Raw genomic sequence first — 56,981 nt, forward strand, 5'->3', positions numbered from 1 at the left:
CCCCAGCCCCCGCCCCAGCCACGACCGCGCCAATGCACCTGCGCGACATCGTCACCGACAGCGGCCTTCATGGTCGCGACATTGGTCGGCAGCGGGGCCGCTGCCGCCTGCTGAATTTGGCCGGCCATGACCACGCCGGCGACCGAACAGGCAATTGCCGTTTTCCAGATCCTCATCGACTTGCTCCCTGTCTGACGTCTTGCTTGGAAAAGGATCGCAGCGGCATGATCGGGCATCTTTGCGCCAAGTCAAAGCCCGGATTTTCAAAGCCCGGATTTGCGTGCGGCGCACAAGCCTCGTCCAAGCCTCGTCCAAGCATCGTCCATGCCTCGCTGCGAGCCGGCTGCCGGCATGCGAGGCGGACCAACGAGCCCGCTCTGCCCGACGTGACACCGGCGCGATGCCGGAGCCCCGCGGCCAAGCATTAAGCTTCCCGCCCGCGCAACCAACAACCTACTTCACGATTGACTATTCGTACCGCTACTATCGGTTCCAATGGCGCGAGGCTTCTCGCGACAAATAGCCTCGGCCTGCGCCGGGTGTGAGTGGGAGGAATGACATGAGTGCCGCGAGACCCGAGCCGCTTGCCCGTCAGGCGCTGGCGTTCGTCCTGGCTGGCGGACGCGGCAGCCGGCTCCTGGAGCTGACCGATCGCCGCGCCAAGCCGGCCGTCTATTTCGGCGGCAAGTCCCGCATCATCGATTTCGCGCTGTCGAATGCCGTCAATTCGGGCATCCGCCGCATCGCAGTCGCCACCCAGTACAAGGCGCACAGCCTGATCCGGCACCTTCAGATGGGCTGGAACTTCTTCCGCCCCGAGCGAAACGAGAGCTTCGACATCCTACCCGCGAGCCAGCGGGTCTCCGAGAACATGTGGTATGTCGGCACGGCGGATGCGGTCTACCAGAACATCGACATCATCGAATCCCACGCCTGCCGCTTCATCGTGGTGCTGGCCGGCGACCACATCTACAAGATGGACTACGAGGTGATGCTGCGCCAGCACGTCGACAGCGGCGCCGACGTCACCGTCGGTTGCCTGGAGATGCCGCGGACGGAATCCTCGGGCTTCGGCATCATGCATATTGACGAGAACGGCTGGATTCAGGAGTTCCTGGAGAAGCCGAAGGATCCGCCGCCGATGCCGGGCAAGCCGGACGTCTCGCTCGCCAGCATGGGCATCTACGTGTTCGACGCGAAGCTCCTGTTCGAGGAGCTCAAGCGCGACGCCGATGACCCGAACTCGAACCACGATTTCGGCAAGGACATCATTCCCTACCTCGTCAAGAACGGCCGCGCGATGGCGCACCAATATTCCACCTCCTGCGTGCGTTCCGGCAGCGACCCCCGCGCCTATTGGCGCGACGTCGGCACGGTCGATGCTTATTGGGCCGCCAATATCGACCTCACTGACGTCGTGCCCGAGCTCGATTTGTTCGACAGCTCCTGGCCGATCTGGTCCTATGCGGAGATCACGCCGCCGGCGAAATTCGTTCATGACGAGGAGAGCCGGCGCGGCCAGGCCGTGAGCTCGCTGGTCTCGGGCGGCTGCATCATCTCCGGCGCCTCGCTGCGCCGGTCGCTGCTGTTCACCGGCGTGCGCATCAACTCCTACGCCAATGTCGAGAACGCCGTGATCATGCCCTATGTCAGCGTCGGCCGCGGCGCTCGCCTGAAGAACGTCGTGATCGACCGCGGCGTCGAGATTCCGGAAGGACTCGTGATCGGCGAGGACCCGGCGTTCGATGCCAAGCGCTTCCGCACCACCGAGCAGGGAATTTCGCTCGTCACTCAGCCGATGATCGACAGGCTCAATACATGAGGCCTGTTCGCGTCCTCGCGGTCGCTTCTGAAGTCTATCCCATCGTCAAAACCGGCGGCCTCGCGGATGTCGCCGGCGCGCTGCCGATTGCCCTGAAGGCGCATGGCATCGAGATGCGCACCTTGATGCCGGGCTATCCCGACGTGACGCGGATCGTATCGAACGCGGAGGAGATCCGGAGCTGGCCGGATTATTTCGGCGGGCCGGGCCGGCTACTCGCCGGCTCCCATGACGGGCTCGACCTGTTCGTGCTCGACGTGCCGCATCTCTATGCGCGGCCGGGCAATCCCTATGTCACCACCGAGGGCGTCGACTGGCCGGACAATGGCGTGCGCTTCGCGGCACTGTCGCGCATCGCCGCCGATATCGGCCACGGCCTCGTCCCCGCCTTCGTGCCCGATGTCGTGCACGCCCATGACTGGCAGGCCGGGCTCGCGCCGGCCTATCTGCACTATGACAATCGCCCGCGACCCGGCACCGTGATGACCATCCACAACATGGCCTATCAGGGCAAGTTCGCTCCCGAGCTAGTCGGTGCTATCGGCCTGCCCTGGCACGCGTTCAACGTCAACGAGATCGAATATTTCGGCGGCATCAGCTTTTTGAAGGCGGGCCTGCAATTCGCCGATCGTATCACGACGGTGTCGCCGACCTACGCGCAGGAGATCCAGAGCGACGAAGGCGGCATGGGGTTCGGTGGCCTGCTGCGCGCACGCGCGAACGTGCTGAGCGGCATCCTCAACGGCATCGACATCTCGGTGTGGAATCCGCAGGACGATCCGCACATCGCCTACCGCTACGGCGCCGAGGACCTCACCTACCGGGCCGCGAACAAGGCGGTGCTTCAGCAGCAGTTCAATCTCGATTCCTCCGACGAGGCGCCGCTGCTCGGCGTCATCAGCCGGCTGTCCTGGCAGAAGGGGCTCGATCTGCTGCTCGAGGCCATTCCGACCATCTTGGCCGAAGGCATGCAGCTCGCGCTGCTCGGCAGCGGCGACCGCGATCTCCAGGATCGCTATCAGGCCGCAGCCCGCGCCAATCCCGGCCGGATCGGCGTCGTGATCGGCTATGACGAGATCCTGGCGCACCTGCTGCAGGCCGGCTCGGACGCGCTGATCGTGCCCTCGCGCTTCGAGCCGTGCGGCCTGACCCAGCTCTGCGCACTTCGCTACGGCGCCGTTCCGATCGTCTCACGCGTCGGCGGGCTCGAGGACACCATCGTCGACATCAGCGAAGCCGACGCCGCCGACCGCGATGCCACCGGTTTCAAGTTCGCACCCGTGACGGCGGAGGCCCTCGCCGGCACGCTGCGCAAGGCCAACACCGCCTTCCACGACAAGCCGACCTGGCGCCAACTGCAACGACACGGTCTTGCGACCGACGTCTCCTGGCGCAACCGCGCCGGCGACTATGCCGCGCTCTATCGCGGGCTCATGGCGGAGCGCGCCTGAGGCAATGACCATCGTCGAATCCATGCTATAGAGCCGGCATGGACCCGTTCGTGATCAAGCTGATCGGCTTTGCCGCCGCCACCTGCACCACCGTGGCCTATGCGCCGCAAGCCATCAAGGTGTGGAAGACCCGCTCCACCGGCGACATCTCGCTCGGCATGTTCCTGGTCATGGTGCTGGGCCTCGCGCTCTGGCTGATCTACGGCCTGCTCTCGGGCGATGCGCCGCTGGTCGCCGCCAACGCCATCACCATGCTGCTCGCCGGCGGCATTTTGTTCATGAAGCTGAAATACGGGTAAGCTTGCGCGATGCGTAGGGCGGATTAGCCCCCGGCTGCGCGAAGCGCAGTCCGCGGGCGTAATCCGCCGCCTTCATTGCCGCACGACGGCGGATTACGCTTCGCTAATCCGCCCTACGGAATCAACCGAATACGTAGGACGCCATCGCGACGCCTGCGACCTCGTCGACGAAGACGCGCTTGCCGATATCGCTGCCGGCGGCGCCGGCGGCCACCATCAGCGGCAGCAGATGGTCCTCGCGCGGATGCGCCAGGCGCGCGCTCGGTGCGTTCTCCCAATCGACCAGCATCGCGTTGCGGCGGGCCGGATCGGGGTTGCTGATCGCCTCGTTCAGATAGGCCTCGAAATCAACCGAGACCGGCTTGGACTCCGGCCGGTTGAAGCCGCGCATGTTGTGATAGGTCAGCCCGCTGCCGACGATCAGAATGCCTTCATCGCGCAGCGAGGCAATCGCCTCGCCGACCCTGACGTGCTCGGCCGCATCGTATGCAGACTTCAGCGACAGCAGCACGATCGGCATGTCGGCGTTCGGATACATCAGGCCGAGCGGCACGAAGGTGCCGTGGTCAAAACCCTGGTTGGGATCCTCCCGGCATTCCAGGCCGGCGCGCGTGAGCAGCGCCTTCACCTCGGTCGCGAGCTCGGGCCGGCCCGGCGCCGGATATTTGAGGTGATAGGTATGCTCGGGGAAACCGTAATAGTCGTACACCATCGGCGGCTGCGCCGAGGTCGAGACGGTGAAGGCATCGGCCTCCCAATGGCCGGTGATGACGAGCACGGCCTTCGGCCTCTCCGGGAGAAGCTGCGGCAACCGGCCGAACTCTTCGGCGGTTCTGGCATATTGCACCCGCCGGTCCTCCATGAAGGGCCAGGGGCCGCCGCCATGCGACAGGAACAGGGTCGGAAATCGCGTCATGGGGCTCGTCTCATCGGCACTCTGCGCGTGCCCGCGCGTTCGGCGGCGAGCATAGGCAAACCGGCATGGTTAGCAAGTCGTTAACGATTTGCCGCCCAAAATCCCGGCGTGGCCGAAGCAGTCGGCCTGAAGACAAGTGAGACGTGAGATGAAGAAGTTTGCGCTGGGGGACGTCGTCAACAGTGACAAGGGCCGCCGCGGCATCGTTCGCGCCGCCTTCAAGTCGCGGGAAGGCCAGCAGTTCTACGCCGTCGAGAAGGACGGCGCGATGGACTATCTGGAGGAAGGCCGACTGACGCCAGCGCCCCGCGTTGAGCTCGCCGCTTAAGTCCAGCTCATTTTTTGCTCTCGCCTGCGATCCGGTCAAGACGCTCCGACCAGGGGTCGTCTCCGCTCGCGATGTGATCGTTCGCGATCAGCAGCAGGCGATCGCGGCCAGCGACGGAATCCCAATGCGGCAGACCGGGACCGTTGGGATCGCCGCTTCTGGCGAAGTTGATCCAATAGGACCGCATGCGGCTTGCGACCTCGCGATCAGCCCGCGAGAAGATGCCCGCCCCCGGCACGCCTTCTGCACCGAAGATGAACTGCAGCTCGCGCCCATGCCCAGGCCCAGGATTGGCGCGACGCGCCTCGGGCACATAGGCGAAGCGATAGCGAAAGGTCGCCGCGCCGCTTGCGGCATGCAGGCGCGCCAGAAGTCTTGCGGGCTCGGAAAAGACCTTGTCGGTGTAGAACCGTGCCGCAAGATCCGAAGGCTTGGCGAGAGAAGGCCTGTCGAGAGAAGGCCTGGCGAGATCGGGATAGAGCTTGCGCAGCTCATCGCTTGTGAGGCCTGACGCTTCAAGCTCCTCCTTGGCATCGAACTCGCCGTCGAAACCCGTCTCATCGTCGTTCGAGCCGATGATGAGGGGAATGCGGCTTTGATGTCCGGCCCCAAAACCTGCAGCGATATTCTCGGTCACCAGAGCTCCATCCATCATCGGCGCGAAGCCGTACCGCGATTGCTCCAGCAGGCGACTCTCGGCGGCAAGCAGGCGTCGCGGTTCGGCTGCGCGCAAATCCGCCTGCGGTCCGAGCGACGCCACGAACTGCCGGCCCATCGCCTGCGCGTCCTGCGCCGAGCGCAGAGGCGCGCGACCGGGCACCGATTGCAGAATGACCTTCTGGAACAGATCGCGCGACTGCGCAGACAGCATCAGAAGCGCGATCGATGTCGCACCTGCGTCGCTGCCAAACAAGGTGACGTTGTGCGGATCACCGCCGAAGGCTGCGATGTTGTCATGAACCCAATGCAGCGCGGCGATCTGGTCCATCAGGCCGTAATTGCCGGAGCCGCCGTCCGTCAGCGCGGGATCAGTGAGCCAGCCGAGCACGCCAAGGCGATAATTTGCGGTGACCACGATGAGGCCGGCCTGCGCCAGCCTGGCACCGTCGGACAGCGGCTCATTCGCGGTACCACTGACAAAGCCTCCGCCATGGATGAACATCATCACCGGCAGCGGGCCGTCGACCCCGAAGGGGCGGAACACGTTCAGCGTCAGGCAATCCTCGCTCGCATCGGGCAAGGACGGCTGAAGGCACGGCGCGCCGTAATCGTAGGCGGTGTGCATCTCCGAACTTTCGGGGGTCGGCTGCGGCGGTCGCCAGCGCAATGCACCGACCGGCGGCGCCGCATAGGCCAGTCCCTTGAACGAGGCCACCTCACCTTCGACGGCGCCGAGAATCTGTCCTTCACGCGTCAGCGCGAATGGAAACTGTCCGACCGGCTGCGCCACGGCCGAGCCGGCGCAACACAGGACAATGGAGGCCGCAAGAAGCGCGAGCAGGGATCGCATCTTCGGTGCATCTCGATGCGCGGAACGGTTTCCTGCAGGTTACGTCCGCCGCCATCGGCGGGGCAAGCCTGCCGGCTCGCACTAACCGCGCTTTGCGAGAATCTCCGCCAGCGCGTGCCGCGCGACGATGCCGAGCTCGCCGAGCGTGGAGTGCCCGGCCCGCGCCGCTTCGATCAGGCGTTCGGCGATGAACCTGCGGCTGTCGTGATCGCCGCCATGCGGCAGTTGCCGGCACGTCTGCTCCAGGACGACGTCCATGTTCGCTTTGGTCCGCTCACTCAACTCTGGCATGACGCTCGATCGTTACGCGTGGCTTGTAACCGCAAGCATACACAGGCGGATCGGGCATGATTAGCCCGGGCTATCACGGCCATTGTGCATCGCGGTGCGTGTAGTGCCGCAACATTCACGCGGCCACGATGACGCCGCAAACGCCTACCCAAGATTGCGCTTGCCGTGATGACAAGCCGTGCATGTAGCGATAGCCTGCCGGCAAAACAAAACATACGGGAGGATGCCATGCCAGATGCGATGGTTGCCACACGTGCCTCCGATGAGCGCGGAACCGCTCAGCAGGTCGATGTCGCCGTGGTCGGCGCCGGCTTTGCCGGCCTCTATCTCCTTCATCGCCTGCGCAAGGCCGGCCTCTCGGCGGTCGGCCTCGAAGAGGCCGGCGACGTCGGCGGCACCTGGTACTGGAACCGCTACCCGGGCGCGCGCTGCGACATCCAGACCATCGACTACAGCTACACCTTCGATCCGGAGCTCGATACCCTCTGGACCTGGTCGGAGAAATACGCGACCCAGCCCGAAATCCTGCGTTATCTCGGCTTCGTCGCCGACCGCTACGACCTCAGGGGCGACATCCGCTTCAGGACCAAGGTCACCGAAGCCAGATGGGACGAGAAGGCCGAGCGCTGGCAGCTCACCACGGACAATGGCGCGCCGGTCTCCTGCCGCCATTACATCATGGCCACCGGCTGCCTCTCGGCGCCGAAGCCGCCGGAGATCGATGGCGTCAAGGATTTCAAGGGCGAAGTCTATTTCACCGGACGCTGGCCGCATGGCGGCGTCAACCTCGCGGGAAAACGCGTCGCCGTGATCGGCACCGGCTCGTCGGCCATCCAGTCGATCCCGCTGATCGCCGAGCAGGCCGCGCATCTGACCGTGTTCCAGCGCACGCCGAACTTCGCACTGCCTGCCCATAACGGCCCGGCGCCATCGGACCGCATGAGCCTGCTGCAAGCCGATCGCCCGGCCTATCGCGAGCAGGCGCGCCAGTCGATGGCGGGCGTGCCCTATCCGCAGCAGACGGTCGTGAGCTGGCAATTGAGCGATGCCGAGCGTCGCGAGCGGTTCGAACGTGCCTGGGCCGCCGGCGACCTCGTCCACATCCTGACCCAGCTCTGGGCCGACCAGGCCGTCGACGTCGACGGCAACAAGCTGATCTGCGATCTCATCCGCGAGAAGATCTCGGCGGCCGTGAAAGATCCCGAAACCGCCGCGGCGCTGATGCCGCACGACCACCCCTTCGGTGCCAAGCGCCCCTGCCTCGATACCAACTACTACGCCACCTACAACCGGCCGAACGTCACGCTGGTCAATCTGCGCCAGGAGCCGATCAAGGCCATCACGGCGAGTGGCATCTCCACGAACGGCCGCAGCGTCGACGTCGACGTCATCGTGTTCGCGACCGGCTTCGACGCTATGACCGGCGCGATCCGCGCGGTGCATCCGATCACCGGGCGCGGCGGCAAGTCGCTGACCGATGTCTGGGCGCAGGGGCCGCAGACCTATCTCGGGCTCACCGTCGAAGGCTTTCCCAACTTCTTCATGATCACCGGGCCCGGCAGCCCGTCGGTGCTGTCGAACATGGCGGTGTCGATCGAGCAGCATGTCGACTGGGTGGTCGACCGGCTGGCCGCGCTGCGCGATGCCGGCTTCACCACGATCGAGCCGACCGAGACGGCGCAGGCCGGCTGGAACAGGCACATGGCGGACTGTTCGATGGTGACGCTGCATCGGCTCGCCAACACCTGGTACACGGGCGCCAACGTCCCCGGCAAGGTGCAGGGCCTGATGCCCTATACCGGCGGCGTCGGCCCCTATCGCAGCATCTGCGACGAGGTGGTCAGCCGCGGCATGCTCGGCTTCAAGCTCACCGGCCCAGGCGGCACAGAGCAATGCAATGACGGCGAGGTGGTGCGGCTGCAGCCGGACGTGCGGCTGGTGATGAACCTGCTCGCGTCGCTGAACCTGCCGCCGATCGAGTCGATGGGCGCGATCGGTGCGCGCGAGTTCGTGAACGAGTTCAACAAAGGCCGCCCCGCCGGACGGCCGATCGGCGACATCGTCGACGGCACCCTGCCCGTCACCGACGGCGCGTTGCCGTACCGCGTCTACAAGCCGGCGACGCCGGGACCGCATCCGATCGTGGTCTATTTCCACGGTGGCGGCTGGGTGCTCGGCGACGAGCAGTCGGACGAGCCGTTCTGCCGCGACATGGTGCGGCGGACCGGCATGACGTTCGTCAGCGTCGGATATCGTCACGCGCCGGAGCATCGCTTCCCGACTGCAGCCGAAGACGGCTATGCGGCCACGCGCTGGATCGCCGAGCACGCCGCGGAACTCGGCGGCAAGCCGGGCCCGGTGCTGGTGGCGGGCTGGAGCGCCGGCGGCAACATCGCCGCCGTCACCTGCCAGCTCGCGCGCGACCGCGGCGGGCCGGAGATCGCCGGCCAGCTCCTGATCTGCCCGGCCACCGACTGCACCTTCGATCGCCCGTCCTATAACGACAATGCGACCGGCTACTTCCTGACGCGATCGCTGATGTACTGGTTCTGGGACCTCTACTGCTCGCCGGCGGACCGCACCGATCCGCGCGCCTCGCCGATTCGCGGCAAGGTCGAAAGGCTGCCGCCGGCCTTCGTGGCGACCTGCGAGTTCGATCCCTTGCGCGACGAAGGCATCGCCTATGCCGAGGCAATGGCGGCCGCAGGCGTCCCGGTCGAGCAGCTCAAGGCGCACGGCCATTTCCACTCGTCCTTCACCATGGTCGATGTGGTGATCACAGGCGTCTCGGGCCGGGTGCAGATGGCGGAAGCCTTGCGGCGCTTCGCCGGGCTGCCGCCGGAGATCAGCCGCGGCGACGAGGACAGTCACGGCGACGCCAGCCCGGGGAACAAAATCGCGGCGGCCGCGAGTTGAGCCGAAACGAAGCGGCCGGGAACCGTTTCCCGGCCGGCGTGGCGATTGGTGTGGCCCCGTCAGCCGGCTGTATCTGCCAGATACAGCTACGGCTGATGGTCAGGCAGCAACATCGATGCGGCGATGAGGCCGCCTGCTGATCCAAAAGCGGCAACAAGCCAGGGCCAGGCGTAATCGGCAGGCGTCCCTTCGTCCGATAGCATCGCACCGAGCGTTGCGATGCCGAGCGCAAATCCGGCCTGCCTCATGACCACGGTGACTGCCGAAGCCATACCCGTTTGGGCCGGAGGCACCAACGCAACGACAGCGCTCGACAGTTGCGGATGCGCGAGGACTGCGCCAATCCCGGTCAACAGCATTCCGGTTGCCGCCGCAGCGAGAACGACTTGCGCGTTCGGGAGCCAGCCGCTCGCCGCTAGCACCAGAATGAGATCGCCTGCCAGCAGCGCCAGCATCGCCGTCGCGAACAGCCGGCGCCAGCCCCAGCGTTTTGCCAGGCGAGCACCATAGGGCGGCAGCAGAAGCATCGGCAAGGTCGCGAAGAGCATTGCGAAGCCAACGGACGGGCCTGGCCAGCCGAACGCTGCACTCAGGAACGGAGGCAGATAGACGAGGACCGCCCAGTATCCAACAGAAACGGCAATCAGCAGCGAGGAAATGCCGACCATGACCGGCCGAATGAACACAGCGGGGTCGAAAATCGGCACGGGCCGGCGCCGCTGCTGCATCACGAAGATGGCGAGCAGACACGCGCTCAGCCCGAGGCCCGCTGCAATCCGGGCCGGCATTGCACCTCCCGTCAGCAGGCTCTCGATTGCAATACCAAGCGCAAACGTGAGAAGCACGACGCCGCTCCAGTCCAGCGGGCGGCCGGCAGGATCACGCGACTCTGCGACCAGCCGCGGAACGGCCAGAAGCGCGAGCAGACAAAGCGGGATATTGGCCAGGAAGATCCAGCGCCATCCGAACCAGGCCGAGACAAGTCCCCCGAGCGTTGGTCCGAGCGCCATGGCGATGCCTGAGAGCACACCCATGAACGCAAAGGCGCGGGCGCGCTCGTCAGGCCGAGCATAGGCACTCGCAAGCAGCGCAATGCCTCCAGTGATAACGAACGCCGCGCCAAGGCCTTGAATTGCACGCGCGGCCCACAGAATTGGACCGCCCGCCGCAAAGCCGCAAATGATCGATCCGACCAGGAACACGGCGTTGCCGCCAAGCAGAGCGCGTCGGCGTCCATACTTGTCGGCCAGCGCGCCGGCAGCGAGCAGCCCACCGGTAAATGCCAGACTATAGGCATCCATCACCCAGGCATAGGCAGCGCCGCCGAAACCGAGTTCGGCGGCCATAGCCGGCATCGCGACAACAACCGCGGTTACGTCGAATTGCGTCAGAAAAGCCGCCATGCCGAGCACCATCGCTGGCAGCAGGTCGTGCCAACGGCGTCGGGGCTGCATATCGGGTTCAGGCGTGATCATCGTTGTCCCATCGTGAAAGCGTCTGGTACCGATATGCATGCCAGGGCGAGGCCTGCGCCAATGCGATGTATTCACATCGGCATGAAAATATTTCATGATGATGCAATGCGCTCATTTCCTCCCTTCGACGGGCTGATTGCGTTCGAGGCCGCCTTGAGACATGCGAGCGTCACGCGCGCTTCCGCAGAGCTCGGGCTCACGCAGAGCGCGGTCAGTCATCGGCTTCGCAAACTCGAGGACTTCGTCGGGACGCCCCTCCTCATTCGGCAGCCGAGCGGCTTATGCGCCACGCCCGCCGGTATTGCCCTCTCGAACGAGTTGGCCGGTTTGCTCGACAGGATGGCGGATTTTCGTGCGCTCTGTCGCGCCGCTGCTCCGCCTCCGGCCTTGAAAGTCGGCGTCGGTGCAGCGCTTGCCGACTATTGGCTCGTGCGCCGCTTGCCCGATTTTGCGCAGACGCATCCCGGCATACCGGTTGAGCTGGCCGTACGTGAAGCCGACGCACACGCGAGGTCGAACGATCTTGACGTCGCGGTGCTGTGGCAACCAGCGGCGGGCTTGAGGCCAACGTCCATGCAACGTTTGCTATTTCGCGAGCATGTTTACCCCGTCTGCCACCCACGCCTGCTGCCTGGCCAGCGACCACTGACCGACGTGACGCGCCTCAAATCGTTGCCGCTCTTGCACAAGGGCCGGGCCGGCGAAGACCGTGGGGTCGAGTGGTCATGGACCACCTGGTTCGAACGATTGGGCCTCGGCCGCCCGCCACCCGCCGAGATACGTTTTGCAACGATAGCTACCGCCATAGCCGCCGCCCTCGCCGGCAACGGGATCGTGCTCGCGCGTTCGCTGCTGGTCCAGGATGCGCTCAAGGACGGGAGGCTGGTACGGGTGCTTCCGCAATCGTGGGACTTGCCGTCGAGCAAGGCTCAAATCGTGCGCTGGCCCCCGGCAATGGCCAAAGATCCCCGCGTGAAGGCGTTTGTCCGCTGGATATTGCAAACTCCGAAGATTCCCAACGATTGAGCCTTACGCCGTAGCGGGTCAGCCGGGAACCATTTCCCGGTCATCGCGTTGGTGCCTGTGGCATTGAGTGCAGCGACAGGTATGGGCCCCGGCACGCAAATCCGCGTGCTGGGGTGCTTTTTGCGTGAGGTGGGGCGATGGGGGACGCGGTTGCGGATTCAAAAGTCGATTTCGATGCGCGTGCGGCCCTGCATAAATGGCCGTCGCTGGCAAACGAGCGCCGACCGGACCGGGAATCATATCAGATAAGCGAAGGCACTCTCGACGAGTGCATCTCTGCGTTTATGGGGAAGCCGGCGACGACCCGGCATCTCTATGAGATCCGGACAGCGGCGCAGCCGCCGCTCGTGACCGGCATCCTCTCGCCCGAACACGTCATTGAGCTCTCGCGCTGGAGAGAATTTCTCTGACGGCGCTTCACCTGCAGGCGCGTTAGGAACCTTCTGCCGGTTTCTCCCGTTGGTGGAAATCGGAAGTCAAGGTGCGAGTGCCTCCCATGCTTGAAGCTGGCGTACCACCCCCGGTCGTGCCCTATGGCGCAGACCAGACCCTGTTCGTGGTGATCGATCGCCTCGACCAGGCGACGGAGATTCGCATCGAACGAAGCGATCTCGAAGCCACTATCGGCGAGCTCGTCGCCGGCTGCTTCAACGACCCCATCAAGGTGATTTCGTTCAACACGCTCGAACATTGGATGAAGGACATCTCGACTGATGTCGCCGGCGCGATAAAGGCACGCTGCGACATCTATGGCATAGAGCTACCCGACTATCTCAGCGACTTCATCGATAGCCATAGCATGAATGCGGGAGTTATGCGCGCCGATATCTGCCGGCGATGACTTCGATCTCGCGACGGCGCTCGTCGGCGAAGGCCTGGAGCCTTTCGATCGTCAGCGTATCTGTGATCCGTTTGGCGAGTCGCTCGGCGCGCGCGGCTTGATCTTCGAGATACTGGATCGTGTTCAAGCGCCCGCCTCCCTCAACAGCCCCAAATTGTTCGGACAGACATGGTGCTTGAGAAGCCGCTAACACCCAGTTAAGCGCGGCGGGCCGAACGCGATGTCTCGAACTCATTGCACGACGTCGAGCCGGACATTGGTGATGCCCCTATCGACCATGCCGAGCGCCTCGGCCGCGGAAGGCGAGACGTCGACGACGCGTCCGCGGATATAGGGACCGCGATCGTTGACCCTGACGGTCACGAAACGGCCGGAGGAAACGTCGGTGACGCGCAGCTTCGTGCCGAATGGCAGGGTCGGATGGGCCGCGGTCAATTCGTTCTTGTCGAACTTCTCGCCGCTCGCCGTCTCCGTATCCGAATAGAAGCTGGCAACGCCGTGCGAGGCCGCTTGCTTTGCATCGCCATCGGGAATGCGCACCCGGCTGACCGGCCTTGGATGCAGCGCCGCCACCCGGTGCGGCCGCTCGACCGCGGCCTGCCGGCCGGTGGCCCCGAGATCGGCCTTCTGGCGGCCGACCGGCGATTGCGCGCAGGCGGCGAGTGAGGCGGCCCCGACGATGGCCAGCAGCAGCCGGCTCGAGGTTGCCAGCGAAATCCGGGCAGTTTCGGCACGTGCAATGCAAGACATGATGCGCCCTCCGAACTCCCCGGAGTTTCGGTGGGCAATGAGGGCAGAACCTTGTCAGAACAAAAGCGGGCCTGGGGCCGCCGCCGTTTCGCGTCAACTGTGACGATTCCATCACAGTGACGCGTCCTGAATCGGGACTGAAGCTACCCCAGTGGCGGGCTCCAGCTCAGGCCGGAGGCGGGATCGCGCGCAACACGTCCCGGAAGACGCCGAACTGCAATCGAAACGCTTGCGAGCTGTAGTCCTGATAGTAACCCGCAGTCACTGCGACGACGAGATCGAGCTCCGGGACGATGCGGATCGACTGCCCGCCGCGGCCCAGCGCACCGATCCAGCTGATCTTGCGGTCATTGAGGCGCGTTTGGCCGCGCCACCACAGATATCCGTAGGATTGAGCGTCCGTCGCCTTGATCTTCTCTGCCGTCGAAGCCTCGATCCACGCCTTGGAGACGATCTGGCGGCCGTTCCAGCGACCGCCCGCAAGCACAAGCTGGCCGATCTTGGCCATGTCGCGCGGTCGCAAGCGCAATCCTCCTCCGGCATCGGTATCCCCCCTGTACCGGCCCCACGCCGTGCCGGTGATACCCAGAGGCTCGAACAAATTCTCGCGCGCGAATTCATCGAGCGGACGTCCCGTCGCCTTGCGGATGATGGCCGACACAAGCGTGAGCGCGCCGGTGTTGTAGAAGAACTCCTGCCCCGCCGCGGCGGTCACGGGAAGACCGAGAACGTAGCGACACGGATCCCATGCCATATGCATGCGCGTCTCGTCATTGTCGTCGTCTCCCGTCGCGGGTGTCGCCTCGACCCACTTCAGGCCCATCGACATGGTGAGCACATGCACCAGCCGGATGCGGTCCTTTTCGGGAGAACGCAAGTCGGACAGTTCGGGGAAGAAGCTGAAGATCGGTTCGTCGACGCCGCGTATCAGCCCGCGATCGATCGCAATCCCGACGACGAGTGATGCAACGCTCTTCGAAACAGACTTCATATTGTGCAACGTATCGGCATCGAAGGCGATGGTTTCCACCCGGCGGCCGTAGATGTAGCCGGGTATCTCATCGGCGCCCTTGAAGTAACGCTCGAACGCCAGCTTGCCGTCGCGGGCGACCAGCACCGCATGGATATTGGCATCGCTCGTGGCGAGCCGGTCGGCCGTCCCGCACAGCGCCTCGCGATTGACGAGACTGTCGCCAGCGACGGAGCCGCCCGGCCAGCCGTCGCCCCGTTCGGGCGGAACACCGCAGCCGTCGGCTGCGTTCACGCGGACCGCGGAGAGCGGCGCCAGTGCGGCGCCGCCGAGCAGCGAAATGAACTGGCGCCGCCTCATGCGAGCCTCATCCCTGTTGCGGCGCAGAGCCAGCTTCGGCGCCGGCGTATCGGGGCTGCGCGTTCTCTCTGAGGATGCGCGCGAATTCACGCCAATAGAGCCTTCGCCAGTTCGTCGTCAAGCTGGCGAGAAAATCGAGCTCTCTTTGCGTCAGCGTGCACATCGCGGCTTCAGGCCACAAGGCCCCCCATGGGTTTGACGTCGGCGCTGCCGGGGAAAACCACATCCGCCAGCACCTTCTCCTCGACACGCAGGTGATCTCTCAGCAGGCCCTTCAGCACGGCGCGCAGATCGGTGGTCGGCTTGAGATCGCGATCCTCGAACAGTTGCGCCGGCTTCAGCCCCGGCCAGTCCACGATCACGCGGCCGCCGGCGAGCCCGCCGCCGATCAGGAATGCGACCGTGCCGGTGCCGTGATCGGTGCCTTGCGTTCCGTTGATGCGCGCGGTGCGCCCGAACTCGGTGACCACGGCGACCACGGTCTCGCCCCAGGCGTCGCCCATGTTGCTCTCGATTGCGGCGAAGGCGCCGTCGAGCGCGCCGAGCAGATTGTAGAGCTGGCCCGAGGCCGCCCCTTCGGCGATATGCGTATCCCAACCGACGAAGCCCATGGCGCCGACGCGCGGACCGTCGGGCTTGGCGAGATAGCGCGCGGCGGTGCCGGCGGCGTCGGCGAAATAGGCGCGCACGCGCGCAATGCCCGGCGGTGCCAGGGTCGGATCGTCCGACATGGCATCGCCCGCGCTGGGTGTCCCGCTGAGCGAAGCGAGCTTCATGCGCGCCTGCAGCACGGTCGCGAGCTTCGGGTCGGTGTGCTGGTAGAGATCGAGCAGGCGGGTCTGCGTGTCCTCGCTCGCCGGGAGCAATTTCTGCGGCACCCAGGTCATGACCGGCGCCGAGCCGCGCACCACCAGCGGTGTCACCGAGCCGATCCCGAGCGCGCGGCTGCCGCGCGGATCGACGCGGCCGCCCGATTCCAGCGCGAGCAGCGCGCGGTTGAGCCATCCGGAGCTGGTCATACCGGGCTTGACGAGCCCGCTCTCCAGCACGTCCTGGCCATCGAAATGCGAGCGCTCGCGATAGGGCGTCGCAACGGCGTGGACGATCGCCGCCTTGCCGCTCTTGTAGAGCCGGTGCAGGTTCGGCATCGCCGGATTGAGCGCGAAGAAGGCATCGAGCGGCAGCGCCGGCGGCTTGCCGTCCAGCAGCAGCGCGCGATCGCCGCGCAAGGAGATCCAGTCGGGATCGCCGACCGGCGCGACGGCACCGAGGCCGTCGAGCGCGCCGCGCAGCACGATGACGAGCAGGCGCGGATCGCGGCCTTCGGCGCGCGCGATCCTGGGCATCTGGCTCCATGCGAACAATGCACCGGAGCCGACCAGAAGCTCGCGTCGCGTGGGCAAATGATTGACGACGCCCATGCTCACCTCCTCTGAAAATCCGCCGACATGAACAGCAGCGCCAGCGCCTGCTGCCGGCTCTCGGCGCGGCCGACCGCCTGCTTCACCTCGGGGGCGATCTGCGATGCAAAGATGTCCTCGATGATGGCTTGCGGATCGGCCATGCCGGTGATGCGTTCGGCGAAATTGTTGGCGACGTCGAGCCGCCGGCCGACGCCGTCGATCCAGCTTGCTTCATCGTCCGGATAACCCTTGGGCGCGGGCGGACGCCACAGCGCCTCGCCCAGCAGCTCCTGGCCGCCGGTGAAGCGGACGGGATCAACCTGCGTGATGCCGGTCGCGCGCACCATGCCGACGACCCATTCGCCGGGACGCTTGAGCTTTGACGGCGGCGCGCGCCACGCCTCGTCCGACGACACCATCAGGGCCGCGACCTGCTTGAGATTGCCGTCACTGTCGCGGAACGCCCTCGCCATCTGCTCGACCAGGGCCGGCGGCGGTTCGTCGGCGACAAAATGGCGCGCGAGCTTGGTCGCGACATGGGTCGCCGTTGCCGGATGCGCAGCGAGATCGCGCAGCACGGCGCGGCCCTGCTCGACGTCGTCCTGCTCATAGCGCTTGCCGAGCACGGTCTGTCCGCCGGGCTCGTGCAGCCGCGGATTGAAGGTGAAGTCGCCGCCATGCTGGGGATCGGCCCCCGGCGGCACCAGCGTCCAGCCGGTCAGCACGTTGGCGAAGCTGATGACGTCGTTCTGTGTGTAGCCTGTGCGCACGCCGAGCGTATGCAGCTCCATGATCTCACGCGCAAAGTTCTCGTTGAGGCCGCTGCTGCGGTTGATGCCCGCGGTCGAGTTCGCCCCCATCGAACCGAGATTGTCGAGATAGAACAGCATCGCCGGATGACCCTCGACGGCCAGCAGGAGGTCGACGAACTGGCCAAGCGCATTGGCGCGAACCGCCTCGCGTTCATAGGCGCCGGACATGCTCTGGATCCGGTTGGCCGAGACGCAGAAATGATTGGACCAGAACCAGACCAGCCGCTCTGCAAAGCCGATATCGGCGGCAAGCGCCGCCTCCGTGCGCAGCTTGGCTTCCTGCAAATACATCGGGCGCCCGGGATCAGGAATAGCGTCGGCGGCCTGCTTCGCCGCCATCTCGGCGGCGTCCTTTTCCTGGCCCGCTTGCCCCTGCGTCTGCGATTGCGGCTGAGCCTGGTCGTCAGCCGAGGTGGGCGCCGACGCCACCTGCTGCTTCTTGGCCTGTTGCTGCGCCTGCTTGGCCCGCGCCGTTCGCCGAGCATTGGCATCGGCCACGGTGCGATAGGCTTTCGCACTGGAGGGCAGGCTGGCCGCCGCGGCGAGCACGAGCGGCCGGTCGAGTTCGGCAATCAGCGCGCCACGCGGGTCGGACCCGAGGGCGGCAATCGAGCCCGGCCGCGGCCCCATCCCGAAGCGATGGAGCGCCAGCACGGCTTCGGCCTTTGCGGAATTGCTCATGGCGAATGCCCAATTCTACGAGCCCGCCCGACGGCACCGCTCGAGGCTACGAATTGTAATGCTACAGATCGTAGCATTCGCGGGACTGGCAGACAAGCGGAGATTGAAACACCTCCATCAAGACATCGGGAGCGGCCGCTGCCCTCAGAAATTCGGCCCGAGCGCGATCTTCGTGATGGTGTCGTGCCTGACGCCGATGCGCCATTCCGCCGAGCCATTGGCGAACTGGGCGATGTAGATGTCGCTGTCGAGCGCGGTGACGCCGCGGAAGGAGACCGCACGCAGCGCACCGAGCCGCGCCAGGATCGCCTGGTCGAACGGCAACTGCTGACGCGTGATGTCGGCCACTTCCGAAGTCATGTGCTCGTAGTCTGGCTGTCCTCTGCCGACGCCCTCGATATAGCGGCGCAGCATCGCCTCGCCATTGGCGATCGGAACAGCGCGGCGGGCGGCGCGCCCCGGACGCACGCCGAGGTTTGAAGCTTCGACATTGTGGAAGCGGGTCTGCCGGCCCGGCATCAGGATCTCCAGACACCGTCCCGACTTGTCGGCAATCATCCAGGGATTGTTCACGGTCGTGGTGGTGAACCAGGTCATGTTGGGCCTGACGATCTGCGCCCTGCGATTGCCGTCCGCGTCCAGATTGACCACCTGGATGTCGTCGGCCATCTCGTTGTAGAGCATGATCCTGATCGGCGAAGTGTCGGCGCGGCCGCGAACGCTCGCCTCCTCCGCGCAAGGCACGATGCCGCCGAGCTCCTCATTGCCGTCGGCCCGGAATAGCACGTCGCCGGCCTTGCCGTCCGGCTCGATCATCAGGCGAAATTCCGCCGTGCCGTTCTCGAACTTGGCGCCATAGATGTCGTAGCCGCCGGGGCCGACGCCGCGGAAGAAGATCGACTCCACCGCGCCGAGCGCCACGAACGTCGCCCGCGACTCACTGAGCTGCCGGTGAACCTTGGCCGCCAGCGGCGCACTCATCCGGTCGTAGTTGGGCGTACCGCGGCGAAGATCCTCGATGCCGCGCAAGATCATCTCCTTGCCGCCGGGCGCCGGGACCTGCTCCCTGAATCGGTCAGGCACTTCCGCAAGGCGGCGCGCGAAATCCGCCTCGATCGCCTGAGCCACCGCTGCATCGATCCGGGGCGCCAGGCGGGCGCCAAAGACCGAATTCTGCACCAGCACGCGCGAGACCTTTGATTGCTCGTCACGCAGGAAGATCAGGAGATTTTCGCCACGGATTGAGAAGATGTCGGCACCTTCGGCGAGGAGCGTCGCCGGGCCCAGCACGGTTTCCTGCACCCGGAGCCGATCACCGTCACGCCGCACCGTCAGCACGCGGTTTGGCGCAATCCTGTACCAACCGACATACGGATCGAGCGATACCGGCTCGGCTACCGCCGCCGGCATCTCTGCGACACGAACCGCACGAATGTCGCGGCCGTTCATGCGCAGCGTCAGCTCGGACGAGCGGCGCTCCGCATCGAGCGCGAAGGTGATCTCGCCGGACGAGGCCGCGTAGGACGCCGTGCCGTCATTGCCGACCGTGAGGCGCAGCTTGCGCTGGCCCGTGAGTTGGCCGTAGAGTTCGTCGCCCTCACGGAAGATGGCGAACACCGAGGCCGGACCCATAGCGTAGAAATTGACGAACGGGCGGTAGTGCTGGGCGGGCACCTCGCCGGCATCCGCGGCGGCGGGCGCCGCGTCCGGCGTGCGATAGGCGATCATGCCGGCGGACACGATCACCACCGGGACGATCGCAGCCGCGATCCACAGCCGCTTGCGCCAACTGACCGCGACGGGCATCGCGGCAGCCGCGATGATGCGCTCGACACGGGCACGCACGGTCGAGGCCCGCGCCATCGCAAGCTCGACCGGCCGCGGCTTCACGGTGCTGGCGAAATCGAGCAGGATTTCCGCATAGGACAGCCGGTCGTCGATGACCTCGATCGCCTCGGCGTCGCTGATGATCTCGGCGAGCTCGGCAAGGCGCGCGAGCTGCCACCACGAGAACGGGCTGAACCAGAATACCGCGCGGTTGAGCGATGCGAGCAGGAGGACGTAGAAATCGCGGTTGACGACATGCGCGCCTTCATGCGCGAGCACCGCGAGGCGCTTCTTCGCGTCCCAGCTGGCGAATTGCGGCGGCACCAGAATGGTCGAGCCGAAGGTGACGGGGCCGCCGACATCGCGGCTGACGCGCACGTCGGCATCGATCATTCGCAAGCCATTCATCGGCTTTGCCGCGCGCGCCAGACGCCAGGTCAGGCAGAGCCCGATCGCGAGCCGCAGCAGCAACAGGCCGGCAACGCCGGCATAGATGACGGTGGCAACGAGCCACCAATTGATCGAGAGCCCGCTTCTGGCTTGCGGCGCGATAGCAATGCCGGGCGCGACTGGCAGCGCGGGCTGCGGCGTCTCCAGCATCGAGATGTCGGCCGGCAGAAAATCGTCCGGCACGACGACCGGCAAAGGCAGCCGGGTGATCGTGAGCGTCGGCCAATGCATCACGAATGGCATCGCCAGCGATGCCAGCAGCACGACGACCCAGGCCGTCATGTGAACGTGCGGATTGCGCACGCGAAACAAATTGAGACCGAACCAGACGACGCCTCCCAGCACAAGGGAGCGCAGTGCCGCCTCCGCCAGAGTTGCGATCATTCTTTCTTCACTCCCCTCGCCTTCTTCGCCTTGGCCACCTGGTCGGCCAGCGTACGCAATTGCTGCTGGTCGAGCATCTTGTTGTCCACCATGCCGACGAGGACCTCCTCGATCGAGCCGTTGCAGAACCAGTCGACGATGCGCTGCACCGCCTTGGCCGCAACCTTCGCGCGCGGCTCGGCGGCCTGGTAGACGTAGGTACGTCCGTCCACGGTGTGGTTAGCATAGCCCTTTTCTTCGAGCCGACGCAGCACCGTGCGCACCGTCGATTCCTTCAGACGCCGCGACAACCGCTCGCGCACGATCTCGGCCGTGACAGGACCATGGGCCCAAACCAATTGCATGACCTCGTGCTCGAGGTCGCCCAGTTCGGGCAAACGATCGTCCATGGCGGCTTACCTTGCGGATTGTGTTTTCTTGTAACGCTACAGATTGTCGCATATGCGGCCGCGCGGCACAACGGCGATTCCACCTGGGATGGTGTCGGTGTGCTGACCTAGTTGCCGGTTCGTGATTTGAGGGAAGTCGAAATATGCGAGGTCGTCATGCCCGGGCTTGTCCCGGGCATCCAAGTTCTTTCGTACCGCGCGTCAAGACGTGGATGGCCGGGACAAGCCCGGCCATGACGAGGCGGACACGTGACGCGCCCTAACCGCGCCGCTTGGGCGGGGGATGGCGGTTAGTAATGCGGTTCGTACATCTGGGACTGGACGAGAGCCTTGACGTCGTTGGGCGCGGGTCCGTCGGCGAGCCCGCGCTGATAGGCGACATCAGCAACGGCCGCGGCGATGCGGACCGAGACTTCGCGGATGCGCGGCAGGGCCGGATACAGGCTGCCCTGCGCGAGATCCTCCTTGCCGACGCAATTGGCGAGCGTATGGGCCGCCGCCATGAACATCTCGTCGGTCACCAGCTTTGAGCCGCTGGCGATGACGCCGAGGCCAACGCCGGGGAAGATGTAGGAGTTGTTGCCCTGGCGCGGCACGAATCTGCGGCCGTCGAGCGTCACCGGATCATATGGGCTGCCGCAGGCGAACAGCGCGCGCCCTTCGGTGTAGCGATAGGCGTCCTCCGCCGAGCATTCGGCCTTCGAGGTCGGGTTGGAGAGCGCGAACACGATCGGCTGCTCGTTGAGCTCGGCCATCGCCTTGAGCACTTCGGGCGTGAAGGCGCCGCCGACCGCGGCGACACCGATGATCGCCGTCGGCTTCAGCGTCTTGATCGCGGTGAGGAAGTCGGCGATCGGCGCCTGGCCGGCATGGGCGTAGCGCAGCTTGTGGCCGGAGAGGCCTTCGCGGCCGCCGACGACGAGGCCGCGGGAATCCACCAACCAGTTGCGTCGCAGTGCTTCGGCTTCCGAAGCGCCCTCCGCCATCATCGCGGACACCACGAGATCGGCGATGCCGGTTGCCGCTTCGCCTGCCCCTAAGAACAGGATCTTCTGATCCTTCAGCTTGCCGCCGTTCACGCGTAGCGCCGAGAACAGGCCGGCGAGCGCGACCGCCGCGGTGCCCTGAATGTCGTCGTTGAAGACGCAGGCTTCGTCCCGATATTTGTGCAGCAGCTTGAACGCCGAGTGATTGGCGAAATCCTCGAACTGGATCAGCACGCCCGGAAAGGTATTTCGCGCAGCTTGCATGAATTCGTTGACGAAGCTGTCATAGGCTTCGCCCGTCAGCCGCCGCTCGCGCAGGCCGAGATAATAGGGATCGTTCAGCAGCTCTTCGTTGTTGGTGCCGACGTCGAGCACAATCGGCAGGCACGCTTCCGGATGCACGCCCGCGCAGGCCGAATAGAGCGAGAGCTTGCCGACCGGGATGCCCATGCCGTTGGCACCGAGATCGCCAAGTCCCAAAATGCGCTCGCCGTCGGTGACGACGATCAGCTTGGCCGGATAGGGCCAGTTCTTCAGAAGCTCGGCGATCTGGCCGCGGTCGCGCGAGGAGATGAACATGCCGCGCGGCCGCTGGAAGATCAGGCCGAATTTCTGGCAGGCAAGCCCGACCGTCGGGGTGTAGATGATCGGCTGGATCTCATCGATGTTGTCGACGACGACGCGGAAGAACAGCGCCTCGTTGCGGTCATGCAGCGCGTTCAGCGCGACGTACTTCTCTAGATCGGTCGGCAGCGTGCGCAGATTGGTGAGGACGCGCTGAGCCTGCGTCTCCATCGTCAGCACGCAAGGCGGCAACAGGCCGCGCAGGCCCAGGGCCTCGCGCTCGGCTTCCGTGAAGGCGGTCCCCTTGTTGAGCAAGGGATCGCGCAGCAATGTCATGCCTTGCGGCGGATTGGACGACGTCGGTTGGGCAACGACCCGGGCAGGTCTATTCACGAATTCCCCCAAGAAGCTTCATATTGAACCGCGGACATTGTCGGCCAGCGCTCCATTGAGATCAAGGACGTAGCGACTGAGGCATCGATTGTGATCTCGCACCGCAGCGAGACTTTCGCGAACGACTGGCAGTTGCACGCGAGAAAAGGTTAACGCCGCGGCTATTCCGGCTTGATATCGGCAGCCTTCACGATCGGCCACCATTTCTCGGTCTCGGCCTTCTGGAGCGCCGCAAGCGCTGCGGGCGTCTGCTGCGCAGGTAGCGGAATCTCCTGCCCCAGTTCGGCAAAGCGCTGCTTGACGGCAGGCTCGGCGAGCACGGCGACGATCGCCGCGTTGAGCTTCGTGACGATGTCCTTCGGCGTGTTCTTCGGTGCCCAGATGCCGTGCCAGTAGGAAATGTAAAGGCCCGGCAGGCCCGCTTCGTCGACGGTCGGCACATCAGGCGCAGAAGCGAGCCGCGTCGGCGAGGTCACCGCGAAGGCCTTGATCGCGCCGCTCTTGACGTGCGGCAGCGAGTTCGAGGCCTGGTCGAACATGATGTCGATCTGCCCCGCGACGAGATCGATCATGGCGGGTCCTGCGCCGCGATAAGGCACGAACTGGAAGTCGGTGCCGGTCTTGTCCTTGAAGAAGACGCCGGCGACATGCGCGCCCGTGCCGGCCCCGGCCGTCCCGGCGGTGGCCTTGCCGGGGTTGCCCTTCAGCCAGGCGATCATCTCTTTCAGGCTGTTCGCCTCGAGCGACTTCCTGCCGACGATGAGCTGCGTCCCCATCGCGATCATTGCGACCGGCTCGAAATCGGCGACCACGTCATAGGGCAGCTTGAAGATCGCGCCGTTCAGCACATGCGTGCCCCAATGGCCGATCGTGATCGTGGTGCCGTCGGGTGTTGCGCGTGCAACGCGCGCGCCGGCAATGCTGCCGGAGGCGCCGGCCACGTTCTCGACCACAACCGTGGTGCGTAGCTCGGCGGCGATCCGCTCGGACAGGATCCGCGCCAGCGTGTCGGTCGGACCGCCCGCCGCGAACGGCACGATGAGAGTTACGGGGCGCGAGGGAAACGGCTGCGCATGGCCCGGTGCAATCCACGCCCCACATCCGACCACGGCGCACAAGACGATCAAATGACCGCGCAAGGCGGCGCACAGCCCTCGTAGCATTCCACCCACCCATTTTCGCCGCCCGCATGTCGGCAGCGGGCTGGAGGCTGAGTGAACGCTGCCGGACGGGCGGAGGCAAGCCGGAAGTTACAGCCGATGGCTATCCGGCCGCTCGCCGCGGCGTCAGATTGGCCGCGCCATCTGCCGGCGGCACGACGTGCATCAAGATGGTCTGGGTGGCGGATGCGACATCGATGCCGTTCTGCTGGAAGCGCAGCTTCATGCGGCGGTTGAATTCGCGCTGAACCGGCCAGCGCCCGGCCTCGGTGCAGCGGATCTGGCCGACGATCGACACCATCGCGCCGTCGACCTTGTCGATGCCCCACAGATCGAGGTCGCCGCGGATCAGCGGACGGAATTCCGGTTCGCGGCGCATCTCGTCGACGATGTCCTTGAGGATCTGGCCGGCGCGGTCGGTGTCTTCCTTGTAGGCGACGTTGACGCTGACCGAGGCGTTGCCGGCGCCGCGGCTGGCATTGGTGATGGTCGTGACCGCGCTGAACGGCACGATGTGCACGGCGCCGTCGCCGGCGCGCAGACGTATGGTGCGGATCGAGACGTTCTCGACCACGCCAGACAGCCCCGACACGCTGACATTGTCGCCGACCTGGACCGTGTTCTCCAGCAGCAGGAACAGCCCGGTGATGAGGTCCTGCACCAGCTTCTGCGAGCCGAAGCCGATGGCGATGCCGACGATGCCGGCGCCCGCGAGCAGCGGCGCGACGTTGACGCCGATCTCGCTCAGCGCGGTGAGGCCGACGACGGTGGCGATCAGGCACAGCAGCGCGGTACGTAGCATCGGCTGGAAGGTGCGCAACCGCGCGGCACGGGCGTAGTGCCCATCCCGCGACAGCGTGTTGATCTGGCGGTCCAGCAGCGCGTTGCTGGCTTCCCAGATCGCCGCCGCGATCAGGACGGCGAGGCCGATCGTCACCACGGCCGAGATCAGCCGGCTGCCGATCTGGCCGCCATAGAACCAGACGATGGCGTCCACGCCCCACACCTCGAGCACGGCGACGAAGCCGATGAAGCCGATCACGCCGGATACGATCTTGCGCAGCAGCGGCAGATAGCGGTTGGCGCGGATCTCGAGACCGGGAAAGCGCTGGAGGATCTCCGGCTTGATGCGGAAGCCGCGGTCGATCAGGCTGAGCGTCAGCATGATGGCGACGCGCGTGACCAGCGCCACCACGACCGTACCGACGAAATACTGCAAAAGCAGCGAATAGCCGTTGCGGATGTTGAGCGCCCACACCGCCCACAGCGCAAGATCGAGCGCGATGGCGAGATAGTGCCAGCCGCCGGCGACGCGGTTGCGCAGGCGGGCCGCGATGCCCTGCCGCTCGGCCGGCGCACGGATGGCGTCGGCGACCTGCCGGCGGCATTGCAGGATGATGACGACGATGAAGAGGTGCACGACCAGCATCACCATGCGCAGCAGCGCCGCATAACCGGTACGATGCAGGCCGAGCAGCAGGGCCACATTGGCAAAGGCGATGCCGGAGACGCCGACGCCGACGATGCGGCGCGCCCAGATCTCGATATAGGCCGCGGTCTCGGCCCGGACCGGAAGCAGCCCGAACGGTCCCGCCAGCGCCCGGATCACGCAGATGAGCCCGCGCGAGAAGGCATAGGCATTGACCACCGCGAGGATCACGAGGCGAACGGTCGTGGGTTCGCCGATCTCGGTGCCGAGCAGCGCGGTGGCGACGCCGACGAAGATGACCACCGGCAGCAGTTCGAGCACGAGACGTCCCAGCACGAAGGGCAGCCGCAACAGGGCCTGCCACACGCGCGCGAGGCTGTGGCGTCGCTTGTTCAAGTCGGGCGCGGGCGTGACATCGGCCGTTGAGGACGGCGGGTCGGCAATGGGGATCACCTGTGCCGGCAGGTGCGCGGTTTGCGGCACGCGCCCTTCCAGGAACGCGACCGGGCGGCGGATCAGGCGAAAGATCACCCACTCGGCCGCAAGGGCGCAGCCGAGCACCAGCGCCAGCTTCCAGGCGATCTCGATCAGGAGATTGTAGGCGGCAGGATCGTTCGCAGTCCGCAGGAACCAGTAGTAGAAGGCCGGGAAGTGCGTGAGCGTCCGCGCCATGCTGGCGATCTCGCTCGAGATCGCGCCGATCTCCTCCGACACCGTGAGCAGGAGTTGCGCCCCGAGGCCATCGGCGGAGAGCGGGATCGGCGACTTCTGCTCAGGCGCGGGCGGCGCAGGCTGCTGCTGACCGGACGCACTCGCGATCGCGCGCAGCGTATCGATCATCTGCGCGCGCTTCTTGTCGTCCTGGAGCGTCTCCAGCGCGCGCCTGGCTTCGTCGGGCGACAGTGCGGCAGCGCTATTCGTCGCAGGCCGAGGCGTTTCGGCGCGGACACCGGAGACAGAGAAGATCGCGAGGAAGAGAGCGGCGAGGACCGCCGGGGCAAGCTTATGCGACACGAGGATTCCCTGGAAAAAATGAATGAGCCGGCGGCGTCGGGACCGTCACCGCCGAAGCACATGCGTCATGTCGGATCGCAGCTATTCGCCTCCGGCCTGTGTCGGAAGTTGGCCTATGAGGCGACATTCTCTTGGCATTTACCGCAATGCGAAGATCGGGGAACCGCAGCATCGGCGCGGGTCAGTTGCCTGGCAATTGCGTCGCGGCCATTCTTCGAGACGCGCTCGGGCCAGCCGACCTGCCATGCTACACCCTCCGTCATTCCGGGAGGCGGCCCGGAATGACGGCAAGGAGGAAGGTGGAGGAGAAAAGCAGGATGTCAAAACCACCTGTCGCGGTCAGCCTTGTCACGGCCATCCGGACACGATCGATGTGATGCAAAATACAGCGCCGGGAAGGTAGGGGCTCTGCCTTACTGATGCAGCCCTCTAAACCTTGACCCGGCGTGCCGTTCGCGGTTTCCGCCGCTATGCGATAGTCCGAACGAGCTCCATCGCACTTAACGCGGCTGGATTTGCGGAGGTGGAGTCATAGACCTCCCCTTGCTCATGAGGTGGACGTTGCGCGTCGCTTATTGCGACCAGCGGAATGGTCCTCCTGTGCCACAAAACTGTCAAGCGGGATCGACAAGCGCGCGATCACAATTGGAGGCGTCAGTTCCGCAGGGTTCGGCATCTATTTTGCCCGACGCATCAAGTCCATTTCGCAAAATCCGCATTCATATGACACCCGATGGCAAGCCATTGATTCCGCTACGCCCGGCTACTGTGCATGGGGTCGTTTTCGTAGTTTTTTGTCTGTGGCCTAGAGAAACATGTCGGCCAGGTCCACCGTCGAGGCCGTCCCGACCCGGTCGAAGTTGCGCGCCAGCCAGCTTCGCGCCGCCGAACGGCCCTCGTCGCGCAGGCGGCACAACAGGCTCCATTCGGGATGGAATTGCGTGGCCGTGCCGAGCTGCGACATCAGCTGGTCGTTGCCGATCCAGTGCATGTACATGCGGCTGTGCTTGCCGCTGTCGAGCTCGCCATCGTCGATCAGCCGTGTGGCGAAGGCGATAGCGCGCATCTCGCGCATCAGGGACGAATTGAAGCTGATCTCGTTGATGCGATGGAGGACGTCGGCCGCGCTCGTCGGCAGCTCGTCGCGCCGGATGGCCGTGACCTGCACGACGACGACGTCGTGGCTGCCCTTGCGGTAGATCAGCGGGAAGATCGCGGGATTGCCGAGATAGCCGCCGTCCCAATAATGCTCGCCGTCGATCTCGACGGCCTGGAAATAGGGCGGCAGGCAGGCCGAGGCCAGTACGGTCTCCGCGGTGAGATGCGGGCTCTGAAATACCTTGATCTTGCCGGTGCGGACGTTGGTCGCGTTGAGGAACAGTTGCGGCGCCTCGGGCGAGGAATTGAGCCGATCGAAATCGACGACCCGCTGCAAGAGCGACCGGAGCGGATTGAAATGAAAGGGATTGAGCAGGCCTGGCGGCAGCGTGTGCGTCAACGTGTGGATGACGGCGTGAACCGGATGATATTCCGGCGGCAGCTTCAGGGCCTGGATCCACTGGTTCAGCGGCGACATCAAATCGTACGCCATGTCCATGCGAGACACTTCGTACCAGAATGCGTGCAGGCTCTCCCGCGCGGCCTGCGCGCCCCCGTGCGCCATGCCGGAAGCCATCGCCACCGCATTCATGGCGCCGGCACTGGTTGCACTGACGGCCTCGATCGCGAGCCTGCCGTCTTCGAGCACCTGGTCGAGCACGCCCCAGACGAAGGCGCCGTGCGCGCCGCCGCCCTGGAGCGCGAAATTGACGGTTTTTCGGTCGGCGGTCCGGTTGGCTGTCACTTTGCTTTCTTCTTGCCTCCCGTCCCCTCTTTCTCCAGTGCCTTGCGCACCTCGTCGAACTCCGCCACCGAGGCCTTGTCGGCGCGGGGGAAACGCAGGTCGAGCTTTTCGAGCGCGGCATTGATCACCGAGCCGATCACAACGCGCGCAAACCATTTGTGGTCCGCGGGCACGACGTACCACGGCGCATGAGGCGTCGAGGTGTGCCGGACGATGTCCTGGTAGACCGCCTGATAGCGCGGCCACAGCGCGCGCTCCTTGATGTCGTCCATGGAGAACTTCCACTGCTTGGCCGGGTCCTCCAGCCGATCGAGGAAGCGCTCGCGCTGCTCGTCCTTGGACACGTTGAGGAAGAACTTCAGCACCACGGTGCCGTTGCGGCAGAGATAGCGCTCGAACGCCGAGATGTCCTCGAACCGTTCCTTCCAGATGTTCTTGGTGAGGAGCTTTTGCGGCAGCTTCTCCTTGGCGAGGATCTCCGGGTGCACGCGCGTCACCAGGCATTCCTCGTAATGGGAGCGGTTGAAGATGCCGATATGGCCGCGCTCGGGCAGCGCGATCGCGTGGCGCCATAGGAAATCGTGGTCGAGCTCCTTGCTGCTCGGCGCCTTGAAGGCATGGACCTCGCATCCCTGCGGATTGATGCCCTCGAAGATCGCCTTGATGGCGCTGTCCTTGCCGCCGGCGTCCATGGCCTGGAACACGATCAGGAGCGACCAGCGGTCCTGGGCATAGAGCTTCTCCTGAAACCCGATCAGCCGCTTCTTGTTGGCGTCGAGAATCGCCAACGCCTTCTCCTTGTCGAGATCGCCCTTCTCGTCGGTCTTGTGCGCCTTGAGATGAAACTTGCCCGAGCCGTCATAGCGGAACGGCGTGATGTAGCGGTCAAGTTCCTGGGCGAGCGATTTGGACGGCTTCTTGCTCATGAGCGCGGGGCACCTTGCGTTGCGGCTTCAATCGGTCGAGCACGCTACCAAGGATGCCCTTGGGAAGGAATATGATGAAAAGGACCAGCAGCACGCCATAGACGAGATTGTCCCAGCCGACCGCCTTGGTGCCGAAGCCGATGCGAAGGGTTTCCGCCAGCAGGATGGTGATCACGGCGCCGAAGGTCGGGCCGAGCGAGACGAACAGGCCGCCGACGATGGCCGCGAACACCATCTGGAGCGACACCGCGATGCCGCTGACGGTGTCGGGCGTGATGAACATCTGGTACTGGCAGTAGATCGCGCCCGCAAGCGCCGTCATCAGGGCACTGAGCAGCGTGATCTTCAGCTTCTCCGCGGTGACGTCGACGCCGGCGGCGGCCGCTGCATCCTCGTCCTCCGAGATCGCCTCCAGCGCGTAGCGGCTCATGCTGCGGTCGACCCAGTGCCAGACCACGATGCCGAACAGCCAGACCCCGAGCGCAATCAGATACCAGGTGATCTTGTCGTCGAACTGCAGTGCCAGCAGCTTGTTGCCCGAGGTTCGATTCGGCGTGTAGCCGAGCGAGCCGCCGGTGTAGTCGCGCGTCGCCGTGATGACCTGGAGCACGATGCCTGACAGCGCCAGCGTCACCAGAACGAAATAGTGTCCGGTGATGCGGAAGCGGAAGCAGGGATAGCCGACGATCAGGGCCAGTGCGCCGGCCGCGACCATGCTGACGGGAATGCCGATCCAGGGCGACACGCCGAGGTGGTTCCAGAGCAGCGCAGTGACATAGGCGCCGATCCCCATGAAGCCGCCATGGCCGAGCGAGACGAGGCCGAACCGCCCCATCATCGACCACGACGTATAGGCGAACGACCAGATCAGGATCAGCACCAGGATGTGCAGATGATAGGGATCGCGATAGACGAAGGGCAGCGCGACCAGCGCCGCCAGCCCAATCCCCCATGCTGCAAGCCGTCCCTGCCCCATCATCGGCGCCTCGCGAGCAGGCCCGCGGGCCGGATGAACATCATGACGATGAAGAAGGCGAAGGCGAGCACATAGCCCCATTCCAGGTCGGAGAACAGGCCGCCGAGCGAGATGATCTCGGCAAACACGAAGGCGGCGATGAAGCCGCCGATGAAATTGCCGAGCCCGCCGAGCACGCAGATCAGAAAGGTGATCGGCCCAAAGGAGAGGCCGACGAACGGATGCACGTCATATTGCAGCACCAGGAGGCAGGCGGCGAGCCCGGCCAACCCGCCGCCGATTGCGGAGGTGATGAGATAGATCCGCTTGGTGTCGACGCCCATCAGCGCCATGATCTGCCGGTCCTGCGAGATGGCGCGGATCGCGGTGCCGGTGAAGGTGCGAGTCATGAACAGATAGACGGCGACCATGCCGACCAGCGCGGCCAGAAACGAGAGCAGCCGCGCGTAGCTGAAATTCATGTCGCCGAGGGCGAGCACCGGCAGGCGGATGCCGAGATTGCGGAAGTCGATGCCGAAGGCGACGGTGGCAAAGCTCTGCAGCACGAACAGCACCCCGCCGGTAGCGAGCAGCTGGTTGATCGGCGGCGCTGTCAGCAGCGGCGCGATCACGAGGTAATGCAGCGCCGCGCCGAGGATCGCGACCAGCACGATGGTGAGAGGCGCGGCGACGAAATAGCTGACGCCGTAATACTGCACCATGAAATACATGGCGTACATGCCGATCATCACCAGCTCGGCATAGCAGATCCAGGTCACGTCGATGACGCCGAAGATCAGGTTCAGCCCGAGCGCGAGCAGCGCCAGCACGCCGCCGAGCAGGATGCCGTTGATCACGGCCTCCAGCAGATAGATGTCGAAGATGTCCAAGAATGCCTGCATGCCCCCTCACACCCCGAGATACGCTTCCTTGACCGTGTCGCTCGCCAGCATTTCGGCGGACGTGCCGGACGCCCGGATGGTGCCCGCCTCGATCAGATAGGCGCGATCGACCACTTTCAGCACCTGCTGCACGTTCTGCTCCACGATCAGCACGGTCAGCCCGCTGGCGCGGATCCGCTTCACCAGCTCGAACACCTGCTGCACCACGACCGGCGCCAAGCCCGCCGAGGGCTCGTCGAGCAGCAGCAGCTTTGGATTGGACATCAGCGCGCGGCCGATCGCGCACATCTGCTGCTCGCCGCCAGACATGGTGCCGGCCATCTGGTGGCGGCGCTCCTTCAGGCGCGGAAACAGGCCGAACACCACTTCGAGCCGCTCGGCATAATGACCCCGCGCCTCCTTCATGAAGGCGCCCATCTTGAGATTGTCGTCGACCGAGAGCTGCGGAAACAGCCGCCGGTTTTCCGGCACATGCGCGATGCCGAGGCTGACGATCTTGTGCGGCGGCGTTGCCACGACGTCGGTCCCCTCCATCCGGATCGAGCCGCGCGAGGGACGGATCAGGCCGGAGATGACACGCATCAGGGTGGTCTTGCCGGCGCCATTGGGGCCGATGACGCCGACGGCTTCGCCGGCCTTCACGTCGAGATTGACATCGAACAGCGCCTGGAACGTGCCATAGCCGGCATTGACGGCGCGGAGCTCCAGCATGCCTAGCCTCCCGCGCGGCGGCGCGCTTCGGCGGCCGCGGCCTGCGTGGTCTCGGCATCGGTGCCGAGATAGACCTCGATCACGCGCGGGTCGCCCGCGACCGCGCTCGGCAAGCCTTCCGAGATCTTCTCGCCGTGATCGAGCACCATGACGCGATCGACGACGCGCATCAGCACGCCCATGATGTGCTCGACCCAGATGATGGTGATGCCGAGCTCGTCGCGGATGTTGCGCAGCATGTCGGCGGCCTGATCCATCTCGGTTTCGTCGAGACCGCCGAGGCTCTCGTCGGCCAGCAGCAGCTTTGGCGCCGTGGCGAGCGCTTTAGCAAGCTCGAGCTTCTTCAACCCCGCTGCGCCCAGACCGTCGACGCTGGCATGGCGATCGGTCGGCAGGCCGACCATCGCCAGCGATCTTTCCGCCGCCTCCTCCGCCCTGGCACGGCTGTGGCGGCCCTGGCCGTAAAAGCCGGCGAGCGCGACGTTCTCGAAGATGGTCAGGCGGCGGAACGGCCGCGGAATCTGGAAGGTGCGGCCGACGCCGCTGTTGATGATCCGGTGCGGTGCGAGGCCCGCGATCTCGGAGCCGCCGAACACGATCGAGCCCGATGTCGGCGCCAGCGTGCCGGAGAGCATGTTGAAGATCGTGCTCTTGCCCGAACCGTTCGGCCCGATCAGGCCGAGGATCTCGCCCTGATCAACCCGAAACGACACGTTGTTGACGGCGGTGAAGCCGCCGAACCGCTTCACCAGCCCACTGACCTCCAGCACCAGAGCACTCCGCCGCTATTGGTTGCTGTAGGTGGTGCCTTTCGGCAGCGGCAGCACGGCTTCGCGCTGCGCCTGGCTCTTGGGCCATACCACGGAGGATTTGTCGTCGATATACTGGATCACGACGGGAAACGAGCGCTCGTTCTGCCCCGCCATGGGGCTGCCCTCGCCGTAGAACTTCACGCCGAAGCCGAGCATGGTGCCGCCTTCGGGGATGTCGGTGTCGAGCGCCGCCTTGCGTAGCGCCTCGGGATCGACGCCGCCGTACTTCTTGATCGCGCGCGGCAGCACGTCGGCCATGAACACGTAAGTGTTGGAAGCGCCGATGCCGACATGGGCAGAGCGGATGGCAACGCCGAGCCGGATCTTGTCGAACTCCTCGCCGACCATCTTGATCACGGGTGGCAGCTTCGGATCCATGGTCTTCTGGTTGGCGAGCCAGATCGAGATCGGGTCGGCGTTGAAGATGTAGGTGGCGTCGGTCCCCATGCCTTCCTTCAGCTTCTCATAGACGCCGTAGCCCGCGCCATGCCCCATCAGCGCGCCGAACTTCAGGCCCTGCTCGCGGGCCTGGCGGAGCAGCAGCGTGATGTCGGGGTTGTAGCCGGTGTGGAAGATCACGTCGGGCTTGGCGCGCTTCAGCTTGGTCACCAGCGCGGACAGATCGGGCGCGGTCGCCGAATAGCCCTCCTTCATCACGACGTTGAAGCCGGCTTTCTTCGCGCCTGCCTCGTTGCCCTTGGAGACGTCGACACCATAGGCGCCGTCCTCGTGGATGATGGCGACGCGCAGGTCCTTTGGCTCCTTGTCGAACTTCGCCTTGGCGTTCTGCGCGATGAAATCCATCGTCATCATGCCGAACTGGTCGCCGCTCGCCTGCGGGCGGAAAACGTATTTGTAGCCCTTCTCGTTGAACACGGCGGACGAGATGCAGGTCGTCATCCACATGAACTTCTTGAGCTGCTCGACGCGGGCGGCCACCGGCACGCACTGCGCCGAGGAGAAGAAGCCGAGCACCATGTCGACCTTCTCCTGCTCGAGCAGGCGGACGGATTCGTTGATGGCGATGTCGGGCTTGCTCTGCGCGTCGGCATAGACCGCCTCGATCTTGTAGCCTTCGACGCCGGTCTTGGCGAAATGGTCGAGGATGATCTTTGCGCCGATATAGCCGAGTTCGGAACCGCCGCCGGCCAGAGGTCCGGTCAAATCAAAAACAACGCCGATCTTGATCTTCTTGTCCTGAGCCTGGGCGGCCACCGCCAGGCTCGTCGCGGATATCGCGATCACCAGCCCACGTACCAATCGGGCAGCCATGCGCAGGCGCATCAAAACCTCCCTGGACGATTGTGCATTGCATTCGTCTTGCTTTTGGTTGCCCCCATCACATGGGCAGAGCGCAGGGATGTCAAGCCTCGCGCATCAGCGCGAGGCGAACTGCTGCTCGATAAAGGCCGTGACAAATCGCGGCATGGTCGGCGTGAGATCACCCATCCCGCGCACGAGATGAATCGCCGACAATTCAGGCTCGTCCTCACAGGCGAGATTGGCTTCGATCCGGGCGCGAGCCTCGTCGCCGGGCATATCGAGGTTGAGCACCTGCATCATCGCAATCGTGGGGCCGCTGACGACGCAATACCAGTCCGGCTCGGCCTGATAGTCCGCCGCCGTCAAGCCGGTCTCCTCCTGAATTTCGCGGACGACGCTGCCGGGAATATCCAGCGTCCCATCCCTGACATCGTCGAGATCGGGCGTCCCCGACGGGAAATAGATGCGGCCTGCGTTCGCGGTGTGCTGCGCCATCTCGCCCATCAGGAAGGCGCCGTCGGACGTGCGCAGCGCGCCCATGCCAAACCCGTTGAACACGGGCGCGCCGGGAAAGCCCCAGTCGCGCCAGGCAAGGAAACTTGCGAAATCGGTCTCGAAATAGGTCGAGGCGAAACGGCCGTCCGTGAACACGGGATCGCGCCCGAGCAGGACACGGCCGTTCCAGATCTTCGGCCGCTCACGCTGCTTTTCGGCGAAGTGCGCCGCGATCTCGTCGCGACGCTCCTCGGCGAACGGCCAGAGGATCGGCCGCACGGCAAGAGCAAGGGTCGTGACGCGATGAATGATCGGTGACATCATGAGGGGGCGTCTACCACGCCTTCGCGTCAGCTATTTGGCATTCCCCGTGGTCTTCTTGGCCTGCTCGACGAACTTGTTGGTGAAGGTCTTGCTGACGTCGATCTTGGCGTTGGCCACCTCGGGCGAGCCGACGCTGAACACGGCGAGCACGGCATCCGCGCCCTTCGGGTCCATCTTGCCGGTTTCGGAGAACATCGGGATCGTGTTCTTCAGCGCGGCGAGATAGAGATCCTTGTTCTTGCCGACCGTCTCTTCCGGCATTTTCGCCATGATCTCCTCTGGCGAATGCGAGTGGATCCAGGCGAGCGTGGCGAGGATCGCGTTGGTGAGCGCCTGGGTCTCCTTCTCGTGCTTGGCAACCCAGGCCGCGGTCGAGTACAGCGCGCCGCCGGGATATTCGCCACCGAAGGTCTCGAGCGTGTCCTTCTGCGTGCGGGTGTCGGACAGGATGCGCAGATCCTTGTGGCTGCCCTGGAGCACGGTGACGGAGGGGTCGAGCATCACGGCCGCGTCGATCTGGCCCTGCTCCATCGCGGCGACCGCAGTGGCGCCGAGGCCGACGCCAATCACGGCGGCGCTGGTCGGATCGATGCCGTTCTTCTTGAGCATGTACTTCAGGAAGAAGTCGGTCGAGGAGCCGGGCGCGCTGACGCCGACCTTCTTGCCGGCCAGATCCTTGACCGACTTGATGTCGTTGGTGCGCGAGGGCGCGACCACGAGCACGAGGCCGGGATAGCGGTCATAGACCACGAAAGCCTGGAGCTCCTGCTTCTTGGCAGCCAGATTGACGCAATGGTCGAAATAGCCGGACACGACGTCGGCGCTGCCGCCGAGCACGGCCTTGAGCGCGTCCGAGCCGCCCTTGAGGTCGACCAGCTCGACACTGAGGCCGGCCTTATCGTATTCGCCGAGCTGCTTGGCCAGCACCGTCGGCAAATAGCATAGGCAGGAGCCGCCGCCGACCGCGATGGTGACCTTGCTTTGCGCTGCGGCAAGCGAGGTGGTGAGTGTCAGCGCGATCAGCGCACCGGCGAGCCTGGCAATCGTGTTCTTCATTGGTTTCCTCCGTTCGGCCGGCGGCACCATAGAGCAGCGCGACAGGCTTGAGAAGCGTGGCCCAAGGCACTGGCCATCGGCCTTTTGGCGCAATAGCATGCGGGTACAACAACAAACTTGTGATGGGGAGGATCATCCATGAATCGCCTTGCAATCGGGCTGTCGATCGCCGCCGCCTTTGCCGCCGGATGCGGCGCGAACCAACTGCTCCGGCCGGCGCTCGCCGCCGAGAACATCACCGCGCAGATCATCCACACCGGAGAGATGGAAGCCGATGCGCTCGGCGCCGCCAACAATGTCGGCTTCCGCTCAAAAATGTTCGCCAGTGCCGACGGCGCCACGATCTCGATCCAGGTCGGCAATGTGCCCAAGCACATGCATCCCAACACCAACGAGATCCAGTACATCCTCGACGGCACCGGCACGATCTGGCTCGGCGACAAGGAGGTCACGGTGAAGCCGGGCGACCTCGTCATCATTCCGAAGGGCACGCCGCATGGCGGCACCAAGCCGATCAGCGGACAGGTCAAGGCCATCGCAATCAAGACGCCGCCGCAGGCGCCCGACGACACCAAGCTGCTGGATTGAAGCTTCGCGACTGGGGCCCGCGCCGATACGCGGGTCCCGCCTCGCGCCTAGCCGCGCCCATCCGACGCGGTCGGCCGCCACACCAACAGGCGCCGCTCCACCAGCGTGACCCCATAGTCGATCAGGATGACGAAGGCCGACAGCACGAACATCCCGGCGAACACGCCGGCGACGTCGAACACGCCCTCGGCCTGCTGAATGAGATAGCCAAGGCCCGCTGCCGATCCCAGATATTCGCCGACGACCGCACCGACCACCGCGAAGCCGACCGAGGTGTGCAGCGAGGAGAACATCCAGGACAGCGCCGACGGCCAATAAACATGCCGCATCAGCTGCCGCTCGCTCATGCCAAGCATGCGGCCGTTGTCGAGCACGGTGCGGCTGACCTCCTTGACGCCCTGATAGACGTTGAAGAACACGATGAAGAACACCAAGGTCACGCCGAGCGCGACCTTGGACCAGATGCCGAGGCCCAGCCACAGCGCGAAGATCGGCGCCAGCACCACGCGGGGCAGCGCGTTGACCATCTTGACGTAAGGGTCGAACACCGCGGCGACCAGCGGCTGGCGCGCGAACCAGAAGCCGACCAGCACACCACCGGCCGATCCGATCACGAAGGCCAGGATCGATTCCGTCAGCGTGATGCCGAGATGCTTCCAGATCACGCCGGACGAGAACCACTTCACGATCTGGCTGAACACGTCGAACGGGTTGGAGAAGAAGAACGGCGGCAGCAGGATCTTGCCGAACACGGGAACGGTCGACAGCACCTGCCACAGCACGATGCAGACGACCGCGACCAGGACTTGCAGCGCGAACAGCGTCGGGCGCGACATCAGACCGCCTCCGCCGCTTGCGTGGACTGCGCGTAGCCCTTCATCACCTCGTCCTTGAGCACACTCCAGATCTCGCGATGGAGCGCATGGAACTCCTTGTCGAGACGCACCTCGAAGATGTCGCGCGGGCGCGGCAGGCTCACGCGCCAGTCGCCGATGATACGCGAGGACGGCCCGGCCGACATGATCACGACGCGGTCGGCGAGCGCGATCGCCTCTTCGAGATCATGGGTCACGAACAGCACGGCCTTGCGGTCGGCATTCCAGAGGTCGAGCAGCAGGTTGCCCATCACCTGGCGGGTCTGCGCATCGAGCGGCCCGAACGGCTCGTCCATCAAGAGGATTTTTGGATCGCGGATCAGCACCTGCGCCAGCGCCACGCGCTTGCGTTGGCCGCCGGAGAGCATGTGCGGATAGCGACCCGCGAACGCGCCAAGGCCGACCGACGTCAGCCATTTCTGTGCGCGCGGCAGTGCCTCGGCTCGCGGCGTGCCTTTGATCTCCAGCCCGATCGCGACATTGTCGAGCGCGGTCTTCCACGGGAACAGCGCGTCGGCCTGGAACAGGTAGCCGGCATCCCGGTTCAGCCCCGCCAGCGGTCGGTCGAATATCCTGACATTGCCGGCGGCCGGCTTCAGCAGCCCGGCCGCGACGTTGAGCAGCGTCGATTTCCCGCAGCCCGTGGGCCCGACGATGGCGACGAACTCGCCTTGCGCGACCGTGAGATGGGCCTTTTCCACCGCCGTATAGACCCGCCCGTCCCCGAGCCGGAACGCAACCTTGGCATCTTCCAGCGCCACTGCCGTTGGCGTTGACATGTATTCCCTCCGAACTTGGCCCGATGCCTTAGCCGCTCGCGCGGCCAAGTTCAATCAAGGCGCCAGGCGTGCTACGCATGGGGACTTGCCGTGCTCTTACCCTCCCCTGGAGGGGGAGGGTAAGAGAAAAGCGAGCCCACCCGCGATGCCTTCCAAGCTGGCGATCAGCTACCAGCACGTCACCAAAAGCTTCGGCCCGCTCAAGGCCGTGGACGATTTGTCGCTCGACATCGCCGAGGGCGAGTTTGTGGCGATCGTCGGCGGCTCGGGCTCCGGCAAGACCACGCTGCTGCGGCTCGCCAACCGGCTGATCGAGGTCGATGGCGGCACCATCACGATCGAAGGCGAGAACGTGCAAAGCGTCGATCCGGTCGCGCTACGGCGGCGGATCGGCTATGTGTTCCAGAGCGGCGGGCTGTTTCCGCATTTGAGCGTCGCCGACAACATCGGGATCACGCCGAAACTGCTCGGCGAACCGGCGGCCGATATCGCAGCGCGCGTCGACGAGCTGCTGGGTCTCGTGCAGCTCGACCGCAACGCGCATCGCAGCCGTCTGCCGGAGGCGCTCTCCGGCGGCCAGCGCCAGCGCGTCGGCGTGGCGCGCGCGCTTGCGGCAAAGCCGCGCATCGTGCTGATGGACGAGCCGTTCGGCGCACTCGATCCCCTCACCCGCGATGCCCTCGGCGACGATTATCGTTCGTTGCATCGCAAGCTCGGCCTGACCACCGTGATGATCACCCATGACATGACGGAAGCGATCCTGCTCGCCGACCGCATCGCGGTGATGCGCAGCGGGAAGCTGCTCGCGCAGGGCACGCCCGCCGAGCTGTCGAACAGCAGCGACGCTTACGTGCTGGAGCTGCTGCGTACGCCGCGGCGCCAGGTCGAGCGGCTGAACGCGCTGCTGCCTCAAAGCGGTGCGGCATGAGCCTGTTTTCCGATCCACGCTGGGGCGAGGCGCTGGCGCATCTGCCCGATTATCTCGGCAATCATGTGCGGGTGAGTCTTGCCGCGCTCGCGCTCGGTCTCGCCGTCAGCCTGCCGCTGGCGATCCTGACGCGCAACCGCCCGGCGCCGCGAGCCATCCTGCTCGCAATCGCCAGCATCGTGCAGACGGTGCCGGGCCTGGCGCTGCTCGCGCTGTTCTATCCGCTGCTGCTGCTGGCCGCCTCGGTCACGCTGGCCTGGTTCGGTGTTTCCTTCTCGGCGTTCGGCTTCCTGCCGGCGATGCTGGCGCTGGCGCTCTATTCGATGCTGCCGGTGCTGCGCAACGGTATCACCGGGCTCAATGGCATCGATCCCGCGCTGATCGAGGCCGCCAAGGGTGTCGGCATGACCGCGCGGCAGTCGCTCGTCATGGTCGAGCTGCCGCTGGCGCTGCCGGTGATGATGGCGGGCATCCGCACCGCCGCGGTGTGGGTGATCGGCACCGCGACGCTCTCGACGCCGATCGGGCAGACCAGCCTCGGCAATTACATCTTTGCCGGGCTTCAAACCCAGAACTGGGTGTTCGTGCTGTTCGGCTGCTTTGCCTCGGCCCTGCTCGCGCTCGCCGTCGACCAGCTGCTCGGCCTGATCGAGGGCGGCCTGCGTCGCCGCAGCCGCGCCCGCACCGCGCTCGGCGCGGCCGGAATCGCGGCGCTGGTAGCCGCAACGCTGGTGCCGACGGTGGGGCGCTCTTCGCAGGGCTACGTCGTCGGTGCCAAGACCTTCGCCGAGCAATATGTGTTGTCGGCCCTGCTCAGGGACCGCCTCCAGGCTGCCGGTCTGCCCGCGACGGCGCGCTCGGGCCTCGGCTCCAGCGTGATCTTCGGGGCGTTGAAGGCCGGCGACATCGATCTCTATGTCGATTACTCCGGCACGCTCTGGGCCAACCAGCTGCATCGCACCGACATCAAGCCGCGCGCCGAGCTGTTGACGGATTTGAAGACAAGCCTGGCGAAGGACAACATCACCCTGCTCGGCGAGCTCGGCTTCGAGAATGCCTATGCGCTGGTGCTCCCGAAGAAGCGCGCCGAAGCGCTTGGCATCCGCACCATTGCCGATCTCGCCGCGCACGCATCGACGCTGTCAATTGCCGGCGACTACGAGTTCTTCTCGCGGCCGGAATGGGCGGCGCTGCAAAAGGCCTACGGCCTTTCGTTCCGCGCCCAGCGCCAGATGCAGCCGGATTTCATGTATGCGGCAGTTGCCAGCGGCGAGGTCGACGTCATCGCCGGCTACACCAGCGACGGGTTGATTGCGAAATACGATCTGGTCGCGCTCGACGACCCCAGGCACGCGATCCCGCCCTACGACGCCATCCTGCTGCTGGCCCCGAAACGTGCCGCCGACGAGCGACTCCAGGCCGCGCTGAGGCCGCTGCTTGGCAAGATCGACATCGCCACCATGCGCGAAGCGAATTTGCGCGCCAGCGGTAATGATGCGAATTCCTCGCCGGATGCGGTCGCGAAGTGGCTGTGGGGGAAGGTGGGCGAGCGGTAGGTTGGGATTTCGTAGGGTGGGCAAAGGCGCGTAAGCGCCGTGCCCACGGTCTCTGGATACGTGTGAGAGGTGGTGGGCACGCTTCGCTTTGCCCACCCTACGGATTCTCAGGATGGCGGTAGAGCCTACAGCCCCCTGATGATCCCCGCATTGATCAGCAGGCGGTTCAGCCGCCGCGCTTCGGCGCCGTCCTTGCAGCTGTAGAAAACGCCCTTGCAGCGGAGCATGATCTCCTTCTGCTCGGCGAAGGACGGATCGAGCGGGATGCCGGCGGCCTCCTGGATCACCAGCGGCAGATAGGGGCCGTCGATCGTGTCCATGACGGCCTCGCTCTTGACCGGCTCGAAATTGACGGCGTCGATCGCGTAATAGGTCGCGTAGAGGCGCGGATCGTAGGCGTCCAGCTTCTTGCCGAGAGCGCCCTCGTCGAGCCCGGGCTCGAGGATAGCAGGTGCAAACTCAGGCTGGTGATCGCCATAGCGCACGATCAGGAAGGGCTCGCCCGGGAACGTCTTCTTCAGCCCCGCGACGAACGCCTTGTATTGCTCGGCGCTCATCGCCTGCCGGCGCAGATATTCGTCGATGGACGGCACATTGCCCGGCGCGCGCCAGTTCGGCAGCAGGTCGGCCCGGAAGCGCGTCTCCCAGGGGAAATGATTGGCACCGAGATAGATGAAGGTGAACAGCGGCTTGTTGGGCGGCTGCTGGCCCATCAGCTGGAGCGCCTTGTCGTAGAAGAAGCCGTCGGGCTCGACGTCCTTGGCACCGAGGTCCTTGGCGTCGAGGAAGCGTTCGATGCCGGTCGTTAGCTGGAAGCTGCGCGCGGCCATGAAGCCGCCATGGGCGGGATAGAGCGACATCGTGTCGTAGCCGCAACGGCGCAGCGCCAGCGGCAGCCCGCGCTCGACGCGGTTCGAGGCGATGCGCGTCACGAAATAGGCGAAGCGGCCGAACGAGCGCGAGGAGAGGCCTGCGAGCACGTTGTATTCGGTGAACCAGCTCGGCCCGCCATTGCTCTCGGCCAGAAACGTGCGCTGCTTGCCGTCCCAGGATTTGAAGTGGCTGCCATAGCCCTGCGGCACCTTGATGCCCCGGGCGGCGCGGATGTCGAAGCTCGATTCATCATGGATCATGATGATGTTCGGCCGGCGGCCGGCCGGATGGCAGGAATCGACCAGCGGCATGTTGAGCCGCTCGTTGGTCGCGGCGGCCGATTCCATGAAGCCGTATTGCACGAAATCGGAGACCGAGCTAACGCCGGAGCGAAAGAATTTCGACAGATAGCCGTCGTCGTAATAGCCGCGCCAGGCTTCGTCCGGATGATAGAGCGAATAGCCGACCAGCGCGGCAAGGCAGGCCAGCTTGCAGGCGAGCGCCGGCAGACGGCGGATGCGGAACGGATCGAGCCACCACAGCGCATACATCAGCGGCAGCGTGACGAAGCCGGCCAGGATCACCGACCAGCGCAAATTCGGGAAGATCGTGAACAGGAACGCGACGGTGTCGCGGTCGATCATCATCAGGTCGATGAAGTTGACCGTCATCTGGACGACGTCGTGCTTGAGCCGCGACAGCAGCACCAGCACGACGACCATGGTCAGCGACAGCGCGCCTGATAGCGCCGGCCGGCGCAGCAGCGTGATCCAGAAAAAATTGAGGATGCCCCAGGCCAGCGCGAAGGAGAGCCGCGAGCCGAAATCGGTCTCGGTCTGGTACATCAGCGCGAGCGCGGCCAGATGCGGCGCGGCAACCGCGAGCAGCCGCCAGATGCCGAGCGCGGCGACGCTCGCCAGCACGGCGGTGGCGGCAGAAGGACCTGGATTGGGCGCGGACGCCATCGACGACACGCTATACTTCAAGTCCGGCGCGGTGATGCCAGGCCGTCTGGTCCTCGAGACGGTGACGGGGCGTCCGGAGCAGCCGGAAGCCTGCACCGTGTCATAAAACTGTAACGGAACGGTCAAGGACAGGCAACGCATGCGGTGACCCGACCTTCGCTTATTGTTAGTGACCGGCGAAGCCCGCACGGCGGGCCGAGCCGCTCGCTCGGTTAGGGCTTTGCGATGCCGGCGATGAAGAGGTCGAGCACTCCTTCCGCCATCCGCTCGATCGCCCCCTCCTCGACGCCCCAGCGCGGAAAGTGGCCATCGAGATTCATCCGGGCGAAGCCGTAGACCAGGGCGCGGCCGGCGATCTGGATGCGCTTGAGGTCGGCCGACCGCAGCAGGCCCTGCTCCGCCGCCTCGGCTAGAATCCCCTCGGTCAGCGTGATCAACTCGGCATTGTCGCGCGTCAGTTCGGCGGAGCTGTCATGGGCGAAATAGCGCCCGGTCGAGATGATCTCGAAATGGGCGGGATGGCGCATCGCCCAGCGCAGGTATGCAAGGCCAAAGGCACGGAAACGGGCAAGCGGGCCGGCCGCCGGAGCCTCGCTCAGCGCCGCCTCGATCTCGGCACGGAAACGCCGCTGCGCCTCCTCGGCCGCCGCCGCCATGAGGGCATCGCGGTTCGGAAAGTGCCGGAACGGCGCGCCCGGCGACACCGCGGCCCGGCGCGCGGCCTCACGGACGGAGACCTCCGCTCCCTCCGCCGCCAATTGCAGCGCAGCATCGATCAGGACACGGCGGAGGTCGCCGTGGTGATACGGCCTGGCCTGGGTTGCAGGGCGGCGGGCGCGCGGCTTGGACGGCTGACGGGCGGGCATGGCGCTTCCTAGCATCACCCGAACGTGAATGTAAGCGGTGATTACACCATTGACCGCCGCGCGAAGCCGAATGTAATCGATGATTACATAACGGAGGAAGATCACCATGCCGCAACGTCAAAGCTGGTTCGAAGGCTGGCGGTTGCTCGCCGCCCTCACCCTCAGCCTGATCCTTCTCAGCCTGTGGATCGCCTCGATGCGGCAGTTCGAGGTCGAGGGCGTTCGGATGGTGATCCGTTTCACCGCACGCAGCTCGCTGCTGCTGTTCTGCCTCGCCTTCAGCGCCGCAGCGCTGGCGCGGCTTTGGCCCAACGCATGGACGCGCTGGCAGCGCCGCAACCGCCGCTATCTCGGCCTCAGTTTTGCGGCTTCCCACGCCATCCACGCCGTTGCGATCGTTGTTTTCGCCTGGATGGATCCTGCCAGCTTTGCCGAGGCAACCTCGGCCGTCTCCTACATCTTCGGCGGCATCGGCTATGGCTTCATCATCGCGATGAGCGCCACCTCGTTCGACCGCACCGCCGCGCGGATCGGCTCCCGCGCCTGGCGTACGCTGCACCTTGTCGGCGGCTATTATCTCTGGCTCCAGTTCATGGTGTCGTTCGGCAAGCGCGTGCCGGCGATGCCGCTCTATGCCGCGTTCCTCGTTCCGCTGCTGATCGTGATGTCGTTGCGCATGATCGCGATGGCCCGCCACCCGCGCGGGCAGACCGTTGCGGCGGGCTGAAGCGCCTGCCTTTACTGCGGCAGCAGCCCGAGCCGCTTGGCGATGATCCGGTCGATCGTCCGTTTCGGCAGTACGGCGCCGATCAGATGGCGGAGCGGGTCCGGCGTGATCTGATAGCGCACCTTGGGGCTCGCCGCAGTCAGCGCCTCGAACACGATCTCGGCGATCCGCTCGGCCGGCAGGCCCTTCGCGCCGAGGTCCATCATGAAAGCCATGACCTTGTTCAGCGCTGGCAGATAGGGCGAGTTCTGGTAGACGGAGAGATCGATCTGCTCGGCCTTGCTCCAAATCGGCGTCTTAACCGCGCCGGGAGCGACGATGATGACGTCGATGCCGAACAGCATCAATTCGCGGCGCAGGCTTTCCGACAGTCCCTCGACGGCGTGCTTGGAGGTGCAGTAGGGCGCCGACAGCGGATTGCCGTTCTTGCCCGCGACCGAGCTGATCATCACGATCCGCCCCTTCGGCCCCTTCAGCGACGGGTCGGCCCCGAGCAGCGGCCCGAACGCCTGCGTCGCGATGACAGGGCCGATGACGTTGATGTCCATCTGGCGGCGGAAATCGTCTGCCGACAATTCGAGCACGGGACCGGCGACCGCGATGCCCGCATTGTTGACGAGGCCGGCCAGCGTCTCGCCACCCAGCGCCTCGCGAACTTTTCGCGCAGCAGCGAGGACCGCGGCCTCCTCGGTGACGTCGAACAGCAGCGGCGCGAAATTGGCGCCAAATTCACCCTGAAGCCGGTCGGCATCGGCCTGCTTGCGGAGGCTGCCGAACACGCGATAGCCGCGCCCGATCAGGAATTTGGCAGTAGCCCAGCCGATGCCTGTGGACGCACCGGTGACGACGACAGATCGCATGGTCTTCCTCCCCTGGAGTTCCTGCGATCATGCCTTGGATTTTTGCCCATGTCCCGGACAAGCGCAGCGAAACGGAGCGCAGAAGCCGAGACCCGGGAGCCGCAATGGACCCCGGATCAGCAGCGCACCACTTGCGTGATGCGCTGCGTCCGGGAGACGACTTAGTTCTTCGACTTGTCGACCAGCGCGCCCTTCTTGATCCAGGGCATCATGTCGCGCAGCTTGGCGCCGACTTCCTCGATCGGGTGCTGAGCGAGCTTGGCGCGGGTCGCCTTGAACGAGGTCTGGTTGACCTTGTTCTCGAGCATCCAGTCGCGGGCGAACTTGCCGCCCTGGATGTCGGCGAGAACGCGCTTCATCTCGGCCTTGGTCTCGGCGGTGACGATGCGCGGGCCGGTGACGTACTCGCCATACTCCGCAGTGTTGGAGATCGAGTAGTTCATGTTGGCGATGCCGCCTTCATAGATCAGGTCGACGATCAGCTTCACTTCGTGCAGGCACTCGAAATAGGCCATCTCCGGGGCGTAGCCGGCTTCGACCAGCGTCTCGTAGCCGCCCTTGATCAGCTCGACCAGGCCGCCGCAGAGCACGACCTGCTCGCCGAACAGGTCGGTCTCGCACTCTTCCTTGAAGGTGGTCTCGATGATGCCGGCGCGGCCACCGCCGACAGCCGAGGCGTAGGACAGGCCGAGGTCATGGGCGTTGCCCGAGACGTCCTTGGCGATCGCGATCAGGCAGGGCACGCCGCCGCCGCGCTGATACTCCGAGCGCACGGTGTGGCCGGGGCCCTTCGGCGCGATCATGAGCACGTCGAGGTCGGCGCGCGGGTCGAGCAGGTTGAAGTGGACGTTGAGGCCGTGCGCGAACACGAGGGCGGCGCCCTTCTTCATGTTGTCGTGCAGGTGCTCGCGGTAGATGTCGCCCTGGAGCTCGTCCGGGGTCAGCATCATGACGAGGTCGGCCCATTTGGCGGCTTCGGCGACTTCCATCACCTTGAAGCCGGCGGCTTCCGCCTTCTTGACCGAGCCCGAGTCCTTGCGCAGCGCAATGGCGACGTCCTTGACGCCGGAATCCTTCAGGTTGAGCGCATGGGCGTGGCCCTGGCTGCCATAGCCGACGATGGCGACCTTCTTGCCCTTGATCAGGTTCAGGTCGGCGTCGCGATCGTAATAAACACGCATGGGTCGTTTCCTCGTTCAGGTGGCCAGAATCGGCCGTTGGTCAGGTCTTGGCAGTGAAATTTGCGGATTTCGGGGGCTGTCTAGAGCATTTTCAGCCCCCTGGGAAACCCGTTTCTGCATGGAAAACTGCGGCATCATGCATCCATGAAGACGGGGTAGAGGGAGACCAGCAGCAGGATCGCCATCAGGATATTGAAGGCGCGGACCAGCCGCTCGGAGGTCAGGACCGGCCGCAACGCGGTACCGAACAGCGCCCAGACCACGCACGACACTGACCCCACCAGCAGGCTGATCAGGGTCTGGATCGCGATGTTGAGCGGGAATTGGGCGATCGCCGCAAAGGCGGTGATGGTGCCGATCACGATCACCCAGCCCTTGGCATTGATCCACTGGAACATGGCTGCGCCCCAGAAGGTCATCGGACGGCGACCATCACCTTCACCCGGCCTGGTCGGGCCGGACATGGCGATCACGGCAGCAAGATAAACGAGATAGGCCGCACCGGCATATTTCAGGAGAGTCTGGAGGATCGGGTAGGCCAGGAACACCGAGCCGAGCCCGAAGCCGACGGCGGCGATCATGAAGGCGAAGCCGATGACGACGCCGACAATGTGGGGGATGGTGCGCCGGAAGCCGTAGGTCAGGCCCGAGGACAGCAGCATGATGTTGTTCGGCCCGGGCGTGAAATACATCACGACCATGAAGATCAGGAAGGCATAGAGCAGCGACTGGGACATGCTCACCTCACGCCGTTTTCGGCAACGGTTCTTCGGGTAACGCCTTGGGCCGCTTCGCCAGCACCATCACCGCGATACCGCCGATCACGGTCAGCATGCCGGCCAGCCGCAAGGGTCCGAACCGCTCGCCGAACACGATGCTGGAGGCGGCCGAGCCGACGAACGGGACCAGCAGCGCAAACGGCACCACTTGCGCGGCGGGATAGTCACGCAGCAGCCGGCCCCAGAGCCAGTAGGCGATGCTGGTGGAGATGCCGCCAAGCGCCAGCATACAGAGAGCCGCTGTCAGCGTTATGTGGCTCAGCGATGTCCATGTCGGCGCGGGGCCATTGGCGATCAGCGCCAGCACGAACAGCGGCACGGCCGCGGCGAGGCACAGCCACGCGAACAGGTCGAACATCGGCACGCCGCGGGCGCCGCGCAGCAGCAGATTGCCGACGGCAAAGCTGACCGGCGAGATCATCAGCACCGCAAACGCGGCGACGCTGAAATCATAGCCGACCGTACCGCAGATCATCAGAAGGCCGATCGCAGCGACACCAACGCCGAGCGCCTGCATCGGCGTCGGCCGCTCGCCAAAGGCGATCGCGGCAAAGCCGATCGTGAACAGCGCCTGGCTCTGCACGACGACGCTGGTCAGCCCCACCGGCACGCCATGGGCAATGCCATAGGCCTGGCTCAGGAACTGGCCGAGGAACAACGTGAAGCTGATCGCGATCAGCAGCGACCAGGCAACCTTGGGCTTGCGGATGAACAGGCATGGGAGCGCAGCGACGCCGAAACGCAGCGCCGTCATCAGCTCCGGCGAAAGCTCGTCGAGCGCGAAACGGCTCGCCACGAAGGCAAGTCCCCAGATGATCGCCACCAGGATGGCGATGAGGATATCGGCCGGCTTCATTGTTGTTCTCGGTTCTGCCCTGTCGTGCAGCCCTGTTGTTATTGGTCTAGCCTTGCTCGCCGGCTCTTGGTTTGCGCAGCAGATACGTGCCGTGCATCGGTGCGTGGTAATCGGCCGAGACCAGCGCGAAGCCGACGTCGGTCAGCATCCGCTCCATCACCCAGCCGAAGGTGGAGTATTCGTCGCGCATATGCGTGACGACGCCTTCGCGCGAAAAATCGTGGTTCTTGATCTGGTAGTCGGCCCATTGCTCGACGTCGCGCTCGATCGCGTCGGGCATGGAGGCATAGACGATGTCGCGCAGATAGAAGCTCGCGCCCGGCTTCAGCGCACGATAGATCCGCGACATCGCCACCGCCTTCCAGAAATCCGGCAGGTGGTGCAGCGTGAATTCGCTGACGATCAGGTCGTAGGATTCCGGCCGATAGGCAAAGCTTAGCAGGCCGGCGGACTGGGTGCGCACGGGCGCCTTGCGATCACGCGCGTAGATCTCGGCAAGCGCCAGCATCGCCGGCGAGATGTCGATGGCGTCGACCTCGGCACCCAGCAGCGCGGCTTCGGTCGCCAGCACGCCGTTGCCGCAGCCGATGTCGGCGATGCGCCAGCCGCGCTGGACCCCCAGCATTTTCAGCGCGGCGCGCGCCCGCAGATTGGCATCGTCGTGGGCGTCGTAGATCGAGGCCACCGCGGGCTCGATCCCCATCCGGTTCCGCTCGTTATAGTACCAGTCGCGCGCCAGCATGGTTCACATCCCTTCAGGCCCGCGGCCGATCGCGGCAACGCCGGTGCGCGACACCTCGACGAGGCCGAGCGGGCGCATCAGGTCGATATATTGATTGATCTTGTCCGTATTGCCTGTGATCTCGAACACAAAGCTCTCGGTCGTAGCGTCGATCACCCGGGCGCGGAACGCATCCGCGAGCCTGAGCGCCTCGACCCGATGCTCGCCCTGCCCGCGCACCTTTACCATCGCCAGCTCGCGCTCGATCGATCGCTTGGTCTGGGTCATGTCGACGACCCGGTAGACCGGGATCATGCGGTCGAGCTGGTGCTTGATCTGCTCGATCACCATCGGCGTACCGGTGGTGACGATGGTGATGCGCGACAGGTGCTTCTGGCTCTCGGTCTCCGAGACCGTGAGGCTCTCGATGTTGTAGCCGCGGCCCGAGAACAGGCCGATGACGCGCGCGAGCACGCCCGGCTCGTTCTGCACGAGCACCGAGAGCGTATGCGTCTCGTTGGGATCGTGGCGGTCCTCGATGAAGTAGGCGGATGCGGGCTGGTTCATTGTCGTCCCCTCTTGTCTCTTCCTCACGCCATCGCTGACGCGTCCGTCCCGACCCAACGGCGAAACAGATCGAAATCGATATTGCCGCCGGACAGCACGAGACCGACGCGCTTGCCCTTCAGCTTGTTCTTTTCCTGCATCGCCGCGGCGAGCGCAGCGGCGCCCGCGCCTTCGGCAAGATTGTGCGTATCGGTCCAGTAGGCGCGGATCGCGGTAGCGACCTCATCGTCGGTGACCTGCACGATCCGCGAGGCACCCTTGCGTATCAGCGCGAACGCCTCGGCGTCCGGAATGCGCGTCGCCATGCCATCGGCGAGCGTGTTGCTGGTCTCGGTCGTCACAATCTTTCCGGCCGCAAACGACAGCGCATAGGACGGAGCTTCCGTCGACTGCACGCCGACGATCTCGGTCTTCAGGCCGAGCAGGTCCCGCGCCATGATGCAGCCGCAGATGCCGGAGCCCTGCCCGATCGGCACATAGAGAATGTCGAGGTCCGCCGCTGCCTTGAACAGCTCAAGCGCATAAGTGGCGACGCCGAGCACGAGGTCGGGGTGGAACGACGGCACCATATGGAGCCCGGTAAACTGCGCGCGGCGCTCGGCTTCCTCACGCGCAGCCTGAAAGTCCTCGCCATGCTCGACGAGCTCGGCGCCAAAGGCCTTCATCGCGCGATTCTTCTCGGCCGAATTGCCGCGCGGCACGTAGATCACCGCGGGCACGCCGTGGCGGCTCGCCGCGAACGCCAGGCTCTGGCCGTGATTGCCGCGCGTCGCCGAGATGATGCCGGGAATATTCGGCCGCTCGCGCTTCAACCGCTCGAGATAGACCAGCCCGCCGCGCACCTTGAAAGCCCCGATCGGCGTGTGGTTCTCGTGCTTGACCACGACCTGCGCGCCGAGCCGCTCGGCGAGCAGCGGCCAGGCGTGCGCCGGCGTTGCCGGCACCGCCTGCCCCACGATCGCATGTGCGCGCTCGAGCTCCGTCAGGTCGAACATGGCCTCACACCAGCGCCTTGCCGCCGGCGAAGGCCTTGGCGGTGGCCTCGTCGTTGGCCTGCTCCGGCAACAACATCTCGTTGTGCGCCTTGCCCGAGGGGATCATCGGGAAGCAGTTTTCGAGCGCGGCGACGCGGCAGTCGAACAGCACCGGACGCTTGACCGAGATCATTTCCTGGATGGCGCCATCGAGATCGCCGGGCTTGTGCACCTGGATGCCGACGCCGCCATAGGCTTCCGCGAGCTTGACGAAATCCGGCAGCGCTTCCGAGTAGGAATGCGACAGGCGGTTGCCGTGCAGCAGCTGCTGCCACTGCCGCACCATGCCCATGTACTGGTTGTTAAGGATGAAGATCTTGATCGGCAGCTCGTACTGAACCGCCGTCGACATCTCCTGCATCGTCATCTGCACCGAGGCATCGCCCGCGATGTCGATGACGAGGCTGTCGGGATGGGCAACCTGCACGCCGACCGCCGCCGGCAGGCCGTAGCCCATGGTGCCGAGACCGCCCGACGTCATCCAGCGATGCGGCTCCTCGAAACCGAAGAACTGCGCCGCCCACATCTGGTGCTGGCCGACTTCCGTGGTGATGTAGGTGTCCCTGCCGCGCGTCGCCTCGAACAGGCTCTGGATCGCGTGCTGCGGCAGGATCACCTCGTTGCTCTTCCTGTAATAGAGCGAGTTACGGGCACGCCACTGTGCGATCTGCTGCCACCACGCCTTGATGTCGGGCTTCTTCGTCTCCGCCTTGAACACCTGGAGGATGTCGCCCAGGATGTTGCCGCAATCGCCGATGATCGGCACGTCGACGCGGATATTCTTGTTGATCGAGGACGGATCGATGTCGATGTGGATCTTCTTCGAGCCCGGCGAGAACGCATCGACACGGCCGGTGATGCGGTCGTCGAAGCGCGCACCGACGCACAGCATGACGTCGCAATCATGCATCGTCATGTTGGCTTCATAAGTGCCGTGCATGCCGAGCATGCCTAACCAATTCTTGCCCGACGCCGGATAGGCACCGAGGCCCATCAGCGTCGAGGTGATCGGAAAGCCGGTGACCTCGACCAGTTCGCGCAGCAGCTTGGTCGCTTCAGGACCGGAATTGATGACGCCGCCGCCGCTGTAGATCACGGGACGCTTGGCATTGGCGAGCAGCGCCACGGCCTTGCGGATCTGCGTCGCATCGCCCTTCACGCGTGGCGCGTAGGAGCGGTGCACATCGGATTTGCGCGGCGGATGATAGGTGCCGGTCGCGAACTGCACGTCCTTGGGAACGTCGACCAGCACCGGGCCGGGACGGCCGGAGGTCGCGACGTAGAAGGCTTCGTGCAGCACTTTTGCGAGATCGTTGACGTCGCGCACCAGCCAATTGTGCTTGGTGCAGGGGCGCGTGATGCCGACGGTGTCGCATTCCTGGAACGCGTCGTTGCCGATCAGATGCGTCGGCACCTGGCCGGAGATGCAGACCAGCGGGATCGAGTCCATCAGCGCGTCGGTCAGCGGCGTCACCATGTTGGTGGCGCCGGGACCTGACGTCACAAGTGCGACGCCCGGCTTGCCGGTCGAGCGCGCATAACCTTCGGCGGCGTGGCCCGCGCCCTGCTCGTGGCGGACCAGGATGTGCTGGACCTCGCTCTGCTGGAAGATCTCGTCATAGATCGGAAGCACCGCGCCGCCGGGATAGCCGAAAATGTCGGTCACGCCGTGATCGATGAGCGCGCGGACGATCATCGCGGCGCCGGTCATCTGGTTCGGATCGTGGCTCTTGTCGCTCATTGGCTTGCTCCGGATGCGCTGTTGTCAGCGGCTTCGTTCGTGTCTGGTTCGGGAAATAAAAAAGGCCCCGAAGAGGGCCCATGCACACCGCCTGTCATGTGGATGGCAGCTAGCCACCCCCGGCGGTGTGCCTGGGTACGACGGCGATAAGGAGTTTGGTAATAATGTTACGCATGGCAGGTGCCCGGCTTCCCAAAGGTTGCGCGAAACATAGCGGCCAAAGCCTGGATGTCAAGGCGATGCGGCCGTTCCCACGCGATTTTGGCAGTGTAGCGGTGTTCCCCGGGTTCGGCGAGAGGTAAATTCTGGAACCCGGACAGAAAAGCGCCTCAGGCGGGGTCGCGGGCCGCGTTCACAATGGCGGCGAGCCATCCCCTCGCCTCCCCGGGCTTCACCCATTCGAATTCAGGCAATTGGTGCCGGAACCAGGTGAATTGCCGCTTGGCATAGTGGCGGGTATCGGCGCGGCCGATTCCTGCGGCGTCCTCCAGGCTGAGCTCACCGCGCAGATGCCGGATCAGGGCCGGCACGCCATGAGCCTTCATCGCCGGCAGCAGCGGATCGAGGTGTCTGGCGGCGAGCTGCTCGACCTCCTTCAACGCACCGGCGCCCAGCATGGCATCGAAGCGGGTATCGATGCGGGCATAAAGCTCGTCCCGGTCGGGAGCGAGAAATACCGCGCGAAAACTGTCCTTCGGTAGCAGCGGCGGCTGGCCCTCCCGATGCCAGTCGAGCAGCGAACGGCCGGTCGCTTCGACCACTTCAAGCGCACGCGCGATGCGGGTGCGGTCGCGCAGGTTCAATCGCTCGGCCGCACTGGGATCACGACGCGCCAGTTCCGCATGCAGCGCCTCCGCACCGTTGCGTTCCAGCCGCGCGCGCACGTCCTCGCGCACCTCGGCAGGAATCGGCGGCACCACGGAGAGCCCCGCCGTCAGCGCCTTGAAATAGAGCCCGGTGCCACCGATGAAGATCGGCAGACGGCCTTCCGCTTTCGCTTCTTCGAGCGCCTTGGCGGCATCACTCACCCAGGCACCGGCCGAAAAATTCACGGCTGCATCGACATGACCGTACAGGCGATGCGGCGCGCGCGCTTCCTCGCCCAGTGTGGGGCGCGCCGTGATGATCCGCAGGTCGCGATAGACCTGCATGGAATCGGCATTGATGACCACCCCGCCCGTGCTGAGGGCAAGCTCCAGCGCCAGCGCCGACTTGCCGCTGGCGGTCGGGCCTGCGATAAGCACGGCCTTGCCAACATGGCTTCTGCTGACTTGCCCCTCGCTCACGAAAACCTCAAATGTCCCTCGTCGCCACGCTGATCTGCAATCCCGACAATCCCGCGCTCGACTCCACCATCGTCGATGGCGCCCGCGCCGTGCTGCCCCAGGCAGCTCCCGCGCACTGGCTGTTCGACGGGGTCGCGGTCGACATTCCCTTCGGCGCCGACAGTAACCTCGAAGGCGACCGTCACGCCATCGAGCAGCGGCTCCGGGAGCTTCGCGGCGACCTGCCCGTCGACATCGTCGTGCAGCCAGTCGGCGCCCGGCGCAAGAAGCTTTTTCTCGCCGACATGGATTCCACCATGATCGGCCAGGAATGCATCGACGAGCTCGCCGATCTCGTCGGGATGAAGGCCCACGTCGCCGCCATCACCGAACGCGCGATGCGCGGCGAGATCGAGTTCGAGCCGGCGCTGCGCGAGCGCGTCGCGCTGCTGAAGGACCTGCCCGCCGGCGTGGTCGACGAGGTGCTGGCCAAGCGCATCACGCTGACCCCGGGCGGCCGCGAGCTGGTCGCGACCATGCGCGCCCACGGCGCCTATACCTGCCTCGTCTCCGGCGGCTTCACGCTGTTCACGACCGCGGTCGCCGCCAAGATCGGCTTCCAGGAGAACCGCGCCAACGAGCTCGTCGTGCGCGACGGCAAGTTCACCGGCGAGGTGAAGGAGCCGATTTTGGGCCGCGCGGCGAAGCTCGCGACGCTGGTGGATCTGATGGAGTCGTTCGATCTCGACGACATCGACTCGGTCGTGGTCGGCGACGGCGCCAATGATCTCGCGATGATCCAGGCCGCGGGGCTGGGCGTCGCCTATCATGCCAAGCCGGCCGTGGCGGCTGCGGCCGCGGCGCGGATCGACCACGGCGACCTCACCGCGCTGCTGTATGCGCAGGGGTATCGGCGGGACGAGTTCGTGGAGGCGTAGCCTCTTGCCGCATGCTCAGCGGCCGTAGGGTGGGCAAAGGCGCAAAGCGCCGTGCCCACGATCTTTCTCCGACGGCGACAGATGGTGGGCACGCTTCGCTTTGCCCACCCTACGGCACCGGCCCCGCGACTACTGCACGCTCAGCGCGACAAACCGCAGCTCGCCGTCGGCGTTCGACACCAGCAGCAGCACCGACTTCTTGCCGTCCTTCTTGAGCTGGTCGACCCGCTTCTGGATGTCCGCGCCGCTGGTGACCGCCTCCTGCGCCACCTCGACGATGACGTCGCCGGCGGAGAGGCGCTTCTCGGCGGCGTCGGAATTGGCCTCGACATTGGTGACGACCACGCCCTTGACGCTCTCCTTGATCTTGTAGCGGGTGCGCAGATCCTTGTTCAGCGCCGCAAGATCAAGGCCGAGCGCCTTCTGCGTCACCGGCTTCTCGGGCGCGGGCTCGTCGGTCTTCACCGCGGCCTGCACCTTCTCGGGATCCTGGAGGCGGCCGAGCGTGACTTTCTTGGTTTCTTCCTTGCCCTTGCGGATGATGATGACGTCGACTTCCTTGCCGACCGCTGTGTCGGCGACGACCCGGGACAGGTCCTTCGGATCCTTGACGTCCTTGCCGTCGAACTTGACGACGACGTCGCCCGGCTCGATGCCGGCCGGCTTGGCCGGGCCCTTGTCGTCGACGCCCGCAACCAGCGCGCCGCGCGCCGGCTTGATGTTGAGACTTTCGGCGATCTCGTCGGTAACGCTCTGGATCCGCACGCCGAGCCAGCCGCGGCGCAGCTCGCCGAACTGACGGAGCTGGTCGACGACGCCCGCGACCGTCTTCGAAGGCACGGCGAAGCCGATGCCGATCGAGCCGCCGGAGGGCGAGATGATCAGCGTGTTGACGCCGATGACGTCGCCATCGAGGTTGAACAGCGGACCGCCGGAATTGCCGCGGTTGATGGATGCGTCGGTCTGGATGTAGCTGTCATAGGGCCCCGACGAGATGTCGCGGTTCTTGGCCGAGACGATGCCGGCCGTCACCGTGCCGCCCAGGCTGAACGGGTTGCCGATCGCGACCACCCAGTCGCCGAGACGCAGCTTGTCGCTATCGCCGAACTTCACCGCGACCAGCGGCTTGGTCGGCTTGAACTTCAGCACTGCAAGGTCGGTCTTCTTGTCGACGCCGACCAGCTCGGCCTTGATCTTGGTACCGTCGTTGAGGATGACGTTGATCTCGTCGGCATCCGCGATGACGTGGTTGTTGGTGACGACGACGCCTGACGTGTCGATGATGAAGCCGCTTCCGAGCGAGTTGGTCTTGCGCGGCGGCGGGCCGCCGTCGCCGCGCTCGCCACCCTTGCTGCTGCCGCCCGGACCTTTGCGGTTCTTGAAGAAGTCGTCGAAGAACTCCTCGAAGGGCGAGCCGGGCGGCAATTGCGGCATGGCGTTGCCGCCGCCGCCCTTGGCCTCGACGGTCTGCGAGGTCGAGATGTTGACGACCGCGTCGATCACCTTCTCGGCGACGTCGGCGATGCCCTCCGGTCCGCGCGCAAAAGCCGGCGTGCCGAACGCGCTCAAAGCAGCGACGGCGAGCGCGGCCAGCCCAATTCGCACACCAAGTCGCGAGCGGGAAGGGGCAATGGTGGCAGCGGTCATTGTGATCTCCAGAGAGAGGGATTCGGCGCCAGACTGCGCTTGACGGGGGGACGGCGCAAGCGCGGAGCTTAACGGGCCTCAAGACCCCGATAATACGGCGAAAACCGGTCTCTCGCCTTCACTTTGGCGTTGGCGCGACGCCTAAATGGGGCGCCGCATGACCCAGATCAGGACCAGACCGACGACGGCCGAACCGATCCCGACCGCCCGTAGGATGTTGTCCGGCGTGGCGATGGCGCTCTTCATGGCCTTGCGCATCCAGTTGGGACTTGCCGCGAACATCAAGCCTTCCAGCACGAACAGGATGCCCAAGCCGATGAGGAAGTCGGCGAACGCAATGGACCTCATCGGATTGGAACCTCCCGTTATGCTGTTCTTGTCTGGACGAAGGGCGGCGAGATCCGCCGCCCTTTGTCTAGCTTACGGCGTCTAGCTTACGGCTTCGCCGGCGTCTCGGTCGCCATCTTGCCGGACGGGTTACTGAAGTACCGGAAGAAATCCGAGTCCGGCCGCAGCAGGAAGCGGGTGTCGTTCGAACGCAGCCCGTTCTCGTAAGCCGTCATCGACCGGTAGAAGGCGAAGAAGTCGGCGTCCTTGCTGTAGGCTTCGGCGAACAGGCGGTTGCGCTCGGCATCGCCGGCGCCCCGGGTCTGCTCGGCCTGCGAATTCGCCTCGGCGACGATGACGGTCGCCTCACGATCGGCCTTGGACTTGATCTCCTGGGCCTTCTGGCCGCCCTGCGCGCGGAACTCGGCCGCCTCGCGCTCGCGCTCGGTCTTCATGCGCAGATAGACCGCCTGGCTGTTCTGCTCCGGCAGATCGGCGCGGCGGATCCGGACGTCGACGACCTGGATGCCGTAGCCGTCGGCCTCGCGATCGAGCTGGTCGCGGATGCGCTGCATCAGCTTCTCGCGGTCGTCGCGCACCACGTTGATGAAGGAGACCTCGCCCAGCACGCGGCGCAGCGCCGCGTTCAGGAGCGTGGTGAGCTGGATGTTGGCTGCCTGGATCGAGCCGACGCTCTGATAGAAGCGCAGCGCATCCTTGATGCGGTAGCGCGCGAAGGCGTCGACCACGAGCCGCTTCTGATCGGAGGCGATCGCTTCCTGCGACGGGTTCTCCAGATCGAGGATCCGCTTGTCGATGTTGATCACCGAATTCCACGGCGCCTTGAAGTGCAGGCCGGGTGCGGTGACGACGTCGACGGGCCGGCCGAACTGGAGCACGATGGTCTGCTCGGTCTGCTGCACCGTGAACAGCGACATGTAGCCGACGATCACGACGAGCAGGAGCCCAAGCAGCGTGACGATACCTGTGACCGGAGACCTCATCGGTTGCCTCCGCTCGACTGCGGACCGGTGGTAGGCGGCCGCTTGGTCGTCAGTTCGCCGAGCGGCAGATAGGGCACGATGCCCTGGCCCGAGGGCCCGCCGTCATAGACGAGCTTGTCCGCGCCGCCGAGCACGCGCTCCATCGTCTCCAGATAGATCCGTTCACGCGT

53 protein-coding genes (1 of these 53 running past the window's edge) are annotated in these 56,981 nt (G+C 65.2%); 13 read left to right on the top strand and 40 right to left on the bottom strand.

Annotation, left to right across the window (positions count from 1 at the left end; translation table 11 throughout):
* Positions 1-559: 559 nt before the first annotated feature.
* Genes glgC through CV770_RS17740 form a run of 3 tightly spaced genes read left to right on the top strand, consistent with a single transcriptional unit; the run spans position 560 to position 3,572 of the window.
* Positions 560-1,822, top strand: coding sequence for a glucose-1-phosphate adenylyltransferase (glgC, locus tag CV770_RS17730; protein ID WP_104463215.1), 1,263 nt, complete (start codon positions 560-562; stop codon positions 1,820-1,822).
* A complete protein-coding gene (gene glgA, locus CV770_RS17735) occupies positions 1,819-3,273 on the top strand; it encodes a glycogen synthase GlgA (protein WP_104463216.1) in 1,455 nt (484 codons plus the stop codon). The genes glgC and glgA overlap by 4 nt, the downstream gene beginning before the upstream one ends.
* 38 nt (positions 3,274-3,311) lie before the next feature.
* Positions 3,312-3,572, top strand: a complete 261-nt coding sequence (locus CV770_RS17740) for a SemiSWEET transporter (protein ID WP_028145410.1) — start codon at positions 3,312-3,314, stop codon at positions 3,570-3,572.
* 121 nt (positions 3,573-3,693) lie between these two features.
* On the opposite strand, the gene CV770_RS17745 is transcribed toward CV770_RS17740, so the two are convergent.
* On the bottom strand, positions 3,694-4,488 hold the full coding sequence (locus CV770_RS17745) for a DODA-type extradiol aromatic ring-opening family dioxygenase (RefSeq protein WP_104463217.1): 795 nt from the start codon (positions 4,486-4,488) through the stop codon (positions 3,694-3,696).
* A 148-nt stretch (positions 4,489-4,636) separates the two neighbouring features.
* Between CV770_RS17745 and CV770_RS17750 the strand changes: the two genes are divergently transcribed.
* Complete coding sequence (locus CV770_RS17750) at positions 4,637-4,816, top strand: hypothetical protein (RefSeq protein WP_028145412.1); 180 nt, start codon at positions 4,637-4,639, stop codon at positions 4,814-4,816.
* Positions 4,817-4,823: 7 nt separating this feature from the next.
* Here the strand turns inward: CV770_RS17750 and CV770_RS17755 are convergent, their stop codons facing one another.
* Together CV770_RS17755 and CV770_RS17760 are read right to left on the bottom strand one after the other, a co-directional pair.
* Positions 4,824-6,326, bottom strand: a complete 1,503-nt coding sequence (locus tag CV770_RS17755; RefSeq protein ID WP_104463218.1) for a carboxylesterase/lipase family protein — start codon at positions 6,324-6,326, stop codon at positions 4,824-4,826.
* Positions 6,327-6,407: 81 nt separating this feature from the next.
* The gene (locus CV770_RS17760) at positions 6,408-6,617 is read right to left on the bottom strand and encodes a hypothetical protein (protein ID WP_104463219.1); all 210 of its coding nucleotides are present in this window, start codon (positions 6,615-6,617) and stop codon (positions 6,408-6,410) included.
* Between the two features lie 228 nt (positions 6,618-6,845).
* On the opposite strand from CV770_RS17760, the gene CV770_RS17765 reads away from it, so the two are divergent.
* The gene (locus CV770_RS17765) at positions 6,846-9,533 is read left to right on the top strand and encodes a flavin-containing monooxygenase (protein WP_104463220.1); all 2,688 of its coding nucleotides are present in this window, start codon (positions 6,846-6,848) and stop codon (positions 9,531-9,533) included.
* A gap of 86 nt (positions 9,534-9,619) precedes the next feature.
* Here CV770_RS17765 and CV770_RS17770 read toward each other — a convergent pair whose 3' ends face one another.
* Complete coding sequence (locus CV770_RS17770; RefSeq protein WP_091961316.1) at positions 9,620-11,008, bottom strand: MFS transporter; 1,389 nt, start codon at positions 11,006-11,008, stop codon at positions 9,620-9,622.
* A gap of 81 nt (positions 11,009-11,089) precedes the next feature.
* On the opposite strand from CV770_RS17770, the gene CV770_RS17775 reads away from it, so the two are divergent.
* The 3 genes from CV770_RS17775 to CV770_RS17785 all read left to right on the top strand — a co-directional run bounded on the left by CV770_RS17775 (position 11,090) and on the right by CV770_RS17785 (position 12,875).
* A complete protein-coding gene (locus CV770_RS17775) occupies positions 11,090-12,034 on the top strand; it encodes a LysR substrate-binding domain-containing protein (RefSeq protein ID WP_245453776.1) in 945 nt (314 codons plus the stop codon).
* 137 nt (positions 12,035-12,171) lie between these two features.
* Positions 12,172-12,444, top strand: coding sequence for a hypothetical protein (locus CV770_RS17780; protein ID WP_104463221.1), 273 nt, complete (start codon positions 12,172-12,174; stop codon positions 12,442-12,444).
* A gap of 86 nt (positions 12,445-12,530) precedes the next feature.
* Positions 12,531-12,875 carry a hypothetical protein gene (locus tag CV770_RS17785; protein ID WP_091961321.1) on the top strand — a complete coding sequence of 115 codons (345 nt, stop codon included), beginning with the start codon at positions 12,531-12,533 and terminating at the stop codon, positions 12,873-12,875.
* On the opposite strand, the gene CV770_RS42645 is transcribed toward CV770_RS17785, so the two are convergent.
* The 19 genes from CV770_RS42645 to CV770_RS17875 all read right to left on the bottom strand — a co-directional run bounded on the left by CV770_RS42645 (position 12,847) and on the right by CV770_RS17875 (position 35,734).
* Entirely contained in the window at positions 12,847-13,002 is a 156-nt protein-coding gene (locus CV770_RS42645) for a hypothetical protein (protein WP_201759907.1), read from the bottom strand. The two genes, CV770_RS17785 and CV770_RS42645, sit on opposite strands and share 29 nt — an antisense overlap.
* Before the next feature lie 104 nt (positions 13,003-13,106).
* On the bottom strand, positions 13,107-13,625 hold the full coding sequence (locus CV770_RS17790; protein WP_104463222.1) for a septal ring lytic transglycosylase RlpA family protein: 519 nt from the start codon (positions 13,623-13,625) through the stop codon (positions 13,107-13,109).
* 166 nt (positions 13,626-13,791) lie between these two features.
* The gene (locus tag CV770_RS17795; protein ID WP_104463223.1) at positions 13,792-14,955 is read right to left on the bottom strand and encodes a serine hydrolase domain-containing protein; all 1,164 of its coding nucleotides are present in this window, start codon (positions 14,953-14,955) and stop codon (positions 13,792-13,794) included.
* Positions 14,956-15,125: 170 nt separating this feature from the next.
* Positions 15,126-16,376 (bottom strand): DUF1501 domain-containing protein, encoded by a 1,251-nt coding sequence (locus tag CV770_RS17800; protein ID WP_104463224.1) that lies wholly within the window; start codon positions 16,374-16,376, stop codon positions 15,126-15,128.
* Positions 16,377-16,378: 2 nt separating this feature from the next.
* Entirely contained in the window at positions 16,379-17,851 is a 1,473-nt protein-coding gene (locus tag CV770_RS17805; protein WP_104463225.1) for a DUF1800 domain-containing protein, read from the bottom strand.
* A 144-nt stretch (positions 17,852-17,995) separates the two neighbouring features.
* Complete coding sequence (locus tag CV770_RS17810; RefSeq protein WP_104463226.1) at positions 17,996-20,512, bottom strand: M56 family metallopeptidase; 2,517 nt, start codon at positions 20,510-20,512, stop codon at positions 17,996-17,998.
* A complete protein-coding gene (locus tag CV770_RS17815; RefSeq protein ID WP_018319749.1) occupies positions 20,509-20,901 on the bottom strand; it encodes a BlaI/MecI/CopY family transcriptional regulator in 393 nt (130 codons plus the stop codon). The genes CV770_RS17810 and CV770_RS17815 overlap by 4 nt, the downstream gene beginning before the upstream one ends.
* Positions 20,902-21,191: 290 nt before the next feature.
* The gene (locus CV770_RS17820) at positions 21,192-22,844 is read right to left on the bottom strand and encodes an NAD-dependent malic enzyme (RefSeq protein ID WP_283811332.1); all 1,653 of its coding nucleotides are present in this window, start codon (positions 22,842-22,844) and stop codon (positions 21,192-21,194) included.
* Positions 22,845-23,005: 161 nt separating this feature from the next.
* Positions 23,006-24,007, bottom strand: coding sequence for a Bug family tripartite tricarboxylate transporter substrate binding protein (locus tag CV770_RS17825; protein ID WP_104463228.1), 1,002 nt, complete (start codon positions 24,005-24,007; stop codon positions 23,006-23,008).
* A gap of 100 nt (positions 24,008-24,107) precedes the next feature.
* Positions 24,108-26,447 carry a mechanosensitive ion channel domain-containing protein gene (locus CV770_RS17830; protein WP_104463229.1) on the bottom strand — a complete coding sequence of 780 codons (2,340 nt, stop codon included), beginning with the start codon at positions 26,445-26,447 and terminating at the stop codon, positions 24,108-24,110.
* An 805-nt stretch (positions 26,448-27,252) separates the two neighbouring features.
* A complete protein-coding gene (locus CV770_RS17835; RefSeq protein WP_104463230.1) occupies positions 27,253-28,290 on the bottom strand; it encodes a patatin-like phospholipase family protein in 1,038 nt (345 codons plus the stop codon).
* A complete protein-coding gene (locus CV770_RS17840) occupies positions 28,287-29,216 on the bottom strand; it encodes a polyphosphate kinase 2 family protein (RefSeq protein WP_091961358.1) in 930 nt (309 codons plus the stop codon). Before CV770_RS17840 ends, CV770_RS17835 begins: the two co-directional genes overlap by 4 nt.
* Positions 29,176-30,195, bottom strand: a complete 1,020-nt coding sequence (locus CV770_RS17845) for a branched-chain amino acid ABC transporter permease (protein WP_091961362.1) — start codon at positions 30,193-30,195, stop codon at positions 29,176-29,178. The genes CV770_RS17840 and CV770_RS17845 overlap by 41 nt, the downstream gene beginning before the upstream one ends.
* Positions 30,192-31,073, bottom strand: coding sequence for a branched-chain amino acid ABC transporter permease (locus CV770_RS17850; RefSeq protein ID WP_104463231.1), 882 nt, complete (start codon positions 31,071-31,073; stop codon positions 30,192-30,194). Before CV770_RS17850 ends, CV770_RS17845 begins: the two co-directional genes overlap by 4 nt.
* A 6-nt stretch (positions 31,074-31,079) precedes the next feature.
* Positions 31,080-31,784 (bottom strand): ABC transporter ATP-binding protein, encoded by a 705-nt coding sequence (locus CV770_RS17855; RefSeq protein WP_104463232.1) that lies wholly within the window; start codon positions 31,782-31,784, stop codon positions 31,080-31,082.
* A 2-nt stretch (positions 31,785-31,786) separates the two neighbouring features.
* Entirely contained in the window at positions 31,787-32,554 is a 768-nt protein-coding gene (locus CV770_RS17860) for an ABC transporter ATP-binding protein (RefSeq protein ID WP_091961369.1), read from the bottom strand.
* A 15-nt stretch (positions 32,555-32,569) separates the two neighbouring features.
* Entirely contained in the window at positions 32,570-33,880 is a 1,311-nt protein-coding gene (locus CV770_RS17865; RefSeq protein WP_104463233.1) for an ABC transporter substrate-binding protein, read from the bottom strand.
* A 93-nt stretch (positions 33,881-33,973) separates the two neighbouring features.
* On the bottom strand, positions 33,974-34,678 hold the full coding sequence (locus CV770_RS17870; protein WP_091961374.1) for an NUDIX hydrolase: 705 nt from the start codon (positions 34,676-34,678) through the stop codon (positions 33,974-33,976).
* Positions 34,679-34,708: 30 nt separating this feature from the next.
* On the bottom strand, positions 34,709-35,734 hold the full coding sequence (locus CV770_RS17875) for an ABC transporter substrate-binding protein (protein WP_201759908.1): 1,026 nt from the start codon (positions 35,732-35,734) through the stop codon (positions 34,709-34,711).
* Between the two features lie 138 nt (positions 35,735-35,872).
* Here CV770_RS17875 and CV770_RS17880 point away from each other — a divergent pair, with 138 nt between their 5' ends.
* A complete protein-coding gene (locus CV770_RS17880; RefSeq protein WP_104463235.1) occupies positions 35,873-36,322 on the top strand; it encodes a cupin domain-containing protein in 450 nt (149 codons plus the stop codon).
* 47 nt (positions 36,323-36,369) lie between these two features.
* Here the strand turns inward: CV770_RS17880 and CV770_RS17885 are convergent, their stop codons facing one another.
* Together CV770_RS17885 and CV770_RS17890 are read right to left on the bottom strand one after the other, a co-directional pair.
* The gene (locus CV770_RS17885) at positions 36,370-37,158 is read right to left on the bottom strand and encodes an ABC transporter permease (RefSeq protein ID WP_104463236.1); all 789 of its coding nucleotides are present in this window, start codon (positions 37,156-37,158) and stop codon (positions 36,370-36,372) included.
* Entirely contained in the window at positions 37,158-37,976 is an 819-nt protein-coding gene (locus CV770_RS17890) for an ABC transporter ATP-binding protein (protein WP_104463237.1), read from the bottom strand. Before CV770_RS17890 ends, CV770_RS17885 begins: the two co-directional genes overlap by 1 nt.
* Positions 37,977-38,121: 145 nt before the next feature.
* Here CV770_RS17890 and CV770_RS17895 point away from each other — a divergent pair, with 145 nt between their 5' ends.
* Both CV770_RS17895 and CV770_RS17900 read left to right on the top strand, forming a co-directional pair.
* A complete protein-coding gene (locus CV770_RS17895) occupies positions 38,122-38,904 on the top strand; it encodes an ATP-binding cassette domain-containing protein (RefSeq protein WP_104463238.1) in 783 nt (260 codons plus the stop codon).
* Positions 38,901-40,460: a glycine betaine ABC transporter substrate-binding protein gene (locus tag CV770_RS17900; RefSeq protein WP_104463239.1), complete on the top strand. Its 1,560-nt coding sequence runs from the start codon at positions 38,901-38,903 to the stop codon at positions 40,458-40,460. Before CV770_RS17895 ends, CV770_RS17900 begins: the two co-directional genes overlap by 4 nt.
* A gap of 125 nt (positions 40,461-40,585) precedes the next feature.
* On the opposite strand, the gene CV770_RS17905 is transcribed toward CV770_RS17900, so the two are convergent.
* Positions 40,586-42,298 carry a sulfatase-like hydrolase/transferase gene (locus CV770_RS17905; protein ID WP_104463240.1) on the bottom strand — a complete coding sequence of 571 codons (1,713 nt, stop codon included), beginning with the start codon at positions 42,296-42,298 and terminating at the stop codon, positions 40,586-40,588.
* A 212-nt stretch (positions 42,299-42,510) separates the two neighbouring features.
* Entirely contained in the window at positions 42,511-43,164 is a 654-nt protein-coding gene (locus tag CV770_RS17910; RefSeq protein WP_245453777.1) for a TetR/AcrR family transcriptional regulator, read from the bottom strand.
* Between the two features lie 106 nt (positions 43,165-43,270).
* Between CV770_RS17910 and CV770_RS17915 the strand changes: the two genes are divergently transcribed.
* Positions 43,271-43,891, top strand: a complete 621-nt coding sequence (locus CV770_RS17915; RefSeq protein WP_104463242.1) for a hypothetical protein — start codon at positions 43,271-43,273, stop codon at positions 43,889-43,891.
* 11 nt (positions 43,892-43,902) lie between these two features.
* Here CV770_RS17915 and CV770_RS17920 read toward each other — a convergent pair whose 3' ends face one another.
* The 9 genes from CV770_RS17920 to miaA form a co-directional block, all read right to left on the bottom strand.
* Positions 43,903-44,751 (bottom strand): SDR family oxidoreductase, encoded by an 849-nt coding sequence (locus CV770_RS17920; protein WP_104463243.1) that lies wholly within the window; start codon positions 44,749-44,751, stop codon positions 43,903-43,905.
* A 161-nt stretch (positions 44,752-44,912) separates the two neighbouring features.
* Positions 44,913-45,932 carry a ketol-acid reductoisomerase gene (ilvC, locus tag CV770_RS17925; RefSeq protein WP_028145443.1) on the bottom strand — a complete coding sequence of 340 codons (1,020 nt, stop codon included), beginning with the start codon at positions 45,930-45,932 and terminating at the stop codon, positions 44,913-44,915.
* Positions 45,933-46,066: 134 nt separating this feature from the next.
* Complete coding sequence (locus tag CV770_RS17930; protein WP_201759910.1) at positions 46,067-46,669, bottom strand: LysE family translocator; 603 nt, start codon at positions 46,667-46,669, stop codon at positions 46,067-46,069.
* Between the two features lie 7 nt (positions 46,670-46,676).
* On the bottom strand, positions 46,677-47,567 hold the full coding sequence (locus CV770_RS17935) for an EamA family transporter (RefSeq protein WP_104463245.1): 891 nt from the start codon (positions 47,565-47,567) through the stop codon (positions 46,677-46,679).
* A gap of 46 nt (positions 47,568-47,613) precedes the next feature.
* On the bottom strand, positions 47,614-48,309 hold the full coding sequence (locus CV770_RS17940; RefSeq protein WP_104463246.1) for a class I SAM-dependent methyltransferase: 696 nt from the start codon (positions 48,307-48,309) through the stop codon (positions 47,614-47,616).
* A gap of 3 nt (positions 48,310-48,312) precedes the next feature.
* Complete coding sequence (gene ilvN, locus CV770_RS17945; protein WP_091961422.1) at positions 48,313-48,855, bottom strand: acetolactate synthase small subunit; 543 nt, start codon at positions 48,853-48,855, stop codon at positions 48,313-48,315.
* 23 nt (positions 48,856-48,878) lie between these two features.
* On the bottom strand, positions 48,879-49,850 hold the full coding sequence (locus CV770_RS17950) for a threonine dehydratase (protein ID WP_104463247.1): 972 nt from the start codon (positions 49,848-49,850) through the stop codon (positions 48,879-48,881).
* 4 nt (positions 49,851-49,854) lie between these two features.
* Entirely contained in the window at positions 49,855-51,630 is a 1,776-nt protein-coding gene (locus tag CV770_RS17955) for an acetolactate synthase 3 large subunit (protein ID WP_091961431.1), read from the bottom strand.
* A 329-nt stretch (positions 51,631-51,959) separates the two neighbouring features.
* Positions 51,960-52,916 carry a tRNA (adenosine(37)-N6)-dimethylallyltransferase MiaA gene (gene miaA, locus CV770_RS17960; RefSeq protein WP_104463248.1) on the bottom strand — a complete coding sequence of 319 codons (957 nt, stop codon included), beginning with the start codon at positions 52,914-52,916 and terminating at the stop codon, positions 51,960-51,962.
* An 11-nt stretch (positions 52,917-52,927) separates the two neighbouring features.
* Here miaA and serB point away from each other — a divergent pair, with 11 nt between their 5' ends.
* Positions 52,928-53,833, top strand: coding sequence for a phosphoserine phosphatase SerB (gene serB, locus CV770_RS17965; protein ID WP_104463249.1), 906 nt, complete (start codon positions 52,928-52,930; stop codon positions 53,831-53,833).
* A gap of 129 nt (positions 53,834-53,962) precedes the next feature.
* Here serB and CV770_RS17970 read toward each other — a convergent pair whose 3' ends face one another.
* The 4 genes from CV770_RS17970 to hflK form a co-directional block, all read right to left on the bottom strand.
* Positions 53,963-55,480: a Do family serine endopeptidase gene (locus CV770_RS17970; RefSeq protein ID WP_104463250.1), complete on the bottom strand. Its 1,518-nt coding sequence runs from the start codon at positions 55,478-55,480 to the stop codon at positions 53,963-53,965.
* A gap of 141 nt (positions 55,481-55,621) precedes the next feature.
* Positions 55,622-55,828, bottom strand: coding sequence for a DUF2065 domain-containing protein (locus CV770_RS17975; protein WP_028145452.1), 207 nt, complete (start codon positions 55,826-55,828; stop codon positions 55,622-55,624).
* Between the two features lie 86 nt (positions 55,829-55,914).
* Complete coding sequence (hflC, locus tag CV770_RS17980) at positions 55,915-56,811, bottom strand: protease modulator HflC (protein WP_091961446.1); 897 nt, start codon at positions 56,809-56,811, stop codon at positions 55,915-55,917.
* A protein-coding gene (hflK, locus tag CV770_RS17985; RefSeq protein ID WP_018319714.1) for an FtsH protease activity modulator HflK crosses the window boundary here: on the bottom strand, positions 56,808-56,981 show its final stretch. 963 nt of this gene lie beyond the right edge of the window; the window shows 174 of its 1,137 coding nt (coding positions 964-1,137); the start codon falls outside the window, past its right edge; its stop codon occupies positions 56,808-56,810. The genes hflC and hflK overlap by 4 nt, the downstream gene beginning before the upstream one ends.

The sequence above is a fragment of the Bradyrhizobium sp. AC87j1 genome, from assembly GCF_002936975.1.
Classification (GTDB): domain Bacteria; phylum Pseudomonadota; class Alphaproteobacteria; order Rhizobiales; family Xanthobacteraceae; genus Bradyrhizobium; species Bradyrhizobium shewense.

Bases quoted from the DNA above. Each gene is read 5' to 3' on its own strand.
- CV770_RS17975 (WP_028145452.1), bottom strand. From the start codon at position 55,828: ATGAGGTCCATTGCGTTCGCCGACTTCCTCATCGGCTTGGGCATCCTG.
- CV770_RS17905 (WP_104463240.1), bottom strand. From the start codon at position 42,298: ATGGCGTCCGCGCCCAATCCAGGTCCTTCTGCCGCCACCGCCGTGCTG.
- ilvN (WP_091961422.1), bottom strand. From the start codon at position 48,855: ATGAACCAGCCCGCATCCGCCTACTTCATCGAGGACCGCCACGATCCC.
- CV770_RS17790 (WP_104463222.1), bottom strand. From the start codon at position 13,625: ATGTCTTGCATTGCACGTGCCGAAACTGCCCGGATTTCGCTGGCAACC.
- CV770_RS17895 (WP_104463238.1), top strand. From the start codon at position 38,122: ATGCCTTCCAAGCTGGCGATCAGCTACCAGCACGTCACCAAAAGCTTC.
- CV770_RS17865 (WP_104463233.1), bottom strand. From the start codon at position 33,880: ATGCGCCTGCGCATGGCTGCCCGATTGGTACGTGGGCTGGTGATCGCG.
- CV770_RS17745 (WP_104463217.1), bottom strand. From the start codon at position 4,488: ATGACGCGATTTCCGACCCTGTTCCTGTCGCATGGCGGCGGCCCCTGG.
- CV770_RS17970 (WP_104463250.1), bottom strand. From the start codon at position 55,480: ATGACCGCTGCCACCATTGCCCCTTCCCGCTCGCGACTTGGTGTGCGA.
- CV770_RS17805 (WP_104463225.1), bottom strand. From the start codon at position 17,851: ATGAGCAATTCCGCAAAGGCCGAAGCCGTGCTGGCGCTCCATCGCTTC.
- CV770_RS17940 (WP_104463246.1), bottom strand. From the start codon at position 48,309: ATGCTGGCGCGCGACTGGTACTATAACGAGCGGAACCGGATGGGGATC.
- serB (WP_104463249.1), top strand. From the start codon at position 52,928: ATGTCCCTCGTCGCCACGCTGATCTGCAATCCCGACAATCCCGCGCTC.
- CV770_RS17815 (WP_018319749.1), bottom strand. From the start codon at position 20,901: ATGGACGATCGTTTGCCCGAACTGGGCGACCTCGAGCACGAGGTCATG.
- CV770_RS17840 (WP_091961358.1), bottom strand. From the start codon at position 29,216: ATGAGCAAGAAGCCGTCCAAATCGCTCGCCCAGGAACTTGACCGCTAC.
- CV770_RS17765 (WP_104463220.1), top strand. From the start codon at position 6,846: ATGCCAGATGCGATGGTTGCCACACGTGCCTCCGATGAGCGCGGAACC.
- CV770_RS17885 (WP_104463236.1), bottom strand. From the start codon at position 37,158: ATGTCGCGCCCGACGCTGTTCGCGCTGCAAGTCCTGGTCGCGGTCGTC.
- hflC (WP_091961446.1), bottom strand. From the start codon at position 56,811: ATGAGGTCTCCGGTCACAGGTATCGTCACGCTGCTTGGGCTCCTGCTC.
- CV770_RS17880 (WP_104463235.1), top strand. From the start codon at position 35,873: ATGAATCGCCTTGCAATCGGGCTGTCGATCGCCGCCGCCTTTGCCGCC.
- CV770_RS17770 (WP_091961316.1), bottom strand. From the start codon at position 11,008: ATGATCACGCCTGAACCCGATATGCAGCCCCGACGCCGTTGGCACGAC.
- CV770_RS17825 (WP_104463228.1), bottom strand. From the start codon at position 24,007: ATGCTACGAGGGCTGTGCGCCGCCTTGCGCGGTCATTTGATCGTCTTG.
- CV770_RS17870 (WP_091961374.1), bottom strand. From the start codon at position 34,678: ATGATGTCACCGATCATTCATCGCGTCACGACCCTTGCTCTTGCCGTG.
- CV770_RS17855 (WP_104463232.1), bottom strand. From the start codon at position 31,784: ATGCTGGAGCTCCGCGCCGTCAATGCCGGCTATGGCACGTTCCAGGCG.
- CV770_RS17950 (WP_104463247.1), bottom strand. From the start codon at position 49,850: ATGTTCGACCTGACGGAGCTCGAGCGCGCACATGCGATCGTGGGGCAG.
- CV770_RS17915 (WP_104463242.1), top strand. From the start codon at position 43,271: ATGCCGCAACGTCAAAGCTGGTTCGAAGGCTGGCGGTTGCTCGCCGCC.
- CV770_RS17780 (WP_104463221.1), top strand. From the start codon at position 12,172: ATGGGGGACGCGGTTGCGGATTCAAAAGTCGATTTCGATGCGCGTGCG.
- glgC (WP_104463215.1), top strand. From the start codon at position 560: ATGAGTGCCGCGAGACCCGAGCCGCTTGCCCGTCAGGCGCTGGCGTTC.
- CV770_RS17845 (WP_091961362.1), bottom strand. From the start codon at position 30,195: ATGATGGGGCAGGGACGGCTTGCAGCATGGGGGATTGGGCTGGCGGCG.
- CV770_RS17750 (WP_028145412.1), top strand. From the start codon at position 4,637: ATGAAGAAGTTTGCGCTGGGGGACGTCGTCAACAGTGACAAGGGCCGC.
- CV770_RS17755 (WP_104463218.1), bottom strand. From the start codon at position 6,326: ATGCGATCCCTGCTCGCGCTTCTTGCGGCCTCCATTGTCCTGTGTTGC.
- CV770_RS17810 (WP_104463226.1), bottom strand. From the start codon at position 20,512: ATGATCGCAACTCTGGCGGAGGCGGCACTGCGCTCCCTTGTGCTGGGA.
- CV770_RS17775 (WP_245453776.1), top strand. From the start codon at position 11,090: ATGAAAATATTTCATGATGATGCAATGCGCTCATTTCCTCCCTTCGAC.
- CV770_RS17955 (WP_091961431.1), bottom strand. From the start codon at position 51,630: ATGAGCGACAAGAGCCACGATCCGAACCAGATGACCGGCGCCGCGATG.
- CV770_RS17890 (WP_104463237.1), bottom strand. From the start codon at position 37,976: ATGTCAACGCCAACGGCAGTGGCGCTGGAAGATGCCAAGGTTGCGTTC.
- CV770_RS17800 (WP_104463224.1), bottom strand. From the start codon at position 16,376: ATGGGCGTCGTCAATCATTTGCCCACGCGACGCGAGCTTCTGGTCGGC.
- CV770_RS17850 (WP_104463231.1), bottom strand. From the start codon at position 31,073: ATGCAGGCATTCTTGGACATCTTCGACATCTATCTGCTGGAGGCCGTG.
- CV770_RS17910 (WP_245453777.1), bottom strand. From the start codon at position 43,164: ATGCCCGCCCGTCAGCCGTCCAAGCCGCGCGCCCGCCGCCCTGCAACC.
- CV770_RS17900 (WP_104463239.1), top strand. From the start codon at position 38,901: ATGAGCCTGTTTTCCGATCCACGCTGGGGCGAGGCGCTGGCGCATCTG.
- CV770_RS17875 (WP_201759908.1), bottom strand. From the start codon at position 35,734: ATGAAGAACACGATTGCCAGGCTCGCCGGTGCGCTGATCGCGCTGACA.
- ilvC (WP_028145443.1), bottom strand. From the start codon at position 45,932: ATGCGTGTTTATTACGATCGCGACGCCGACCTGAACCTGATCAAGGGC.
- glgA (WP_104463216.1), top strand. From the start codon at position 1,819: ATGAGGCCTGTTCGCGTCCTCGCGGTCGCTTCTGAAGTCTATCCCATC.
- CV770_RS17935 (WP_104463245.1), bottom strand. From the start codon at position 47,567: ATGAAGCCGGCCGATATCCTCATCGCCATCCTGGTGGCGATCATCTGG.
- CV770_RS17930 (WP_201759910.1), bottom strand. From the start codon at position 46,669: ATGTCCCAGTCGCTGCTCTATGCCTTCCTGATCTTCATGGTCGTGATG.
- CV770_RS17795 (WP_104463223.1), bottom strand. From the start codon at position 14,955: ATGAGGCGGCGCCAGTTCATTTCGCTGCTCGGCGGCGCCGCACTGGCG.
- CV770_RS17920 (WP_104463243.1), bottom strand. From the start codon at position 44,751: ATGCGATCTGTCGTCGTCACCGGTGCGTCCACAGGCATCGGCTGGGCT.
- CV770_RS17760 (WP_104463219.1), bottom strand. From the start codon at position 6,617: ATGCCAGAGTTGAGTGAGCGGACCAAAGCGAACATGGACGTCGTCCTG.
- CV770_RS17785 (WP_091961321.1), top strand. From the start codon at position 12,531: ATGCTTGAAGCTGGCGTACCACCCCCGGTCGTGCCCTATGGCGCAGAC.
- CV770_RS17740 (WP_028145410.1), top strand. From the start codon at position 3,312: ATGGACCCGTTCGTGATCAAGCTGATCGGCTTTGCCGCCGCCACCTGC.